The 55,379-nt window shown below is 71.0% G+C and carries 54 protein-coding genes and 4 pseudogenes (1 of these 58 running past the window's edge); 23 read left to right on the forward strand and 35 right to left on the reverse strand.

All coding sequences use genetic code 11. The annotated features are described in order from the left end of the window. Positions 1-230: 230 nt before the first annotated feature. The 3 genes from ABZ826_RS27145 to ABZ826_RS27155 all read left to right on the forward strand — a co-directional run bounded on the left by ABZ826_RS27145 (position 231) and on the right by ABZ826_RS27155 (position 1,568). The gene (locus ABZ826_RS27145) at positions 231-377 is read left to right on the forward strand and encodes a hypothetical protein (protein ID WP_361453525.1); all 147 of its coding nucleotides are present in this window, start codon (positions 231-233) and stop codon (positions 375-377) included. A gap of 67 nt (positions 378-444) precedes the next feature. Then, the gene (locus ABZ826_RS27150) at positions 445-807 is read left to right on the forward strand and encodes a rhodanese-like domain-containing protein (RefSeq protein WP_361453684.1); all 363 of its coding nucleotides are present in this window, start codon (positions 445-447) and stop codon (positions 805-807) included. Beyond that, positions 804-1,568, forward strand: coding sequence for a sulfite exporter TauE/SafE family protein (locus ABZ826_RS27155; protein WP_361453528.1), 765 nt, complete (start codon positions 804-806; stop codon positions 1,566-1,568). Before ABZ826_RS27150 ends, ABZ826_RS27155 begins: the two co-directional genes overlap by 4 nt. A gap of 44 nt (positions 1,569-1,612) precedes the next feature. Here the strand turns inward: ABZ826_RS27155 and ABZ826_RS27160 are convergent, their stop codons facing one another. Next, positions 1,613-1,891, reverse strand: a complete 279-nt coding sequence (locus ABZ826_RS27160) for a metal-sensitive transcriptional regulator (protein WP_361453531.1) — start codon at positions 1,889-1,891, stop codon at positions 1,613-1,615. A 99-nt stretch (positions 1,892-1,990) separates the two neighbouring features. Between ABZ826_RS27160 and ABZ826_RS27165 the strand changes: the two genes are divergently transcribed. Continuing rightward, positions 1,991-2,563: a rhodanese-like domain-containing protein gene (locus ABZ826_RS27165; protein ID WP_361453534.1), complete on the forward strand. Its 573-nt coding sequence runs from the start codon at positions 1,991-1,993 to the stop codon at positions 2,561-2,563. A 106-nt stretch (positions 2,564-2,669) separates the two neighbouring features. On the opposite strand, the gene ABZ826_RS27170 is transcribed toward ABZ826_RS27165, so the two are convergent. Continuing rightward, positions 2,670-3,965, reverse strand: a complete 1,296-nt coding sequence (locus tag ABZ826_RS27170; protein ID WP_361453537.1) for an alpha/beta fold hydrolase — start codon at positions 3,963-3,965, stop codon at positions 2,670-2,672. 107 nt (positions 3,966-4,072) lie between these two features. Between ABZ826_RS27170 and ABZ826_RS27175 the strand changes: the two genes are divergently transcribed. Continuing rightward, the gene (locus ABZ826_RS27175) at positions 4,073-5,236 is read left to right on the forward strand and encodes an ATP-binding cassette domain-containing protein (protein ID WP_361453540.1); all 1,164 of its coding nucleotides are present in this window, start codon (positions 4,073-4,075) and stop codon (positions 5,234-5,236) included. Positions 5,237-5,292: 56 nt separating this feature from the next. On the opposite strand, the gene ABZ826_RS27180 is transcribed toward ABZ826_RS27175, so the two are convergent. Continuing rightward, positions 5,293-5,568 (reverse strand): DUF2087 domain-containing protein, encoded by a 276-nt coding sequence (locus ABZ826_RS27180; RefSeq protein ID WP_361453543.1) that lies wholly within the window; start codon positions 5,566-5,568, stop codon positions 5,293-5,295. A 215-nt stretch (positions 5,569-5,783) separates the two neighbouring features. On the opposite strand from ABZ826_RS27180, the gene ABZ826_RS27185 reads away from it, so the two are divergent. Then, a complete protein-coding gene (locus tag ABZ826_RS27185) occupies positions 5,784-6,758 on the forward strand; it encodes an acetylxylan esterase (protein ID WP_361453546.1) in 975 nt (324 codons plus the stop codon). Between the two features lie 65 nt (positions 6,759-6,823). On the opposite strand, the gene ABZ826_RS27190 is transcribed toward ABZ826_RS27185, so the two are convergent. The 4 genes from ABZ826_RS27190 to ABZ826_RS27205 all read right to left on the reverse strand — a co-directional run bounded on the left by ABZ826_RS27190 (position 6,824) and on the right by ABZ826_RS27205 (position 9,735). Beyond that, positions 6,824-7,774, reverse strand: coding sequence for an ABC transporter substrate-binding protein (locus ABZ826_RS27190; protein WP_361453549.1), 951 nt, complete (start codon positions 7,772-7,774; stop codon positions 6,824-6,826). After that, complete coding sequence (locus ABZ826_RS27195; RefSeq protein ID WP_361453687.1) at positions 7,771-8,448, reverse strand: ABC transporter permease subunit; 678 nt, start codon at positions 8,446-8,448, stop codon at positions 7,771-7,773. Before ABZ826_RS27195 ends, ABZ826_RS27190 begins: the two co-directional genes overlap by 4 nt. Further along, complete coding sequence (locus ABZ826_RS27200) at positions 8,445-9,122, reverse strand: ABC transporter permease (protein WP_361453552.1); 678 nt, start codon at positions 9,120-9,122, stop codon at positions 8,445-8,447. Before ABZ826_RS27200 ends, ABZ826_RS27195 begins: the two co-directional genes overlap by 4 nt. Positions 9,123-9,258: 136 nt before the next feature. Beyond that, complete coding sequence (locus ABZ826_RS27205; RefSeq protein ID WP_361453555.1) at positions 9,259-9,735, reverse strand: helix-turn-helix domain-containing protein; 477 nt, start codon at positions 9,733-9,735, stop codon at positions 9,259-9,261. 96 nt (positions 9,736-9,831) lie between these two features. Between ABZ826_RS27205 and ABZ826_RS27210 the strand changes: the two genes are divergently transcribed. Beyond that, positions 9,832-11,091 carry an MFS transporter gene (locus tag ABZ826_RS27210; protein WP_361453558.1) on the forward strand — a complete coding sequence of 420 codons (1,260 nt, stop codon included), beginning with the start codon at positions 9,832-9,834 and terminating at the stop codon, positions 11,089-11,091. Between the two features lie 142 nt (positions 11,092-11,233). Here ABZ826_RS27210 and ABZ826_RS27215 read toward each other — a convergent pair whose 3' ends face one another. From ABZ826_RS27215 to ABZ826_RS27270, 12 genes are all read right to left on the reverse strand, one after another. Further along, on the reverse strand, positions 11,234-11,680 hold the full coding sequence (locus tag ABZ826_RS27215; protein WP_361453561.1) for a nitroreductase family deazaflavin-dependent oxidoreductase: 447 nt from the start codon (positions 11,678-11,680) through the stop codon (positions 11,234-11,236). Positions 11,681-11,827: 147 nt separating this feature from the next. Beyond that, a complete protein-coding gene (locus ABZ826_RS27220) occupies positions 11,828-13,426 on the reverse strand; it encodes a helix-turn-helix domain-containing protein (protein WP_361453564.1) in 1,599 nt (532 codons plus the stop codon). A 2-nt stretch (positions 13,427-13,428) separates the two neighbouring features. Next, positions 13,429-14,343 carry a serine hydrolase gene (locus ABZ826_RS27225; protein ID WP_361453567.1) on the reverse strand — a complete coding sequence of 305 codons (915 nt, stop codon included), beginning with the start codon at positions 14,341-14,343 and terminating at the stop codon, positions 13,429-13,431. Continuing rightward, positions 14,340-15,446, reverse strand: a complete 1,107-nt coding sequence (gene menC / locus ABZ826_RS27230; RefSeq protein WP_361453570.1) for an o-succinylbenzoate synthase — start codon at positions 15,444-15,446, stop codon at positions 14,340-14,342. The genes ABZ826_RS27225 and menC overlap by 4 nt, the downstream gene beginning before the upstream one ends. Next, positions 15,443-16,300: a GNAT family N-acetyltransferase gene (locus tag ABZ826_RS27235; protein ID WP_361453573.1), complete on the reverse strand. Its 858-nt coding sequence runs from the start codon at positions 16,298-16,300 to the stop codon at positions 15,443-15,445. Before ABZ826_RS27235 ends, menC begins: the two co-directional genes overlap by 4 nt. Further along, complete coding sequence (locus ABZ826_RS27240) at positions 16,297-17,436, reverse strand: M20 family metallopeptidase (protein WP_361453576.1); 1,140 nt, start codon at positions 17,434-17,436, stop codon at positions 16,297-16,299. Before ABZ826_RS27240 ends, ABZ826_RS27235 begins: the two co-directional genes overlap by 4 nt. Position 17,437: 1 nt before the next feature. Then, on the reverse strand, positions 17,438-18,808 hold the full coding sequence (locus ABZ826_RS27245) for a serine hydrolase domain-containing protein (protein WP_361453579.1): 1,371 nt from the start codon (positions 18,806-18,808) through the stop codon (positions 17,438-17,440). A 58-nt stretch (positions 18,809-18,866) separates the two neighbouring features. Further along, the gene (locus tag ABZ826_RS27250) at positions 18,867-20,807 is read right to left on the reverse strand and encodes a S9 family peptidase (protein WP_361453582.1); all 1,941 of its coding nucleotides are present in this window, start codon (positions 20,805-20,807) and stop codon (positions 18,867-18,869) included. Continuing rightward, positions 20,804-21,643: an ATP-binding cassette domain-containing protein gene (locus tag ABZ826_RS27255; RefSeq protein ID WP_361453585.1), complete on the reverse strand. Its 840-nt coding sequence runs from the start codon at positions 21,641-21,643 to the stop codon at positions 20,804-20,806. The genes ABZ826_RS27250 and ABZ826_RS27255 overlap by 4 nt, the downstream gene beginning before the upstream one ends. Continuing rightward, on the reverse strand, positions 21,640-23,556 hold the full coding sequence (locus ABZ826_RS27260) for a dipeptide/oligopeptide/nickel ABC transporter permease/ATP-binding protein (RefSeq protein ID WP_361453588.1): 1,917 nt from the start codon (positions 23,554-23,556) through the stop codon (positions 21,640-21,642). Before ABZ826_RS27260 ends, ABZ826_RS27255 begins: the two co-directional genes overlap by 4 nt. 2 nt (positions 23,557-23,558) lie before the next feature. Beyond that, positions 23,559-24,545, reverse strand: a complete 987-nt coding sequence (locus ABZ826_RS27265) for an ABC transporter permease (RefSeq protein ID WP_361453591.1) — start codon at positions 24,543-24,545, stop codon at positions 23,559-23,561. Beyond that, positions 24,545-26,155, reverse strand: coding sequence for an ABC transporter substrate-binding protein (locus ABZ826_RS27270; protein ID WP_361453594.1), 1,611 nt, complete (start codon positions 26,153-26,155; stop codon positions 24,545-24,547). Before ABZ826_RS27270 ends, ABZ826_RS27265 begins: the two co-directional genes overlap by 1 nt. A 212-nt stretch (positions 26,156-26,367) precedes the next feature. On the opposite strand from ABZ826_RS27270, the gene ABZ826_RS27275 reads away from it, so the two are divergent. Beyond that, positions 26,368-26,934: a DUF4291 domain-containing protein gene (locus ABZ826_RS27275; protein ID WP_361453597.1), complete on the forward strand. Its 567-nt coding sequence runs from the start codon at positions 26,368-26,370 to the stop codon at positions 26,932-26,934. Between the two features lie 135 nt (positions 26,935-27,069). On the opposite strand, the gene ABZ826_RS27280 is transcribed toward ABZ826_RS27275, so the two are convergent. Continuing rightward, positions 27,070-28,032, reverse strand: coding sequence for an aminoglycoside phosphotransferase family protein (locus ABZ826_RS27280; RefSeq protein WP_361453600.1), 963 nt, complete (start codon positions 28,030-28,032; stop codon positions 27,070-27,072). 420 nt (positions 28,033-28,452) lie between these two features. Between ABZ826_RS27280 and ABZ826_RS27285 the strand changes: the two genes are divergently transcribed. Continuing rightward, complete coding sequence (locus ABZ826_RS27285) at positions 28,453-29,259, forward strand: SAM-dependent methyltransferase (protein ID WP_361453603.1); 807 nt, start codon at positions 28,453-28,455, stop codon at positions 29,257-29,259. A 130-nt stretch (positions 29,260-29,389) separates the two neighbouring features. Here the strand turns inward: ABZ826_RS27285 and ABZ826_RS27290 are convergent, their stop codons facing one another. The 4 genes and pseudogenes from ABZ826_RS27290 to ABZ826_RS27305 all read right to left on the reverse strand — a co-directional run. Further along, positions 29,390-29,899: a DUF664 domain-containing protein gene (locus tag ABZ826_RS27290; RefSeq protein ID WP_361453606.1), complete on the reverse strand. Its 510-nt coding sequence runs from the start codon at positions 29,897-29,899 to the stop codon at positions 29,390-29,392. Positions 29,900-30,031: 132 nt separating this feature from the next. Beyond that, a complete protein-coding gene (locus ABZ826_RS27295; protein WP_361453609.1) occupies positions 30,032-31,069 on the reverse strand; it encodes an MsnO8 family LLM class oxidoreductase in 1,038 nt (345 codons plus the stop codon). A 141-nt stretch (positions 31,070-31,210) separates the two neighbouring features. Continuing rightward, positions 31,211-31,402 carry a DUF6381 family protein gene (locus ABZ826_RS27300; protein WP_351083309.1) on the reverse strand — a complete coding sequence of 64 codons (192 nt, stop codon included), beginning with the start codon at positions 31,400-31,402 and terminating at the stop codon, positions 31,211-31,213. A gap of 139 nt (positions 31,403-31,541) precedes the next feature. After that, a pseudogene (locus ABZ826_RS27305) lies at positions 31,542-31,955 on the reverse strand (response regulator transcription factor); the annotation flags it as partial. Between the two features lie 534 nt (positions 31,956-32,489). On the opposite strand from ABZ826_RS27305, the gene ABZ826_RS27310 reads away from it, so the two are divergent. Then, positions 32,490-33,245, forward strand: a complete 756-nt coding sequence (locus tag ABZ826_RS27310) for a methyltransferase (RefSeq protein WP_361453613.1) — start codon at positions 32,490-32,492, stop codon at positions 33,243-33,245. A gap of 5 nt (positions 33,246-33,250) precedes the next feature. Here the strand turns inward: ABZ826_RS27310 and ABZ826_RS27315 are convergent, their stop codons facing one another. Next, positions 33,251-33,718 carry a hypothetical protein gene (locus ABZ826_RS27315; protein ID WP_361453615.1) on the reverse strand — a complete coding sequence of 156 codons (468 nt, stop codon included), beginning with the start codon at positions 33,716-33,718 and terminating at the stop codon, positions 33,251-33,253. 783 nt (positions 33,719-34,501) lie between these two features. Here ABZ826_RS27315 and ABZ826_RS27320 point away from each other — a divergent pair. After that, on the forward strand, positions 34,502-35,563 hold the full coding sequence (locus tag ABZ826_RS27320) for a tetratricopeptide repeat protein (RefSeq protein WP_361453618.1): 1,062 nt from the start codon (positions 34,502-34,504) through the stop codon (positions 35,561-35,563). After that, positions 35,560-36,612 (forward strand): polyprenyl synthetase family protein, encoded by a 1,053-nt coding sequence (locus tag ABZ826_RS27325; protein ID WP_361453621.1) that lies wholly within the window; start codon positions 35,560-35,562, stop codon positions 36,610-36,612. Before ABZ826_RS27320 ends, ABZ826_RS27325 begins: the two co-directional genes overlap by 4 nt. A gap of 142 nt (positions 36,613-36,754) precedes the next feature. On the opposite strand, the gene ABZ826_RS27330 is transcribed toward ABZ826_RS27325, so the two are convergent. Continuing rightward, positions 36,755-37,447 carry an RraA family protein gene (locus tag ABZ826_RS27330; protein ID WP_361453624.1) on the reverse strand — a complete coding sequence of 231 codons (693 nt, stop codon included), beginning with the start codon at positions 37,445-37,447 and terminating at the stop codon, positions 36,755-36,757. Between the two features lie 112 nt (positions 37,448-37,559). Here ABZ826_RS27330 and ABZ826_RS27335 point away from each other — a divergent pair. Further along, positions 37,560-37,911, forward strand: a pseudogene (locus ABZ826_RS27335) (hypothetical protein); the annotation flags it as partial. A 126-nt stretch (positions 37,912-38,037) separates the two neighbouring features. Here the strand turns inward: ABZ826_RS27335 and ABZ826_RS27340 are convergent. From ABZ826_RS27340 to ABZ826_RS27355, 4 genes and pseudogenes are all read right to left on the reverse strand, one after another. Continuing rightward, the gene (locus ABZ826_RS27340; RefSeq protein WP_361453627.1) at positions 38,038-38,592 is read right to left on the reverse strand and encodes a hypothetical protein; all 555 of its coding nucleotides are present in this window, start codon (positions 38,590-38,592) and stop codon (positions 38,038-38,040) included. A gap of 319 nt (positions 38,593-38,911) precedes the next feature. Further along, positions 38,912-39,643 (reverse strand): 2OG-Fe(II) oxygenase, encoded by a 732-nt coding sequence (locus ABZ826_RS27345; RefSeq protein ID WP_361453629.1) that lies wholly within the window; start codon positions 39,641-39,643, stop codon positions 38,912-38,914. Continuing rightward, positions 39,640-39,954 (reverse strand): annotated as a pseudogene (locus ABZ826_RS27350) (methylated-DNA--[protein]-cysteine S-methyltransferase); the annotation flags it as partial. The gene ABZ826_RS27345 and the pseudogene ABZ826_RS27350, both read right to left, overlap by 4 nt. A gap of 205 nt (positions 39,955-40,159) precedes the next feature. Beyond that, positions 40,160-40,939, reverse strand: a complete 780-nt coding sequence (locus tag ABZ826_RS27355; protein ID WP_361453632.1) for a 2OG-Fe(II) oxygenase — start codon at positions 40,937-40,939, stop codon at positions 40,160-40,162. Between the two features lie 333 nt (positions 40,940-41,272). On the opposite strand from ABZ826_RS27355, the gene ABZ826_RS27360 reads away from it, so the two are divergent. Beyond that, positions 41,273-42,001: a hypothetical protein gene (locus ABZ826_RS27360; protein ID WP_361453635.1), complete on the forward strand. Its 729-nt coding sequence runs from the start codon at positions 41,273-41,275 to the stop codon at positions 41,999-42,001. Here ABZ826_RS27360 and ABZ826_RS27365 read toward each other — a convergent pair. Beyond that, positions 41,976-42,419: a VOC family protein gene (locus ABZ826_RS27365; protein ID WP_361453690.1), complete on the reverse strand. Its 444-nt coding sequence runs from the start codon at positions 42,417-42,419 to the stop codon at positions 41,976-41,978. The genes ABZ826_RS27360 and ABZ826_RS27365 overlap by 26 nt on opposite strands. Positions 42,420-42,788: 369 nt before the next feature. Beyond that, a complete protein-coding gene (locus ABZ826_RS27370; RefSeq protein WP_361453638.1) occupies positions 42,789-42,944 on the reverse strand; it encodes a DUF6131 family protein in 156 nt (51 codons plus the stop codon). A gap of 681 nt (positions 42,945-43,625) precedes the next feature. Here ABZ826_RS27370 and ABZ826_RS27375 point away from each other — a divergent pair. Beyond that, on the forward strand, positions 43,626-44,672 hold the full coding sequence (locus ABZ826_RS27375; RefSeq protein WP_361453641.1) for an AI-2E family transporter: 1,047 nt from the start codon (positions 43,626-43,628) through the stop codon (positions 44,670-44,672). A 273-nt stretch (positions 44,673-44,945) separates the two neighbouring features. Here the strand turns inward: ABZ826_RS27375 and ABZ826_RS27380 are convergent, their stop codons facing one another. After that, a complete protein-coding gene (locus ABZ826_RS27380; protein ID WP_361453644.1) occupies positions 44,946-47,069 on the reverse strand; it encodes a glycogen debranching N-terminal domain-containing protein in 2,124 nt (707 codons plus the stop codon). A gap of 125 nt (positions 47,070-47,194) precedes the next feature. Here ABZ826_RS27380 and ABZ826_RS27385 point away from each other — a divergent pair, with 125 nt between their 5' ends. The 8 genes and pseudogenes from ABZ826_RS27385 (at position 47,195) to ABZ826_RS27420 (ending at position 54,009) form a co-directional block, all read left to right on the forward strand. Next, complete coding sequence (locus ABZ826_RS27385; protein ID WP_361453647.1) at positions 47,195-48,244, forward strand: LacI family DNA-binding transcriptional regulator; 1,050 nt, start codon at positions 47,195-47,197, stop codon at positions 48,242-48,244. Positions 48,245-48,339: 95 nt separating this feature from the next. Beyond that, positions 48,340-49,584: an extracellular solute-binding protein gene (locus ABZ826_RS27390; protein WP_361453650.1), complete on the forward strand. Its 1,245-nt coding sequence runs from the start codon at positions 48,340-48,342 to the stop codon at positions 49,582-49,584. A gap of 5 nt (positions 49,585-49,589) precedes the next feature. Continuing rightward, on the forward strand, positions 49,590-50,738 hold the full coding sequence (locus tag ABZ826_RS27395) for a sugar ABC transporter permease (RefSeq protein WP_361453654.1): 1,149 nt from the start codon (positions 49,590-49,592) through the stop codon (positions 50,736-50,738). Then, positions 50,735-51,673, forward strand: coding sequence for a carbohydrate ABC transporter permease (locus tag ABZ826_RS27400; RefSeq protein ID WP_361453657.1), 939 nt, complete (start codon positions 50,735-50,737; stop codon positions 51,671-51,673). The genes ABZ826_RS27395 and ABZ826_RS27400 overlap by 4 nt, the downstream gene beginning before the upstream one ends. Before the next feature lie 253 nt (positions 51,674-51,926). Then, positions 51,927-52,547 (forward strand): L-threonylcarbamoyladenylate synthase, encoded by a 621-nt coding sequence (locus tag ABZ826_RS27405; protein WP_361453660.1) that lies wholly within the window; start codon positions 51,927-51,929, stop codon positions 52,545-52,547. After that, positions 52,547-52,690, forward strand: a pseudogene (locus tag ABZ826_RS27410) (indole acetimide hydrolase); the annotation flags it as partial. The gene ABZ826_RS27405 and the pseudogene ABZ826_RS27410, both read left to right, overlap by 1 nt. Positions 52,691-53,292: 602 nt before the next feature. After that, positions 53,293-53,502 (forward strand): hypothetical protein, encoded by a 210-nt coding sequence (locus ABZ826_RS27415; protein WP_361453663.1) that lies wholly within the window; start codon positions 53,293-53,295, stop codon positions 53,500-53,502. Between the two features lie 147 nt (positions 53,503-53,649). Beyond that, positions 53,650-54,009 (forward strand): hypothetical protein, encoded by a 360-nt coding sequence (locus ABZ826_RS27420; protein WP_361453666.1) that lies wholly within the window; start codon positions 53,650-53,652, stop codon positions 54,007-54,009. 349 nt (positions 54,010-54,358) lie between these two features. On the opposite strand, the gene ABZ826_RS27425 is transcribed toward ABZ826_RS27420, so the two are convergent. Continuing rightward, on the reverse strand, positions 54,359-54,547 hold the full coding sequence (locus ABZ826_RS27425) for a ferredoxin (protein ID WP_361453669.1): 189 nt from the start codon (positions 54,545-54,547) through the stop codon (positions 54,359-54,361). A 31-nt stretch (positions 54,548-54,578) separates the two neighbouring features. Continuing rightward, positions 54,579-55,379 carry the 3' portion of a cytochrome P450 gene (locus ABZ826_RS27430; protein WP_361453672.1) on the reverse strand. Its footprint extends 396 nt past the window's final position, so only the last 801 of its 1,197 coding nucleotides appear in the window; its start codon lies beyond the right edge, outside the window; it ends in the stop codon at positions 54,579-54,581.

Genomic DNA, 55,379 nt, shown 5'->3' on the forward strand with positions numbered 1-55,379 from the left:
CGGTTCGGCGCCATTGGCGCCGAACCGGCCTTCTCCGGTGTCCGGGGACCGGGCGCCGACGGGTTCGGGCGGCCCCGTTCCAGGCGCCTCACACCCCCCGTTCTCACCCCGCACTCCCCCTTCCCGACGTTGCTCATGTCTCACCCGAGCAAGGCATACCCCCCGGGGTATAAATGTTAATCTGAACAGGAGATACCCCCCGGGATACACCGGACGGAAGGAGTCGCGTCGTGTTCTTCGTCGACACCGTGGAGACAGCGGGCCTCGGCAACCGCAGCTCTCTGGCGGGCGGACAGTGGGTGGTGCCCACCGCGGCGGAGGTCTCCTTCACCCGGGTCCCGGTGGCCGACGATGACACCGCCGCGACCGCGACCTGACCGTCGGTACGCCCGCACCCGCACCCGCACCCGCACCCGCACCCGAGGAGAGTCTCCCTTGCCTTCCCTGCTGTCCTTCTTCCGTCGCGGTCCGGGCCGCGTCACTCCGGCCGAGGCCGCCCGGCGGACCGCCGACGGTGCGGCGGTACTGCTCGACGTGCGCGAACCGGCCGAGTGGCACGCCGGCCACGCGCCGGGCGCCCTCCATCTGCCGCTGTCCCGGCTGGCCGGGGGTGCGTCGCTGCCGGACTCGGCTGCGGGCCGTCCGGTGGTGGTGATCTGCCGTTCCGGCCACCGCTCCCGGCAGGCCGCCCGGATACTCGCCGACCGGGGAATCCCGGCCGTCGATGTGGTGGGCGGCATGACCGCCTGGGCCGGCCGCGGTTTGCCCGTGCGCGACCGGCGCGGTGCGGCGGGCACCCTCTCATGACGACGTCGCTGATCCTGGCACTGATCGCCGGAGCTGTGGTCGGTCTGGCGCTCGGCGGGCTGGGCGGCGGGGGAAGTGTTCTCGCCGTACCCGCGCTGATCTATCTGCTCGGCTTCACCCCGGCCGCGGCCACCACCGCCGCGCTGCTCATCGTCATCGCCACATCCCTCACCGGGCTGGTCGCCCATGCCAGGGAAGGCAGGGTCCGCTGGCGTACGGGAGGACTCTTCGCGGTGGCCGGAATCGTTCCGGCCGCGGTCGCCGGAGCGCTGTCGGTGCGGATTCCGTCCGGGCTGCTGACCGCGGCGTTCGCCGTGCTCGCGGTGGTCGCCGCGGTACGGATGCTCCGCCCGCGGGCAGAGCCCGCCTCCCGGCACGGGAGCGGTTCGGACGCCGTGCCCGCCCGGCGGGCCGCGGGCGCGGGCGCCGGGCTCGGCGCCGTGACCGGGTTCCTCGGCGTGGGCGGCGGATTTCTCGCGGTGCCCGCCCTGGTCACCGTGCTGGCCGTCCCGATGGCCTCGGCGGTCGGGACGAGCCTGCTCGTCATCACGGTGAACTCCACGGCGGCCCTGGTCGCCCGCCTCGCCACGCCCACCGCGCTGGACTGGGCGGTGACCGCCCCGTTCACGGCGGCGGCGGTCCTCGGGGCCTGGGACGGGCAGCGGCTGGCCTCGAAGGTGTCCACAGCGGCGCTCCAACGGATCTTCGGCGCGGTACTGCTGGCCGTGGCCGTGTTCATGCTCGTCGACGCCGTGGCGTGAGAGCCACGGCGTCGATCCGCCGGCCGGCCGATGCCGCCCTCGGCTCAGGCCAGCGAGAGAAAGAGCTTCTCCAGTCGCGCCCGCATCTGATCGCGGTCGGCGGGCTCACCGCCACCGTCGGCCATGCAGTGCTGCAGGCCCGTGGCGATGATCGCGAAACCCGCCCGGTCGAGCGCCCGGGAGACGGCCGCCATCTGCGTGATGACGTCCTCGCAGTCCCGGCCCTCCTCGATCATCCTGATGATCCCGGCGAGCTGGCCCTGAGCGCGGCGAAGGCGGTTGAGGACCGACTTCAGTTCGTCGGCCGCCATGTCGAGTTCCACACATCCTCCTCCTGATACCCCAAGGGGTATTCTACCCTGAACGGGAAAGGAGGGACCGAGTCCCTCCCCAGCCCCGGTGAACGAAAGGAAACACTGCTCGTGACCAGCCCCGTCTCCCTCTCCCCCGCCCAGGCCGCGGCCCGTCTCGCGGAGTTCACCGTCATCGATGTGCGGGCTCCCGGCGAGTACGCCTCCGGGCACGTTCCCGGGGCCCTGAACATTCCGCTGGACCGCTTTCCCGAGGCCGTGCCCGCGCTGAAGTCCGCCGCGGCCCGCGGCTCGCTGCTCGTCGTCTGCGCCTCCGGTGTCCGCTCGACCCGGGCCTGCGACATTCTCGCGGCGGCGGACATCGAGGCTGTCACGCTGTCCGGCGGCACCTGCGCCTGGGAGGGCGAGGGGCGCGATCTCGACCGTCCCGCCGGAGCACGGGCGACCTGGCCGATGGATCGTCAGGTCAGGCTCGCCGCCGGTTCGCTCGTGGTGGCCGGCCTGCTGGCCGGGGTGCGCTTCCCGGCCGCGCGCTGGATCTCCGCCGGCATCGGCTCCGGTCTGGTCTTCTCCGCCGTCACCGACTCGTGCGGCATGGCGGCGGTCCTGTCGAAGCTTCCGTACAACCGCGCCCCTCGCTCCGCGGCGAGCCTGGACGCGACGCTGGACGCCCTGCAGAGCTGAGCCGCCCGCGCGCGGACAGCGCCCCGTACGAGAATCGCCCTCCGGGGCGTCAGGAGCCGGTCACGTCCCCCGCGTGACCGGCTCCTGACGTCGAGCGGGGACGGGGTCAGACCTCGTCCCGGACGAGGGCGAGCAGCCGGTCCAGGACACGCGGTCCGCCCGCGCGCAGCCCGTCGTGCTCGTACTCGTCGGTGACCCAGGTACGGAGCCCGCGGATCGTCGACGCCGTGCGCAGCGCGTGCCCGGTGTCGACATACATGTCGTCGTGGTACACGGCGGCGGCGACCGGCACCTCGTTGGCGGCCAGGCGCGCGGTGTCGTACAACGGTGCCCAGTCGGTACGGGAGGCCAGCAGCTCGGCGGTCTCGCGCAACGGGCGCAGCGCCGGGTCGACCTCGAAGTGCCAGGGGTGGATGCTCTCACCGGTGAAGAGCACCGGGCGGTCACCCTTGAGCGCCTCGACCGCGTCGAACTGCGGGAATTCGGCCCGGACCCGTTCCGCGGCCCAGGCGGTGGGCCGCTGGTCCTGGCCGTAGATCGCCTCGTGCATCAGCGCGTAGAGCGGATGCCCGGCGAACGAAGCGGCCGTGCGCATGGCCTCCTGGAAGGTGTCGGACAGCTCGGTGCCGTGCGGCGTGCGGACGAAGGCGTTCTCCAGCAGATAGTGCAGCTGGTGGCTGCCGTTGCCACCGCCCAGCATGATGCCGAGGGACTGGAATCCCTCGGGCGTCAGACGATGTCCGGCGCTGTCCGGGCGGTGCTCCGCGAGGTGAGCGGTGATCTCCCGAGCGCGCCCGACATCCTGCGGGTAGCGGGCGTAGTGCGCCGCGACCTTGCGCTCGATCCGTGGGTAGGCGGCCCGGTAGACGTCGTCGGCGTGCGCGTCGAGCGAGGGCAGACCACCGGTGATGAGGACGGTCTTGAGCCCTTCGGGGGCGGCCGACAGATAGTGGACGGCGCAGAAGCCGCCGAAGGACTGGCCGAGGACCGTCCACGGGTCGCCGCCGGTCAGCTGCGGGCGGATCAGCTCGCAGTCGCGGACAATGCTGTCGGAGCGGAAGTGGGCGAGGTACTCGGCCTGCTCGCGCGGGCCGCCGCGCAGCGGCAGGGTCTGCCGGTTGGCCGGGGTGGAAAGACCGGTTCCGCGCTGGTCCAGGAGCAGCACCCGGAACTCCCGCACGGCCCGTCCCAGCCATGCCTCCGTACCGATGAAGCGCCGGGCGCCGAAGCCGGGGCCGCCCTCCAGATAGACCAGCCACGGCAGTTCCTCGCCGGTCCTGCCGCTCGCCACGGCTTCTCTGCCGAAGATCTCGATCTGCTCACCGCCCGGATCGGTGTGGTCGAGCGGGACCGTGAAAAAGCGGTCGGTGAAGACGATGCCGGGATGCCGGTAGCTGCTCACAAGGTGCTCCTGAATCAGATGTTCCGCGCACAGTTCAGCACACGGCCCGCGACACGGACGGTCGCAGCCCGTGTGCGGCCCGCCCGGAGGCCTCCTAGCGTGCAGGAATGATCCGGTTCGAGCAGGTCGGCAAGGTCTACCCGGACGGTACGAGAGCGGTCGACGGACTCTCCTTCGAGGTCGCCGAGGGGGAACTGGTCACCCTCGTCGGCCCGTCCGGCTGCGGCAAGACCACCACGATGATGATGGTGAACCGGCTGATCGAGCCGTCGTCCGGCCGGATCCTGGTCGGTGGCGAGGACATCTCCGGCGTGGACCCGGTGAAGCTGCGCCGCCGGATCGGCTACGTCATCCAGCAGGTGGGGCTCTTCCCGCACCGCACGATCCTCGACAACACCGCGACCGTCCCCTCGCTGGTCGGCTGGAAGCGGGCGAGGGCCCGTGAGCGCGCGGCCGAACTGCTGGATCTGGTGGGCCTCGACCCGAAGACCTACGGCTCCCGCTACCCCGCCCAGCTGTCCGGTGGCCAGCGCCAGCGCGTGGGTGTGGCACGGGCGTTGGCCGCCGATCCGCCGGTACTGCTGATGGACGAGCCGTTCGGCGCGGTCGACCCGGTGGTGCGGGAGCGGCTGCAGAACGAATTCCTGAGCCTGCAGGCCACCGTCAGAAAGACGGTCCTGATGGTCACCCACGACATCGAGGAAGCCGTGCGCATGGGTGACCGCATCGCGGTGTACGGGGCGGGGCGCATCGAGCAGTTCGACAGCCCGGGGGCCGTGCTCGGGTCTCCCGCGACTCCGTACGTGGCCCGTTTCGTCGGCGCCGACCGGGGGCTGAAACGTCTGTCGGTCACCACGATCGAGCCGGACGATCTGGAGGAGCCGCCGGTCGCCCGGCTGGACGAGCCGGTCCGGTCGGCGGCGGCGCGGCTGAGCGGCGCGGGCACCCGTTGGGCGGTCGTGCTGAACGACGGGGGCGACCTGCACGGCTGGGTGACGGCGGACGCGTTGCGGATCGCCGGGGATTACGGCACGGTCGGGGACCTGGCTCGCCGGATGGACGCCTGGGTACCGGTCGGGGCCCCGCTGAAGCAGGCGTTCAGCGAAATGCTCCAGCACGACGCCGGATGGGTCGCGGTGCTGGACGGGTCGCGGTTCCTCGGCGTGCTGACCCCGGCCAAGCTCCACGAGGCGCTGCGCCGGTCGGTGGACGCCGACGCTCGGGGCGTGGGACGGGACGAGGTGCGGTTCGACTCGGTGGCGGACGCGTAGGGCGAGCGCGGTGCACGCGCGCCCGCCAGGCATTACGGGACCGCCCTGAGCTCCTCTCAGCGTCCGCGCCGGTAGCTGCTTCCGTCCCTGGGGCGGACCAGCAGGCCGGCGACGACCAGATGGCGGCGCAGTGCCGAGCAGTCCTCGTGCACCGACAGCAGTGCCTCGTTGACCTCGCGTTCGGTGTAGGTCCGGTCCCGCTCGAAGAGCGTTTCGGTGAGATGGACCAGCAACCGCTCGCGTCGGGCCGTCTTGCGTGGGATCGCCGTCAGACGGCCGTGCGAGAAGAGCGCGGCGACCTGGTGCGAACCGCTGGAGTCGGTGTCGGGCATGAGAGCGAGCGTCCCAGGCGTCCGGCCCGCGGGCAACGTGTTTTCGCCCGATCGCGGACGCGGCGCGGTACGAGGTGTCACCACCCGCGCTCACCTGGTCCGCGCCGCCCCCTTCCGCAACCGGGGACGCCCTCGTCGGCGCGCCGCCCGCCCCGTACCGTGTGATCAACCATCCCCCCGGGCTGATCACTCACCCTGCGAAGAAGGCGGTCCCCATGTCCCTGTTCGATCTGCCCCTCGACGAGTTGCGCGACCACCGCAGCAGCTCGGTGGAGCCGGCGGACTTCGACGCGTTCTGGTCGCAGACACTCGATGAGGCCCGGTCCCGTGATCTCGGCGCCCGGTTCGAGCGGCGCACGGATACGGGGCTGACGACCGTGGACGTGTACGACGTGACGTTCGCGGGCTTCGGCGGGCACCCGGTCAAGGGCTGGTTCGTCCTGCCGGCGGGCACCACCGAACCGCTGCCGGTGGTCGTGGAGTTCATCGGCTACGGCGGCGGGCGGGGCCTGGCCCACACCCATCTGCTCTGGGCATCGGCCGGTTTCGCCCACTTCGTGATGGACACCCGGGGCCAGGGCAGCGGCTGGCTGGTCGGCGACACCCCGGACCCGGTGGGCAGCGCGCCCTCGTACCCCGGTTTCATGACCCGGGGCATCGAGGACCCGCACGCGTTCTACTACCGGCGCGTGTTCACCGACGCGGTACGCGCGGTGGAGGCGGCGCGCTCGCATCCCCTGGCCGACGCGACACGCACCGCGGCCATCGGTGAGAGCCAGGGCGGTGGCATCACGCTCGCCGTCGCCGGCCTGATCCCCGACCTCGTGGCGATCGCGCCGGACGTCCCGTTCCTGTGCGACTTCCCCCGCGCGCTCACCGTCACCGACCGCGCCCCGTACCGCGAGGTGGGCAACTACCTCAAGACGCACCGGGGCCGGGCGGAGCGTGCTCGGGCCACCCTGTCCTACTTCGACGGGGTGCACTTCGCCGCGCGCGGGCGGGCACCCGCGCTGTTCTCGACAGCCCTTGAGGACATGACCTGCCCGCCCTCGACCGTCTTCGCCGCCTTCAACGCCTACGCCCACCAGGACAAGGCCATCGAGGTGTACGACTTCAACGATCACGAGGGCGGCGGGCCCTTCCAGCAGGCCGTGCAGCTGGGCTGGCTGCCCGGCAGGCTGAGGGCCTGACCCGCGAAGCCCTGCTGCCGTGGCCGGAAAGGTTTGCGCGCCGGTGAACCCGTCCGGTCACAGCACTAGTGGCGCGGGATGAGGCTCTTGGACTCCAGGTACGTACGTGCCACGTCCTCGGGCAGCCGTCGCCAGCTGTCGACCCGCTCGTCGAGCCCGGCCAGGTCGGCGGTGGTCAGTACGGTGTTGAGCTTGCCCAGCGCCTTGCGTACGCCTTCGCCGCCCGCCCGGGACCGGTTGACGACGGGGACGATGTAGTCGGCGTTCTGCAGGTGCTTGTCGTCGGCGAGCAGCACGAGGCCGAAGCTGTCCAGGGTCGCGTCGGTGGTGGTGGTCAGCACCATCTGGTCCTGACCTTTCTGGACGGCCTGTTTGGCCTGGGTGGTGCCGACGCCCTTGGGGTCCACGGCGGTGACGCGGATGCCGTAGGTCTTCCTCAGCCCCGGTGCGCAGTAGGGGCGCTGTACGCATTCGTCACCGGCGGCCAGCCGCACGGGCAGCCCTGACCGGCCCAGATCGCTGAGGGTCTTCAGACGGTGCTTCGCCGCGTAAGGAGCGGCGACCGCGAAGGCGTTCTGGTCGACCGCGCGACCGGGGTCGAGGACGGTGAGGCCACGCGGTTCGGCGAGGGCGCGCAGGGCCCTCATGGTGGCGGCGAGGTCGGGCGAACCGACCGGGGTGGCGCCCGCGCCGTTCTTCCTGGCGTTCAGCCAGTCGGCGAAGGTGGCGGCGTACTCCGGCACGACGTCGATCTGGCCGCTCTCCAGCGCCGGTTCGTAGATCTCTCGATTGGTGACGGAGATGATCTCCGTGGAGTAGCCGGCCCGGCCGAGCAGCGCGGCGTACATCTGGGCGAGGAGATCGCTCTCGGTGAAGCCGGCGGAGCCGATGGTGAGGTGTCTGCTGTTGCCCGGCGGTGCGGTGACCTCCCCCCGGCTCTCCAGGGAGGGACCGGTCGTGCAGGCGCTCGCCGACAGGAGCGCCAGGAGCGCGGAGAGTGCCGGCCGTGGCCTCATCCGGATTCCTCGCCGCGGCCCCGGTCGGGGACGAGCCGCCGCACCACTTCGAAGAGCCCCTCCACAACGAGGGCGAAGGCGGCGACGAGGACGGCCCCGGCGACGACCTGCGCGGTCGAGGCGAGGTTGAAGCCCGCGGTGATGATGCGGCCGAGTCCGCCGCCGCCCGCCAGCGCCGCGAGGGTGGCGGTGGCGACGAGTTGGACGGCGGCGATCCGTACGCCGGTGAGAATCAGCGGCAGGGCGAGCGGCACCTCAACACCCAGCATCAGCTGCCTGCCCGTCATGCCCATCCCCCTGGCCGCCCGTACGACGTCGCGGTCGACCTCTCGCATGCCCACGTAGGCGTTGGTGAGCAGTGGCGGTACGGCGAAGAGCACGAGGGCGATGACGGTCGGCCACTCGCCGCGCCCGCCGATCGGGCTGAGGAGCAGCAGCACCAGCACGGCGAAGGTGGGCACGGCCCGGCCGATGTTGGAGAGGTTGACGGCGAGCGCGCCGCCCCTGCCGAGATGGCCGAGGACCAGGGCCACGGGCAGCGCGATCAGACAGCTGATCAGCAGGCACACGACCGTGAGGAACAGATGCTGGCCGAGCCGGTTCCGGATGCCGCCGTCGCCGGACCAGTGCGCCGCGGTCGTGAGCCAGGTCCAGGCGTCGGCGAGGGTGTTCACTCCCGCCTCCGGGTCCACGGCGTCAGGATGCGCTGCAGGAGAAGGAGCAGCAGGTCGGCGGCTACGGCGATGAGGACGCAGAGGACGGAGGCGGTGAGCACCTGGGCCTTGAAGTATGTGTTCATCCCGGAGTAGATGAGGTTGCCGAGTCCGCCGTACCCGACGATCGCGCCGACCGTGACCAGGGAGACCGTGGAGACAGTCGCGATACGCAGTCCGGCCATGGCGGCCGGCAGCGCGAGGGGGAGTTCCACGGCGACGAGCAGCCGCACGGGTCCGTATCCCATGCCGCGCGCGGCCAGCCTGGTCTCCTCGGGCACGGCCCGCAGTCCGGCGAGGATGTTCCGGACGAGCAGGGTGAGCGAGTACAGGACGAGTCCGGCGACGACGAGCGAGGCGGAGAGTCCGTACAGCGGCAGCAGCAGCGAGAACATGGCGAGCGAAGGCACGGTGTACAGGATCGTCGTCACACCGAGAACCGGGCCCGCCACCCAGCGCCGATGGCGGGCCGCGAGGGCGAGCGGAACGGCGAGGGCCAGCCCGATGAGCACGGAGACCGCGGTGAGCTGGAGATGCTCGATGACGGCGTGGCGGAGGATCTCGCGACGGCTGCTCAGATACGCACCGCAGAGCCACTCATTGCGCGCGAGGCAGTCGTCGGGAGGCGCGGTCACCCGTCCATTGGAGCGCGGGCGGGCAGGCGGCCGCGCGTCCTGATCGGCTGTCCGGGGGGCCGCGCGGGCCCGTAGGCGTGTGCGGCGGGCGGCCGGGAGCGGGCAGCGGCGTCTCCGGGACGCGCGGCCCCTCTCCCTATTCGGAGGCCACTGCCGGCACCGCGGGCCGTTGGACCTTCTGCACCGTGACGTCGTCCGGCCCGAGCCGCCGCCCGTCGGCGGAGTGGATCTCCAGGGCCCGGGGCGGGCGGCCGTGCCGCAGATCGACCATCTCCGAGTGCCGTTCGCCGGGTTCGAAGAAGTGCCCCTCGCCCCACTGCCGCAGCGCCACGATCACCGGGAAGAGGTCCCGGCCCTTGGCCGTCAGCATGTACTCGTGGTACGCGCCGCCGTCGGCCGCCGGGACCATGTCGAGGATGCCGCCCGCGACCAGGTCGCGCAGGCGCGCCGCGAGGATGTTCTTCGCCACGCCGAGACTGCGCTGGAACTCCCCGAAGCGGCGGCTGCCGTCGAACGCGTCGCGGACGATCAGGAGCGACCACCAGTCGCCGATCGCGTCGACCGAACGAGCCACCGGGCAGTCGCTGTCGTTGAAGCGTGTCCGCTTGACCATGTCGTCCCCCTTCGCCCTTCGGTTGCAACATGCTACCAGTCGGCACTACCGTCCAACCGGTGGCAACTTGCAACTGAAGCGATCGAGGGGTGCTCCATGGCCGACAGCGGGACAACGACGAGAACCGGGAACACGAACGGGGGGACACCGGCGAGCGCGCTGTCCGGACGCACGACGCTGCTGTTCGCGGTCGCGTCCGGCGTGGCGGTGGCCAATGTCTACTTCGCGCAACCCCTTCTGGTCACCCTGAGCCGGGACTTCGGGATCAGCGCGGCGTCCGTCGGCATCGTCGTCACCCTCACCCAGATCGGCTACGGGCTCGGACTGTTCCTGCTCGTGCCGCTCGGCGATCTCATCGACCGGCGGAGCCTCGTCGTGACCCAACTGGCACTGCTGGCGGCGGCGCTCATCGCCACCGGCACCGCCGCCACCGCACCGATCCTGCTGACCGCCCTGGCCGCGGTGGGCTTTCTCGCCGTGGTGACCCAGACCCTCGTGGTCTTCGCCGCATCACTGTCCGCCCCGGAGCGGCGCGGGCGCGCGGTCGGCCTGGTCACCAGCGGAATCGTCATCGGGATTCTGCTCGCCCGCACGGTCTCCGGCGCGCTGGCCGACCTCGCGGGCTGGCGATCGGTCTACCTCGCCTCCGCGGCACTGACGCTCGTGCTCACCCTGGCCCTGTACCGGGTGCTGCCGCGACGCTCGGCGGCGCCCTCCGCCATGCGGTACGCGCGGCTCCTGCGCTCGACACTCACGCTGTTCGCCGAGGAACGCGTACTGCGGGTCCGCGCTCTGCTCGCCCTGCTGATCTTCGCCGCCTTCAGCACCTTGTGGAGCTGCGTCGCGCACCCGCTGAGCGCACCCCCGCTGTCGCTGTCGCACACCGCGATCGGAGCGTTCGGGCTCGTGGGGGCGGCGGGCGCGCTCGCGGCAGCTCCGGCGGGGCGCCTGCACGACCGCGGTCTCGCCGGACGGACGACCGGCATCGCCCTGGCCCTGCTCACCGCGTCGTGGCTCCCCCTCGCCTTCACCCGGCAGTCGCTCTGGGCGCTGGCGATCGGCGCGGTCCTCCTCGATCTCGCCGTGCAGGCCGTCCACGTCACGAACCAGAGCCTGATCTACGCGGTGCGCCCCGACGCCGGCAGTCGTCTGATCGGCGGATACATGATCTTCTACTCGATCGGCAGCGCCACGGGCGCCCTCGCCTCGACGACCGTCTACGCGAGGGCCGGATGGGGTGCGGTGTGCATACTCGGCGCCGCGATCAGCGCACTCGCGCTCCTCGTCTGGGCGGCTACCCGCACGAACGTGCCCGCTGCAGGCACGGCGGGAGCGTCCACCACATCCGCCGGCTGACCCCCGGGCGGGGCGCTCGCCGCCCCGTACGTATGTTGAGAAGCCCCCGCATGTCGTTGCCCGGCCGCACCGATGACATCCAGCGCTTCGACGGAGCGGGGGAGACGGCGCGGGCACCGGCGGCGCCTCCCCCGTGCGGTCGTCAGTGCTGCTCGGCCGCCGGTTCCAGCACGAAGACCGGAATCTGCCGGTCGGTCTTGAGCTGGTAGTCGGCGTAGTCGGGGAACGCGTCGACCGCGCGCTGCCACCACAGCGCCTTCTCCTCGCCGGTGACCTCACGGGCGTTCATGTCCTGCCGGACCGGGCCGTCCTGCAACTCCACGCGGGGGTCGGCGACGACGTTGTGGTACCAGACCGGGTGCTCGGGAGCGCCGCCCTGCGAAGCGACCACGGCGTACGCGCCGTCATGCTCGACCCGCATGAGCGGGGTCTTGCGGATCTTGCCGCTCCTGGCCCCGCGGGTGGTCAGGATGATGACCGGCAGGCCCCGCATCATGGTCCCCTCCGAACCGCCGGAGCTCTCGAACAACTCGACCTGATCGCGGACCCACTGCGCGGGGCTCGGCTCGTACTCGCCCTTGAGAGGCATGGCATCTGTCCCATCGTCGGCATTCGGTGGTGCGCATACGCGGACACGCGGGGCTCGGTGTGTCCCGTCGCTCCGAGAACTCTTTCATCATCCTGCCCGCCCGGGGCAGGGGCAGGGGCACGTGTCATGACGACAGGCGTAACGGGTTCAAGGGCGTGGCGGGCTCAGCCGCAGCTGCAGCATCGCTTCGAATCTGGCCTCCGGATCGTCGAGGTCGATGCCCGCCACCACGGCCAGCCGTTTGAGCCGGTAACGGAAGGTGTTGGGGTGGATGTGGACGGCGGCAGCGGCGGCGGCCACATCGCCGAAGGTGCTCAGCCATGCCTCCAGGGTGTCCGTGAGGGCGGTGTGGTGCTGGGCGTCGTAGGCGCGCAGCCGGACGACCGGGCCGTCGGGAAGGTCGTCCTCGGCGGCGATCCGGTCCATGAGCTCCTCCAGCAGCGAGGCGGCGTAGACATCCGACAGCCGTGCGGATCTCCGCTGGGAGCGGCCGGAGCCCAGGACGCGCAACGCCCGGTCCGCGTCGGCGCGGGAGCGGCGCAGTTCGGCCGGGCGGGCGGCGAGTCGGCCGATGCCGATGACGGCGGGGACGCGGTCGCCCACGCGGCCGAGGAACGCATCGGCCACCCGCAGCGCGTGCTCGTCCGAACTCGTGGGCAGGACCGCGTAGGTGACGCCCCCCAGCGAGGCCGCGGCCGTCCGGGGATGGATCGCGGCCAGATGCAGGGCCAGGGCCTCGGAGACGCGATGGCCCGCGGCCACCCGGTCGGGCGCCGAGGGCTCACCGGTCACCGCGAGTGCCAGTACGCAGGCGGGCTGGGCGGACAGGCCCAGCCGCACGGCCGCCTGCGGGGCGTGGGGGCCGCCCTCCAGGACCGTGGCGAGCAGGTCCGCGCGCAACCGCCGTTCGACGTCCTCGCCCGTGCGGTGGCGCAGCAGATGCAGTGCGGCCACCTTCGCGACCTCGTGCAGGGCCTGCGTACGGTCCTCGCTCAGCGGTCCGTCGACCACGACCCAGATCGAGCCGAGGATCTCGCCGCCCGCGCGGACGGCGATCGCGACCCGGGGCTTGTCGGAGATGCCGGCCACATAGACGGGCTCCTCCTTGCGGTAGAGGGCCTGGAAGGCGCCGAGTTGCTCCAGGGCGCGCAGTTTCTCGGCGGGCACCTGACGGTCGAGGATCGTGGCGATCCTGGCATCGTCCCCCTCGTCCTGCCTGCTGGAGAAAGCGAGTACCCGTCCCCCGCGGTCCTCCACGGTGACCGGGCCGTCCAGCAGCCCGGCCGTGGCGTTGGCCAGCGCGAAGAGGTCGCCGGCGAGCGGCTCGGCGCCGTCGGCCTCGTCCGGGCCTCCGACCGTGCCCAGTTCGTCGGCGGCGAGCAACGATCGCAGCAGCGCGGCCACCTGGGCCCAGGACGCGCCGGGCGTCAGTCCGAGCACGGTCAGGCCCGTGCGCGCGGCCGCCTCGGAAACGGGCCCTTCCACCGGGACCGGGGACCGGACCACCACCGCCACTGCGCCGAGTCCGGCCGCCCGGTCGACCAGGGCGGCGACCGGCTCGGCGCCGTACACCCCGACGCCGAGCACCACCGCGCCGGGCAGCCTGGCGGGCTCGTCCAGCGGGTCCTGGATCAGCACTCCGCTGACGGTGCGGGCCGGGTCGGCTTCTCCGGCCACCACCTCGATCAACGTCGAACCCAGGTCGTTGAGGATCCGGCCGAGCACGGCTCGTGGCTGCCCCGTCATCATCACAAGGTAGTTGATCGGAGTTCGTCCACGGCGAGCGCCGCCACCCGGCCGATCACCCGGTCCGCCCGGGGATTGCGGAAGTCGGGGATGTCGGACCGGGTGAAGACGGCCACTGCCCAGCGCCCGCCGCCGGGGTCCTCGACCACCCCGGCCTCGTTGCGCCAGCCCGGCAGCGTTCCGGTCTTGCCCGCGATGCGGTAGCCGTCGTCGAAGCCGGACGACAGCCGGTGCGGCCAGATCTGCTGCGACATCACGGCCCGCACTTCGGCGCACGCCTCGGCCGGGCCGGCCTCGTCACGCCAGACGAGGGCCAGCAGTTCGGCGATGTCACGCGCCGTACCCCGGGTGGTGCGCCCGGGAACGCACACCGACAGCTCCATGACCTCTTCCGGCCCCCGAGCGGTCAGTGCCGCCATCTTCGCGTGTGCCTCGACCTCGGTGGTCACACCGAGATCGGCGAAGAGCGAGCTGGTCAGCTCCAGACAGCCACCGACCAAGTGGGTCTGTTTCCGGTCCAGTTCGGCGAGCATTCGGTTCACCGTGTCCAGCCCTACCCGGTCCAGCACGACATCGGTGGCGGCGTTGTCGCTCATCGTCATCATCATGTGGACCAGGTCGCGCAGGCTCATCTCGACCGGGTCGGCGCAGCCCGAGGTGCCGATGCCGCCGTCGCGGTACTTCGGGTCCACGGCGTGCCGCTCGGTCCTCTCCAGTCGCCCCGCCGCGGCCTCGCGGGCATAGGCGAGGGCGACCGGGATCTTGAAGACGGAAGCGAGGCAGACCGGTTCGTCCGCCGCGACGGCGATCGTGCGTTCGCCGTCGATGTCCCGGGCGAAGAAGAAGCCCTGGACACCGGCTTCCCCGAAGGCGGTCCGGATACGTGTCTCCACGGTGTCGGGCCCATGGGTGGTCATCGGCTGATCCATTCGGTCGATTCCGTCACTTCGGCCAGTTGCCCGGGGATCGGCGAGAGTCCGAGGCCGGGCGCGCGCGGCACGTCGAGGTGGCCGTCCTTCAGCACGAACGGTTCGGTGATGTCGGTCCGGTAGTACCGGCCGGAGGCCGAGGTGTCGCCGGGCAGGGTGAAGCCGGGCAGCGCGGCGAGGGCGACGTTGGCGGCCCGGCCGAGGCCGGTCTCCAGCATTCCGCCGCACCAGACCGGGACACTGTGCGCGGCGCACACGTCGTGGATCCGCCGGGCCTCCAGATAGCCGCCGACCCGCCCCGGCTTGATGTTGACGACCGAGCAGGCGCCCATCGCGATCGCGTCGGCCGCCGAACGGGCCGAGACGATGGACTCGTCGAGGCAGATCGGGGTGTTCACCCGCTCGGCCAGTGTCGCGTGGCCCCGGATGTCCTCCTCGTCCAGGGGCTGTTCGATCAGCAACAGCCCGTACGGGTCGAGCCGGGCCAGCTGTGCGGCGTCGGCAAGGGTGTACGCGGTGTTGGCGTCCACCTGGAGCAGTACGTCGTCACCGAAACGCTCCCGGACCGCGCGCACCGGTTCCACGTCCCAGCCGGGCTCGATCTTCAGCTTGATCCGCAGATATCCCTCGGCCAGATAGCCGTCGACGGCGTCGAGCAGTGCGGGGATCGAATCCATGATCCCGACCGACACCCCGGCCGGCACCCGTTCGGCCGTTGCCCCGAGCCATTGCCCCATCGACAGTTCATGGGCGCGCAGCCAGGCGTCCAGCACCGCGGTCTCCAGCGCGGCCTTGGCCATCCGGTGCCCCTTGAACGCGGCCAGTGCCGGGGCGACCGCCCAGGGGTCGAGCACCGGGAGGGCGGCGAGCGCGGGCACGAGATAGCTGCGCAGCACATCCGCGGCGGCCTCCGTGTACTCAGAGGAGTACAGCGGATCGGCCATGGTGACGCATTCGCCATAGCCCTCATGGTGCTCGGTCTCGACCCTGATCAGCAGGATCTCCCGGGTGGTCAGGGTGGCGAACGAGGTCCGGAACGGTGCGACCAGCGGCATCGCGATCCGGCGCAGTTCCACACCGACGAGCTTCATGCCTGCTTCTCCTGACGTTTGTCGATCACATACCAGCCGTCCCGGGTGAATCCGGCGACGGTGTGCCCCTCGGCCATCAGGCCGCCGAGCACCTCGCGCAGCGCGTAGCGCCATGCACGGGCCAGGGGTGGGTCGGTGCGGCGCAGCGTCTCGATCTCGGCGGGGATCCCGACCAGGACGGTGTCGCCGTCCCGGCGCCCAATAGCGGGACCGCCGTCGGGTTTGGCGTCCAGGCCGACCACCGCGTGTTCGCCCGCGGTGTCGACCGTGACACGGCGGGGTGTGCCCGCGGCGGATCCGACGGCGTGCTCGCCGGTCAGTTCCCAGCGGACCATCAGACGGTCCGTCTCGGTTCCGGCATTGACCTCGTCCTGCATCGCGCCGTAGAAGTCGGCCAGGTATTCGCTCGGTACCGCACCCAGTTTGGCCAGGTTGAAATAGGCGTTGCGGCTGATCAGCGGGTCGAAGGTCCAGGTGACCGCGGTGATGCCGCGGCTCAGGGCCCAGGCCCGCTGATGCAGTTTGACGGCGTGGCCGACATTGCGGCCCCGGACGCTGTCGTCCACCCCGGCGATGTGCGAGTGCAGCCCGGCGGTGGCCAGGAAGCCCAGGCAGAATCCGACCATCCGGCCGTCCCTGTGGACACCGACGACATAGCTGCCGGAGTGGGCGAAGACCCGCAGCAGCTCCGGGGTGATCAGCGGATTGCCGGGGTCGGGCCGCCAGACCCGGTCCAGCACCTGGCAGGCCGTCCGCATCTCGTCCAGTCCGTGCAGCTCCGTGACGGTGACGCCGGCCCGGTGCGCCGCCAGCTCCGCGGCGGCGGCCGCGACGGCCGCCTCCGCGCCGTTCACGATCTCACCCCGTCTGCCGGCGGCTCGCGTACGAGCGAGGCCACCAGGAGGGCGACCAGGGCCGCGCGGCGGGGCAGTTCGGCGACGAGCACATGCTCGTCGTCCGCGTGCGCCCCGCCGCCCACGGCTCCGAGCCCGTCGAGCGTGGGCGTGCCCGCTCCGGCGGTGATATTGCCATCGGAGCCGCCGCCGACCGCCACCCCGCGCAGCGGTCCGAAGCCCAGCTCCTGGTAGCTGCTCCGGGCCAGTTCGAACAGTTCCGCCGAGGCGCTCGCCTGCAGCGGCGGCCGGTCGGGGCCGCCGGAGAACGTGAGCGAGGCGCCCGCGAGCACCGGTGGGAGAGCCCGCACGGCACGGTCCACCCGCTCCTGTTCGGCGGCGGTCTCCACCCGTACGTCGACCAGCAGCCGGGCGCCGTCGGGCACCGTGTTGCGGGTGGTGCCGGAGGAAGTCACGGTCGGCGTGACCGTGGTGCCGGTGGCCGGATCGGCGAGCGCGGACAACGCCAGTACCTGGTGGGCCAGTTCGACGGTCGTGTTGACGCCGCGGTGCGGTTCGAGACCGGCGTGCGCCGCGCGTCCGGCGATGCTCAGTTCGTAGCCGGACACGCCCTTGCGCGCGGTCTTCAGTGCGCCGCCCTCGCTCGCCTCCAGGACGAGTACAGCCCGTGTGCGGCGGGCCTCGGCCTCGATCAGGGCGCGCGAGGTCGGGGAGCCGATCTCCTCGTCGCCGGTGAGCAGGACCGACACCCCGTCCAGGTCGTCGAGCACCGAAAGCGCGTGGAACAGCTGTGCCACGCCGGCCTTCATGTCGAAGCAGCCGGGTCCCGTCAGCCGGCCTCCGGCCACTTCGAAGGGGTGCCCGGCCACGGAGCCCACCGGCCACACCGTGTCGAAGTGGCCGAGCAGCAGCACCCGGTCGCCGGAGCCGAAGCGCCAGCGCAGAGCGGGCCGTCCCGAGCCGTCGAGCCACTCGGGCGCCGCGCCGGTCAGCCGGGTTCCGAGCCCGGCGACGACCCGGGCGCAGTCGGCGACGGCGGCCAGGTCCTCACTGGGCGACTCGGTACGGACGAGCGCCTCGATGTCGGCCAGCAGGCCCGGCAGCCCCGCCTCCAGGGCGGTGGCGATTGCGTTCACGTCAGCCCACCCTGGGGGTCGCGCGGCCACCGTGGTGGAGGTAGGGCGTGCCGTCGGCGAGTGTGTAGAACACGACCGGGACCCAGACCTTGAGGCCCGGTCGCTGCACCACGAACAGCCCCGGCTCGACCGGGTGCAGCTCGTACTCCTGCTCCGTGTCGGAGATGAGTTCGGCGAGCGGTCCCGTGATCCGGTCGAGCATCACCAGGCCACCGTCCCGCTCCACGATCTCCACCCTGCTGGAGAGCCGCTGGTAGACACCGACGTAGTCGGCGGGGTCCACCGCCACCGGATCCGTCGCCGGCTGGATCGTGGCGCGCATCGTCACCCCGGCCAGCTCCTGGGCGATCTCCGCGAACACGTCCCGGTAGAGGCTCATGGTGTCGCCGCCATTGGTGAGCAGGCAGATGGCCAGATCGGCCTCGGGCAGCACCCGCAGGAACGCGCTCTGCCCGATCGTGCCGCCGTCGTGCCCGTACACCCGCTGCCCGTCCCAGTTGTCGAGGAACCAGCCCAGCCCCCAGGCGTTGCCCAGGATGTACGGGTCGGGGAGTTCGACCTGCGGGGTCTGCATGGCGGTGGCGCCCTCGGCCGAGAGAATCTTGGTGCCGTCCTCGGTGACGCCGTTGTCGAGGTGCAACCGGGCGAACTTCAGTACCTCGCGCGGCGTCGAGCAGATCAGTCCGGCCGGTCCGGCCGAACGCATCAACCCCCATTGCGCGGCCTGCACCGGCGGGTCCCCCAGGTGCCCGATCGCGGCCCGGAAGCGCAGCGCCTCCTCCGGCAGGGTCACGGTGTGTGTCAGGCCGAGCGGACGGAACAGGCGCTCCCGCATCAGCTCGTCCCACTGCACGCCGGTGACGACTTCCAGGACCCGGCCGAGGAGGGTGAAGCCCGCGTTGCAGTACGACATGGTGGCGCCGAGCGGATGGTTGGAGGTGCCGTCGCCGAGCAGCGCGACGAACTTCTCCAGGCAGTCGTCGCCCCGGCCGGTGTCGGTGAACAGGTCGCCGTCGATCCCGCTGGTGTGGTCCAGGAGGTGACGGAGCGTCACACCCTGGGTCAGCTCCTCGTCCGCGAGCCGCAGTTCGGGGAGTACGGAGACGAGGGGCGCGTCCAGTTCGAGCAGGCCCTCGTCGACCAGGGCCATCGCCACCGTGGTGGTCCACACCTTGGAGATCGAGCCGATCTGGAACAGGGTGTCGGTGGTCGTCTCGATCCCGGCGTCGGTGTTGGCCAGTCCGACGGCGGCCTCTGCGATCAGCTCGCCGCGGTGCAGGATGCCGAGATTGGCGCCGGGGACGGAGTGACGGGCGGTCAGTTCGGTGAGACGCGCGGTCCAGCGGGCTGATGGGGCGGTGGTGTCGGTCATGTTCGGCTCCCATTCCGTTTCGTTCTGCGGGTTCGGGGGTTCGGGGTGTTCGGTGGCTTCAGCGGTCGGTGTGCGTGGTGATCCATTCGATCAGCCGGCGGGAGTAGTCCTCCCGGTGCGAGGGCCGGCCGTCCAGGAGGAAGAGGTGCGAGCTACCGGGGTACACGACCAGCCGGGCCGGCACGTCCCGGGTGCGCAGCGCGTGGAACCACTGCTCGGCCTGGCCGACCGGACAGGTGTCGTCCGCGCCGCCGTGCAGGATCAGGGTGGGCGCGCGGACCGCGTCCGCGTGGCTGATCGGCGAGAGCTCGCTCAGCCGTTCCGGGTCGCCGATCTCGAAGTCGGCGATCAGGTGTCCTTCCTCGGAGGTGCCGGCCATGCTCCTCAGGTCGACCAGGATGCCGCCCGGGACGACGGCGGCGAAGAGATCGCTGCGGGCGGAGAGCCAGCAGCTCAGATAGCCGCCGTAGCTGTAGCCGGTGAGCGCGATCCGTTCCGGGTCGACGAGCCCCTCGGCGACGAGGGTGGCGACCGGTTCCAGGACGTCCTGCTCGTCCGTCTCGCCCCAGGCCCCGACGGCGGCCGTGTAGAACGCCTCGCCGTAGCCGTCGCTGGCACGGACGTTCAGCGTCAGGACGGTCCAGCCCAGCGAGGCCAGCTCCTGGTGGTAGAGGTGAGCGGGATCGGAGTGCGGCGCCCAGGCGTTGTGCGGGCCGCCATGCACGTCGACCAGCAGCGGCCCGCCCGCGGGCGTCCGCGCGGCCCGGGTGATCATGCCGTGCACCACGGTGCCGTCCGCGATGGTGAACTCGCGTTCGGTGACCGGGTGGAGAGCGATCTCGGGCAGCGACCCGGTCATGTGGTCGGTCAGTCGCACGGACTGTGCTCCGGCCGACGGCCTGCCCGCTTCTCCGGACGTCCAGGCGTCCAGGTCGAGCAGTTCGATCTCGGCGAAGCTCGACGCGTCGGCGACCACCACCGCCGCCCGCCCGGCCTTCGGGGCGACCGAGCAGCCGCTGACCCCGGTGCCGACGGGCAGCGGAGAGGCGCTGATCCCTGCGGCGTCCACCCGGTACAGGCGGGTGGCGCCCCGGTCGCGGGCGCAGAACACGATGGCGTCACCGTGGAACTGCGGCAGCGCACCCGGATAGCCCGGCCCGCCGGGCAGGACATTGCGGTCCAGGGCGGCGCTGACCGACACCGGCGCCGATCCGTCCAGGGGCTGGCGCAGCAGTTCCTGATGGCCGACGCCGAACGTGGTCCGGCCGACGACGAGCAGGGCGGATCCATCGGGGAACCAGCTCACCGGGCCGGCCAGGCCCTCGGCCGGGCCGATCCGGCGGGGCTCGGGCGCGTCTTCCCCGACGCCTACGACATGTGCGGCCGAGGTCCCGAGCACAGCCGCGTCCGGGCCGCTCTGCGCCGGGTAGGCGAGCTGCGTGCCGTCGGGCGACCAGGCGGGCGGGCCGGCGTGCCGGTCGCCGTGCGTGAGCTGCCTGACCTCGCCCGACTCCACCTCCACCACGAACAGTTGCGTCCGGACCGACCCGATCAGCCCGGCCCCGTCCGCCTTCCAGCCGAGGGCGTCGATGACCACGGGGGCGGTGTCCTCGCGCCGGGTCGCGGGGGCCGAGAAGGCGATCCGTGATCCGTCCGGGCTCCAGACCGGTGTGCCCGCTCCCGCCGGGCACCGGGCGGGCTTGGTGAGCGGTACGGCCTCTCCCCCGTCGACGGAGAGCAGATGGAGCTGCCCCTCGCGCAGGAACGCCAGCCGCGCCCCGTCCGGTGACCAGCGTGGTGTGGTGTCCGCCGGACCGTGGGTGAGCCGCCGGGCCGGGCCTCCCCCGACACGCACCTCCCACACGGAGCGGACCACGCGGTCGTTCTCGGCGTCCTGGGTGGCCAGGGTGTAGGCGACACATTCCCCGTCGGGAGACAGCGCGGGATCACCGGGGATCTCGAACCGGTACAAGTCGTCGATCTTCAGCGGTCGGGTCATGACGCCTCCTCGGCGAGGGCGAGAGTCGGTACACAGGAGATCAGGTTCCGGGTCGTCGGGTGCTCCGGGCGCTCCAGCACCCGGTCGGTGGGGCCGCACTCGACGAGGCGTCCGCCGTCCATCACGGCGACCTGGTCGGACAAGTAGCGGACGACCGCGAGGTTGTGGGAGATGAAGACCATCGCGAAGCCCAGCTCGCGCTGGAGCCGGCGCAGCAGATTGAGCACCGCGCCCTGGACCGACACGTCCAGGGCCGAGGTGATCTCGTCCGCGATCAGCACGGCGGGCCGGGCGGCCAGAGCCCTGGCCAGGGCCACCCGTTGGCGCTGGCCGCCCGAGAGCGCGTCCGGGGTGAGCGCCGCCCGCGCGGGGTCGATGCCGACGAGCTCCAGACAGCGGGCCACCTCCGCGTCGCGTTCCGCGCGGCGTTCACGGGCCGTTGCCCCGCGGACGGACCTGTCGCGCGAGCCGGTCCGCCGGGCCGGTGCCGGGCCGGCGGGTGCGTCGCTCCCGTCGGTTCCGCGGGGCGACGCCAATGCCTCGGCCACCGACGCGCCGATGGTCATCCGCGGGTCGAGCGAGGCGTACGGATTCTGGAACACCAACTGCACCGGGCTGCGCCCGTGCCGGTGCCTGACATCGCGCCCGGCGACCAGTACCCGCCCGAAGTGCGTCGGCGCCAGCCCGACGACGGCCTTCCCGAGGGTCGATTTCCCCGACCCCGAGCCGCCCACGAGTCCGGTGACCGTTCCCTCCGGCACCAGCAGGTCGACGTTCTCCACCGCGGTGAAGCGACCGTAGCGCACGGTGATTCCGCGCAGTTCGAGTGAGCTCATGGCGTTGCCTCCGCTCCGTTCGAGATGGTCCGGGCGGGCGCGCCGACCGCCACCGCGTCCACCGGATACCAGCAGGCGACCCTGTGGCCGGGGCCGGATGAGGTGAGGTCGGGGACCTCGTCGTGGCAGCGGTCGCGGGCACCTGTACAACGCGGCGCGAAGGGACAGCCCGGACCCGCCTCCCCCGGTTCCGGCGGGCGGCCGGGGATGGTCGCCAGTTCCGTGCCGGGATCCGTGGCCATGGTCGGGACGGCCCCCACCAGCGCCCGGGTGTACGGGTGGGCCGCGCCGCGGATCAGTCCGGCGACGGGAAGGTCCTCGACGACCAGGCCTCCGTACATGACCAGGACGCGTTCGCAGACCTGGGCGACGACGGCGAGGTCGTGGGAGATCAGCAGCAGGGCGGCGCCGGAGTCCGCGCGCACCTCGGCGAGCAGGTCGAGCACCTGTTGCTGGACGGCCACGTCGAGTGCCGTGGTCGGCTCGTCGGCGATGATGAGTTTCGGCTCACCCATCAGGCCCATCGCGATGACGGCCCGCTGCCGCATCCCGCCGGAGTACTCGCGCGGCCGCTGCCGTGCGCGCCGTTCGGGAGAGGGGATCCGGACCGCGCCGAGCCGGTCGGTGGCGCGTGCCATGGCCTGCGCCCGGGACGCTCCGAGGTGCACCTCGGCCACCTCGGCGAGCTGGCGGCCCACGCGCAGGGCCGGGTTGAGCGAGGCCATCGGGTCCTGGAAGACCATGGACAGCTCGGTGCCCAGGCGCGGGTCCGCGCGCGGATCGTGGCCGTCGAAGCGGAGCGTGCCCGCGTCGACCCGTCCCGGGTGCGGGACCAGATCCGCCAGGGCCAGGGCGCTCAGGCTCTTGCCGGACCCCGATTCCCCGACCAGGCCGACGGCCTCGCCGGCGCCGATGTCCAGGGAGATCCCGCGTACGGCGTGGCGCCCGCCGGGAAAGGTCACGCGCAGGTCGCGCGCCCGGACCAGTGGCGCGTCGTCGTTGTCGGGGTCCGTATCGACCGGTGCCGTGGCCGGCCGGCCCGCCGCCGGGTCCGGTGCCTGCGACGTCCGTCGCCCACCGGCCTGGGCGAGCGCTTCGCCGACCAGCCCGAACACCAGACCCGTCAGGACGACGGCCGCGCCGGGTGCCAGGGCCGCCGCCGGGTTCACATAGATCCGGTTCAGCTGCTCGTTGAGCAGCCACCCCCAGTCGTACTCGGGCGGCTGCACGCCCAGGCCGAGGAACGAGAGGCCGGAGAAGGCGACCAGGATGCCGCCGGTCGCCTGGGCTGCGAACAGCACGGACGGCTCGGCGATGTTGGGGAGCAGATGACGTACGACCAGCCGGAAACGGCCCACGCCGAGGATCCGTGCCGCGGCGACGTAGTCCGAGCCCGCGACCGAGGCCGTCAGGTTCTGCACCAGCCGTGCCATGGGCGGGACCATGGCCAGCCCCACGGCGAACACCGCGCCGGTGCTTCCCACCCCGAAGATCGTGGCGAGGAAGAGCAGGAACAGCAGTCCGGGAAAGGCCACCAGCACACCCACGGTCGCGGTGATCAGCCGGCCGAGGCGTCGGCCCACCACCGCCGGTGCGACACCGAGCAGCAGCCCGCCGCCGACCCCGACCACGGCGGCCAGCAGGGTGAGTCGCAGGGTCAGCCGGGTCGCCACCACCACACGGGCGGCGATGTCGCGGCCGAGCTGGTCGGTGCCCAGCAGATGCGCGGCGCTGCCGCCCTGGTTGATCGCGTCCGTATCGACCCGCGCGGCCTGGTCGCCGAGCAGGACCGGCCCGAACACGGCAACCAGCGCCACCAACAGGCAGCCGGTCAGCGCGGTGACGCCGATCGGTGTCCGCAGCGCGCGCCCCAACCGGTGCCGCAGTGAGGTGTCTTGGTCCTGGTGTGGCATCGTCAACTCCCGCGGACGGTGGACTGGGGGTCGGCGACGGCCACAGCCACGTCGACGGCGAAGGTGATGAACAGCGCGGCCGCCCCGTAGACCAGCACGACGCCCTGGACCAGCGGATAGTCCTTCTCAGTGATCGCCTGGACGATCGTCGTGCCGAGTCCGGGCCAGGCGAAGACGTTCTCGACCAGTACGGTGCCGGCGAGCAGCGAACTGAACAGCAGGCCGCCCAGGGTGAGCGAGGACGTCAGCAGATTCGGCAGCGCGTGCCGCAGATAGCGCAACCGGGCCGGTAGTCGCTTCGCCCGCGCGGTGCGCATGTAGTCCTCGCCGAGCACCCGCAGGGTCTCCACCCGCACGATGCGCGACAGCGCGGCCGCCGGGACGACGGTGAGCGCCAGCACCGGCAGTACGTAGGAGTCCACGCCGCCGCGCGAGGCCACCGGGAAGACCGGCCATGCCACGGCGAACGCCGCGACCAGGCCGACCGCCAGCAGGAATTCGGGCACCGCGCCCAGGAAGCCGGTGACGCCGGTGAAGGCCAGCTCGCCTCGGCGCCGGCGGCCGTCCTTGGTCAGCACCGCGGCGGTCATCCCGACCGGGATGGCGAGCAGCAGGATCAGCGCGAACGCGGGGACGGCGATCTGCAGGGTCGCCGGGAGTCTGCTGGAGATGATCTCGGAGACGGGCATCTGGGCGCCGATCGAGTCACCGAGCCGGCCCTGGAAGAGATGGCCGACGAAGTCCCCGTACTGCTGCGGCAGCGACTGGTCCAGGCCGAGCGAGTGTCTGCGGGCGGCGACCAGCGCCGGGTCGGCGGTGGTGCCGAGCGCCGACCGCACCGGGTCGCCGGGGATCAGGTGGATCATCGCGAACGCGGCCGTGATCAGCGCGGCCAGCGACACCACCAGCCGCCAGGTGCGGCGCAGGAAGAATCCGGCCCAGGGGCTGCGGGCGGTCGTACTCAGGGAGTCGAGGGTGATCGTCGCCATCAGCCGGCACTCCGCCGCAGGGTGCCGGGGATGATGCCGGAGCCGTCCACCTCGAAGGTGATGCCCTTTGCGTAGTACCGGAGGGGCCTGTCGACGATCGGCACGATGTCGACGTTCTTGACCAGGGCGGCGTCGGCCTCGTTCCACAGGCCGCAGCCCGAGACGCCGGGCCTGGCCAAGGCCTGTGCGGCGAGCCGGTGGTAGTCGGCGTTGGCGATGGAGCCGAAGTTGTTGCCCTTGGGCGGTGGCGGCCCGTCGTAGAACTGGGTCAGCTGGTCCGGGAGGACGACTCCGACGGGAGCCCAGGCCACGTCCCAGTCGCCGCCCGTGAGGGTGCCGAGGATGCTGGAGGAACCCGTGGGCCTCGCCGATGCCTTCACGCCGAAGGACGTCCACTGCTGGACGGCCAGTTCGACCGCCGAGGCGACCTGTGGGCCCTGGTTGGTCGGGTAGCTGAGCCCGACGGCGAGCGGCGTGCCGTCCTTGGTCCAGGTGCCGCCGCTCTTCGCCCAGCCCGCGGCGGTGAGTGCGGCGGCGGCCCGTGCCGTGTCATGGGCGGGAAGGTTCCCGGTCACCGTGTCGCCGGTGCAGGGGGTGGGTGCGGTCTCGCCGATGCCGGTGGCGGGTTTGCCCTTCCCGCCGGTGGCCACGTTGCCGAGTTGCTTCAGGTCCAGTACGGAGACCAGGGCCTTGCGCACCGCCGGGTCGGCGCCCGGGTGGCCGGCGGCCTGGTTGAAGAGGAACTGCCCGAAGAGCGCCTGGGTGGTCTCGCGGTACACCTTGGCCGCGTCCAGCCGGTCCTGGTCGGCGCCGTTGATCAGGGCCCCGTTGATCTGTCCGGCCATCAGGAGATTGGCCGCGGTGGACTCGTTGGCGACCACCTTGAACACCAGCTTTCCGGGGAGGCCGGCTCCGGTGGATCCGCGGGGCCCCCAGGCGTATCCGTCCCGCTTGACGTAGGTGTAGTGGTCGCCCGGAACCGCTTCGGTCAGCCGGTACGGTCCGCTCGCGTCGGTCGCCTTGGTCAGGGCTTCCGGGGTCGCCAGGCTCTTCTTGCAGAGCAGGGGCAGCAGCCGGGACATCTGGACGATGAACGGCGCGGGTTTGGCCGTGGTGACGGTGACGGTCCGGCTCGCCCTGTCGGCCTTTGCCACGGCGGTGACGGGGACGGAGAGCCCGAGCATCGGGGACTGATTCTTCGGATCGGCGATGTGGTTGTACTCGGCGGCCACATCGTCCGCGGTGAGCGGGGAGCCGTCCTCGCAGGTCACCCCCGAGCGGATGGTGAATTTCGCGGAGGTGGACGTGGCGGACCAATTCTCGGCCACCCCGGGAACCAGCGAGCCGTCGGCCTCGATGTGCACGAGCGTGTCGTAGGCGAAGGAGTTCATCGACAGTGCGGTGCTGGCCAGCGCCGTGGTGGGGCTGAGCGTGCCCGGATCGGCGGCGACGGCGAGCACCACCGTCGACCCGCCACCACCTCCGGCGGACGAGCCGCCGCCGCACGCGGCCGCGGTGGTGACCAGGCCGAGCGCCGTGACCATCGCGGCCGCGGACCGGGCCCCGCGCCTCGTGCCGAATCTCGTCTCCGTGCCTGCGGGGCTGGCCATGGTCACCTCCGAGGGAGCGGCACGCCGCCGCCGAGTGAGGGAACATTAGGCAGCCGCACTCCGGCCCCGAGTGGTCGCGCCGCACGAAAATCCGCCCTGTCGACGGTGCGCCGCGACGAAGACGGACACGAGGGTGCGGAGGCATGAACAGTCCGGTCGGGCGCAGCGAAATCCGATCGCGGTCCAATCGGGTGTCTGGAAACCTGTGGCGCATGTCCGCCCAGCACCAGATACGCGCCCACTACGACGAACGGACGATCGTGGTGTACCAGGCGTACTCACCCGCGGTCGCCGGACCGTCCCTGCGGGCGAACCGGTTCGTGCCGGCGTTCTCCTTCCACCGGATGACCTGGATCAAGCCGTCGTTCCTGTGGCTCATGCACCGCAGCAACTGGGCACAGAAGTCCGGGCAGGAACGCGTGCTCGCGGTACGCCTCACCCGTTCCGGCTGGGAGGAGGCACTGTCCCGGGCCGTGCTGACGACGGCCGACCCGGCAGCCGTCGCCCGAGCCCCCGTCCACGTCCAGTGGGATCCCGAGCGATCATTGCGGGGAGCCGCGCTCAATCACTACAGCATCCAGGTCGGGGTCGGCCGCGGGCTGATCCGCACCTTCGCGGAGGACTGGGTCGTCGACCTCACCGACGTGACGCCACAGGTTCGCAGGATCGCGGCGCTCAGGCAGGGCGGCCGTACCGCACAGGCCCAGCGGCTGCTTCCGCCCGAGCGCATCTACCCGGTGCCGCCAGCCACCGCGCGAAGTCTCCTCATCGACGCGTGAGAGCCTGTCGGCCGTCCCGAACGGCTGCGGCAGGCCGTGCCGTTCGGCGCGCCGGGCGAGGGAGCGGCGCCTGACGCGGCGTCACCCCCTGCACCTCGCACCATGACGCGCAGAGCACCGACGCCGCCTCCCCCGCTACAGCGGCGGTTCGGTGAGAAGCTCCAGCAGCCAGTGGGCGCTCTCGGCATCCCCTGGCGCACCGGCGCTGCCGGACGCACCGGGAAAGAGACGCCCCCAGGAACAGGCCCGGCCGATCGCCCCGAGGCGCCACGCCAGGCTCAGCGCGCTCCGCAGTTCCGCCGTCGTACGGCCCTCGCCTTCCCAGGGTTCCAGATAGGCGTCGCGCAGCCGGGGCAGCACCTCGGGTCCGAAGCGCTCACGGGCGAACCGGGCGGGCACCAGGAAGCTGCAGAAGGGATGGGCAACGGCCGCGTCGCCCCAGTCGAAGAACGTGAAACGGCCCGGCGCGGGCGCGAAGAGCTGACCGTCGTGCAGGTCGGAGTGGTCGAGCGTGTCGGGGATTCCGACGCCCGCGAGTTCCTCGCACCACTCCGCGAGGCGCGGCCGCAGCTCGCGCAACGCCTTGAGCCGGGTCGGTTCCAGTGCGGTGTTCATGTCGACGATCCGGTCGAAGGTCTCAGGGAGCGAGGCGGTGCGCGCGCCGGGGACTCCGAGCAGTTCGATCCGTTCGGTGTACGGGAGAAGAGCTCGTTGCATTCCCGCGTACTGACGCAACGGCTCCTCCCAGGCACGGGGGTCGACCGGGCCACGGGGCGAGTCGAGCACGTCCCTGAAGAGCGGGCCGCCGTCCGGGAGGAGGGACCAGCCGCGGTCCGCGTCGACGGCGAGCGGCTTCAGAACGTACTCGGGCACCCAGCGGGCCAGGGCGTCGTTGAGTGCCGCCTCGAAGGCGCTGGCGGGCGGGCTGGCCTTGAACCAGGCGGCGTCGCGCCCCTCGACGGGCACCCGTACCAGCACGGACCACGGCCGAAGCCGCACCCGCCGCTGCCCGGTCCGGCGCAGCCCGCGGGCGGCCAGCTCGCGCTCCGCCCATCCGAGCGCCTCCTCCCGCCACGCCTCCTGCTCCCAGGGCGTCATCGCACTCGGATACTGTCCTCGGTCCACGATGTCCGGCGCCTCACGTCGCATCGCTCCATCACATCACCGTGGCCGCCGGCCTTCACCTGCTTTATCCACGGCACGGGCGCCATGCCTCCATGTCCCGCACCCAGCCGGCCCATACGCGCCCCGGCACGGACGCCGTCCTCCCGCACCGCAGTGGACCCACGACGCGCGACCGTACGTGAACCGGCGCCGCCGCACCGCTCAACGCCCCTCGCCCGGAAGGAAGACAGTCCTGCGAACCTTCAAGTCCACCACCACAGGTAGTCGTTGACCGACGGTCCGTGACACATTCCGCACGGGATCCGCCTTCGGCCGGAGGCCGGTCCCCTCCAGGACGGAATCGGTGATCAGCACCTCGGGCAGACCCGTTTGGCATATGTCAGGATCTTTGTCATGAGTACTTCTTGGCAGATGCCGGCCGACAGACTTCAGACGGACCGGCCGCATTCGGCACGGGTGTGGAACTACATCCTGGGCGGCAAGGACAACTACACCGTCGACCACGAGATGGGCGACATGATTCTCAAGGCGTTCCCGGACTTCGCCGCCGTCGCCCGCCTCCAGCGGGCCTTCCTCGCCCGCGCGGTGCGCTTCCTGACCGCGGAGGCGGGCATCCGTCAATTCCTCGACATAGGCACGGGCCTGCCCACCGCCGACAACACGCACGAGGTGGCACAGCGGGTGGCCCCGGAGTCCAGGATCGTGTACGTCGACAACGACCCGCTCGTCCTGACCCATGCCCGTGCCCTGCTCACCAGCACTCCCGAGGGTGCCTGCGCGTACATCGACGCCGATGTCAGGGACGCCGACGCGATCCTCGCCGAGGCCGCCAAGACACTGGACTTCAGTCGGCCGGTCGGGCTGACCATGCTGGGGATCATGGGACAGCTGCCCGATGAGGACGACCCCTGGGCGCTGGTCGACCGACTGGTGGACGCGCTCCCCGCGGGAAGCTATCTGGCCCTCAGCGACGGCGCGAACACAAGTGACTCGCTGAACCGGGCCGTTGCCTCCTACAACGCGAACTCGGCCAGTTCGTACCATCTGCGCAGCCCTGAACGGATCGCCGAGTTCTTCCACGGTCTGGAACTGGTGGAGCCGGGCGTCGTCAAGACGTCGACCTGGCGCCCCGATCCCGACCAGAACCCGGCGGACGCCCTGCAGGGACACGCGGTGAGCGGCGTCGGGCTCAAGCGCTGAGCCGCCCGGGTCCTCCGGAAGCCGGGGCCATGACTACCACGGCTGCGGCTCCGGAGGACCAGGAGCGCAACGGGAATCGGCGGGTGCCGACTGCTCCCCCGGCCCAACGGACCTCCGCTCACGCCGGGTTCTACCGGCGTTCGAGCACACCCCGGACGAAGGCCGCCTGGCCCGCGTGTTGCAGATCGTCCGAGATGACACTGATCAGCCGGACCCCGAGGGTGACCGGCGGCGACCACGCCTCGTCCACGACGCGGCTCAGAGCCCTGCCGTCGAGCCCACGAAGGAACCGGAGGGTCTGTTCGTGGACGTCGTCGTAGTAGCCGATCAGCAGTTCGGCCGAGCCCACCTGCACAGCCGCGACGTCCGCGCTGCCGTGTCCGTAGCCGGTGGCGTCCTTCGCGAAGGGCAGATCGAAGCGCGAGGCCCAGTCGTGGGTGAGCCAGACCTGCTCGATCCCGGCCGCGTCCGATACATGGTCGTCCTGGATCCGGGTGAGGTGCCACACGAGCCAGGCGATCGTGTTCGCTCCGTCGTCGAGACGGGCATGGAGATCGGTGCGCGAAACACCCTCGACCGCCGAGTGCACCGTCTCCTGGACGCGAGTGAAAGCATCCGTCAAAAGGTCAACGCTGTTCATCCCCTCACCATGGCCGCTCTCGTACTTCTCTCCCGCCATCGACACGCGCCGCACCCGGCACGCCTCCGGTCGTGGTGGCGACGGGGAGGTGACCCGCACGAATCGCCGGGGCCGCGGGCGGTGCGGCTGCCGTCATGCCAGGGCGGCGGATTCGCCCCTGCCGGTCGTCAGCTCCGCGATCCGGGCCAGTCGACGCAGTGAATCCACCAGAGCCACGCGGTCATAGGTGCTGGTGGTGACCAGCACCTCGTCCGCCCCGGTCTCCTCGATCGCCCCTTCGAGCGCCGGGACCAGGTGGTCCTCCGTTCCCTGGAGATGACCGTGCAGTCCCTGCTCGTAGAAGCCACGCTCCTTCTCCGTCATCGTCAGCGCCTCGACCCGTTCGGCGGGAGCGAGCGGCGGGAACACGCCGTGCGTCCGGGCGTGCGCCAGGGACCAGGCCTCCGGCACCAGAAGACGCCGGGCCTCCTCCTCGCTCCCCGCGAGCGCGATCGTGCCCGACACGACGACATAGGGCTCATGGGCCCAGGACGACGGGCGGAACTCCCGGCGGTAGCGCTCGACGGCCCGCAGCAGCTTCTCCCGGCCGCGGAGATCGCCGACGACCAGCGGCAGCCCGGCCGCGGCGGCGATACCGGCCCCCTCGCCGGTGGCCAGCACGAACGGGGGTATGCGCAGCCCCTCGGCGGGACGGGCATGAACCTGCGGGTGGACGCGCTGCGTACCCTCCAGCCAGCCGAGCAGTTCGTCGAGCCGGCCGGCGAAGCCCTCCGCGGCGGACTTGTCCCGGCCGAGCGCCCGGCGAATGCCGTCGGTGAAGCCCACCGAGCGTCCGAGACCCATGTCGATCCGGCCGGGGTACAGCGACTCCAGCACCCCGAACTGCTCGGCAACCACCAGTGGTTGATGGTTGGGAAGCATCACGCCGCCCGTACCGACCCGAATGGTCGACGTCGCCGCCGCGACGGCCGCTGCCAGGACGGTCGGCGCCGAACCGGCGACGCCCGGCACGCTGTGGTGCTCGGACACCCAGAACCGGTGAAAACCGAGGGCTTCGGCCTCCCGGGCGAGACGCACGGTGTCGCGCAGTGCTTCCGGGCCGTCGTGGCCCTCGCGGGTTCGGGAGCGGTCAAGGACGGAAAACCGGGTGGATGCGATCACGGAGCTCACATCCTTGTTCAACGTCCGGGCCGCACCAGGATTCCCCCGCCGGCCACCGAGTACGCGCGGGCCCTGGACGATGACCGTCGAGGGCCCGCGGCCGACGGGCGTGCACGGCGTCGGGCGGAGAGGCCGGATACGGGCGGGCGACTACTTCATGGGGTAGATGTCCCCGCTCGCCATGCCGCTGACCTGATCACTTTCCGCTTCGATCCTGCGGGCCTTGTCCTTCAGGCGCTGGCGTTCCTTGGGGTCGGTGGTGCGCTCGGCCGCCTCCTCAAGGTCCTTGGCCTTGGCACGCATCTGCTTCACGCGACCTCGGTATTCTTCTGACTCGCTCATGATCACTCCTTGGTTCCGCGGCCGGAGCGGGCTCCGCCCACGGAACCGGGTCTCCTGGGGAGCAACGCGTCCCGGACGGTCACCCACCATCGAATGCGACGCAAAGAGTCCGACCCGGTCAGCCATCAGCCATCAGCCATCAGCCATCAGCCATCAGCCCAGCGTCCCGGGCGGCCCGCGCCGCTTGGACACGGTTTCCGACCTCCAGGGTAGTCAAGATGCGGCTGACGTGGGCCTTCACCGTGCTCTCGCTCATCCTCAGCCGCCCGGCGATCTCCGCGTTGGTGGCCCCTTCGGCCACCAGTACCAGGACATCACGCTCGCGTGGTGTCAGGCGGCCCACTCGGCCCCGGGCGGCAGCGGTGCCCGGCCGGACGGTGCGGTGGTAGCGGTCGATCAGCCGCCGGGCCGCGGACGGGTGCAGCATCGCCGATCCGGCTGCCACGAGATGCACGGCCCGCAGGATCTCGGCAGGGTCCGAGTCCTTGAGCAGAAATCCATCCGCACCGGCCGCCAGCGCCTCGTACACGTATGCGTCCAGGTCGAAGGTCGAGCAGTCCGGCGCCGTACGACGGTGTCACGCCGCCGCTCAGCGGCGCGGTACACACCCACGGCAACACACCCCCGACCGCCCCGGCGAGCCGGACCCGGCCCTGGGGGGACAGATGGAAGACCATCACTGTCATGGGCTCGTACGCGCCCTGGGCGATCAACGCCACCGCCGCGACTGCGAGCACCAGGAGCGGGCGGCGCCGGCGCACGGGCAGAAGCAGCGTGGCCACGACGGCCGACACCGGCCCGACGGCCGGAAGTGGCATGTGAGGCGGGCCTTCACCACCCCCTGCGCGACCAGCAGCAACACCCCGCCGGACAGCAGCCACTCCGTCCATACCGGACCTCGATGAGGGTATTCGCGTTCCACCGGCCGATCGTAGGCACCCCATCGCTCCGGGCCCATGGGCCTCCGGTCGCGTCCACCCCCTGCTTTCGTGGGGGGTTGCGTACGCCTCTTTGATGACATCGGTACCGGTTCACCCGGACACAACGGCCGATTTCCGGAGCGCCTCTGCTCCTTAGCGTCGCCGGTATGACTTCATGGCCCCGCTTCACCGACACCCGGCTCTTCGTCACCGAGGCCGTACGCGGCTTCCGTACCACCGGCGCGGTGGCACCCAGCAGCCGGCGTCTCGCCTCCGCCCTCTCCGAACCGGCCACCGAGCGGGCCGGGCAACCGCTGGACGTGCTGGAGGTGGGGGCGGGAACGGGTCCCGTCACCCGCTTCCTGCTGCCGTTGCTCGCCCCGGGAAGCTCGCTGGACGTGGTCGAGGCCAACCCGCGCTTCGCGGCGGTCCTGCGCAACGTCGTGCACGAACGGCACCCGGACCGGGAGAGCCGCTCGGCACGCCCCCACGGCCCGAGCCCCGACCGGAGCCCCCTTCGCGTCCGGGTCCACGAGACGCGTATCGAGTGCCTGGACACACACAAGTCCTACGACGTCATCATCTCGGGCCTGCCCTTCACCGACTTCGGCCCGGACACAGTCGCCTCTCTGATGGACCGCTACCTGGATCTGCTGCGCCCAGGCGGGTCGTTGACCTACTTCGCGTACGTCGGCACCGCCCCGGCCCGCCGGCTGGTCGCCCCCTCCGCCGAGGTGGCCCGGCACCGGGCCGTCGAGGCCGTCCTCGCCGCATACCGGCGGCGCGGGCCGGCCCAGGGGCGCACGGTGTGGGCGAACGTCCCACCGGCCCGCGTCTGGCGTCTGGACCCGACGCCCTCTCGCACCTGCACCCCCGCCGCGCGCGGCGCACGAACCGCCACTGCCCGCCCGGCCAGGGGGTGAGCGGGTCAGCCCCTGGTCCGGCGCCGGGGGCACCTCGACCTCGACGCGCCCCGCCGTCCCCGGTGGCAGCCCGCGGTCAGGAAGCCCAGCCCCACGCCCAGCATCCAGGAGTCCTTGGCCATCGGGATGCCGTTCTGGGTGGGGCGCAGGCTGCCGGGCTCCCGCATACCGGGAACGCGGAGGTAGAGGCCGAGGAGTCCCCCGGAGAAACCGGTCAGTGCCAGTCCGGCCAGTCGGGTCGGAACGACGGGAGCGAGCAGCGCACCGCCGATCGTGACCTCCGACCAGCCGAGCATCCGGGTGAATCGCCCGGCATCCAACTTCTTGAGGAACGGGTAGGCGACACAGGCCATGCCGTGCACGGCCTGCGCCGTATCCTCGTCCGCCTTCAACTTGCCCAGGCCGGAGTTCAGGATGAACGCGCCGATGGCGAGGCGGGGGGCCACATCACGCGGTTCGAACGTCATTGTCATGGGAGCCTCCGTCGATCTGGTATTCGGCCCCTCGACGAGCTTAGCCAGGAGATGCCGGTGGCGCTTAACAAGGCGCCCCGCCGGTGCGATCCGCATCGCACCGGCGGGGCGCTCAGCAGGATCTCCCGGTGATGCGCGGCGCACCGTCCGCGGGCTCGGCCAGGACGCCGGTCAGCGAGCCGTCCGCCGGCGGCCCGGGTGCGGTGCCGCGCGTGACCCCGGGGCGCTCACGCGGTCCGGCCGGCCGCCGCTGCCGACGCGTTGCCCGTCGCCGTGACCTGCTGTCCCCGGCCGGTGGCCGTGGAGAAGGCAGGCACGGACGTCAGCGTCGGCCGGCGCCTGGCCCCGACGACCATCCGGCGGGTCCGGACACGCACATGGTCGTCTCGTCCGAGGACTGATCGGAGATCGGCTTCCCGTTCGATGGGCCACCGACCGCCGTCCGGCAGAGCGAGCGGGCGCACGCACTGCGCATCGACGCGACCGGGGCGGCCGTTCCCCTCCGGCACCGACCGCCCGCGGTTCGCACCCACACACCGATTCGCCGCAGGTCGAGAGGCGCCCGCTACCGGACGAAACGGCGATGCCTTCTGTTGATCACGGAGCAACCTGAGGCGCCCGACTGCCGTCTTGATCCACAACAAGGCGGTTCGCCGCACGTCACCAGCCACGTCCGACCCTCCACGAACGCCCGGGGCCGATCACCGGGCAACTATGCGCAAAATGTATATATGAAGTGCATAGTTGCTCCGCCGACGACCCGGTCGTGCGCGAAAGGCACCCATGCACAGCAAGGCAATGGCGCCCGAGTACCAAGGCGCTCTCACCAAGATGTCGGTGAACTCCTCTCTCACAGACGTACTGGCGGAAGGCATACGCCACTTGAGAGAGGCCGAACTCAGCGGTTCGCAACAGGAAGTGGCGAAGTGCGGGATCGCGGTGGCCGAGGCCCATCGCAGGCTCGGCAACATAACGGAAGCCGATCAGGCCTGGAAGGCCAGCTACCGGGCCGCCCGCTCGGCCGGTGACCTGGGAGCGATGGCGTGGGCGCTGTGGAGCGGCGGGACACTCGCCCGTCAGCGTGGTGAACTCAGGCTTGCTTTCCGCCTGTTGGGTCTCGCCGCCGACACGGGGAAGCGCGGCGGGGATGTCGTCGCCCGTGGTTACTCCCTCGCCGGCCTCGCCGAGACCGGGCGAATACAGGGCGACTACGAGACCGTCGCGGTGCTGCACGAACAACTGCTCGCCGAAGCGCGAGCCCGCGGCGAGGCACGGCACACCGTGTGGGCCCTGGAAGGCATCGCGCAGATCCATCGCAACACCGGGTCGCTCGACAGCGCCCTGGCCATGTTCGAGGAGGCCGCCGAACTGGCCGGGAACGCGGACGACCGGCGTGGCCGCGCATGGGCCCTGCGCGGCATGGCCGACATCATCTCCCTGCGGAACGACCCGGAGGGCGCCCTGGCCCTGCTCACGGAGGCGGAACTCACCTGCCGCGAGATGAAGTTGTCCAGTGCACTGGCGTACAACCACAAGATGCGCGCCAACGTCTTCTTCCGTGCCCACCGGTACGAAGAAGCACGTCAGGTGTACGAGGAAGCGCTCGCCGAATTCCGTGCGATGGCCGAACCCCGGGGTGAAGCCCTCGCCCGGCTCGGTCTCGTCAAGTCGCTGGCCCGGCTCGGCCGGGACCGGAACGAGACCGCCGCCGACCTCGGCGAGCTGCGCCGCACCCTCAGCCGGATCGGCCTGCTCAACGCCCGGGACATGGTGGACAAGGCCTATGCGGAACTCGGCGTGACACCGGTCGGTGGCGATTCGGACGAGGAAGGCGGGCGCCGATGACACCCTCGCCCGTAACCCATCGGGCCACGGCGCCGCAGATCCTCGCCCGCTGTCGCGATCTCGTCCGCCCCGCGCTGGCCCAGGCCGTGCAGCGTCTGCACCCCTGGCACGCGGAGATGGCCACCTTCTCCTTCGGCTGGGGCGGAGTGGACGGCAGCCCCGTCCCCGGCTCGCAGGGCAAGGGGGTGCGCCAGGCCCTCACACTGCTCAGCGCCGAAGCCGTCGGCGCGCCCGCCAAGGACGCCGTCGTAGGCGCGGTCGCCGTCGAGCTGATCCATGTCTTCTCCCTCCTCCACGACGACATCATGGACGGCGACGAGACCCGCAGACAGCGCGCCACCGTCTGGAAGGTGTACGGGACCGGCCCCGCGATCCTCGCGGGGGACGCGCTCTTCGCGCTGGCCGTCCAGACACTGGCCGATTCGCCCGGCGCGCACGGCGCGGCCGCGGTCCGGCATCTCGCCGGAACGCTCACCGACCTGGTGCGCGGTCAGGCCGAGGACCTGCTCTTCGAGACCCGGCCCTGGACCGGACCCGAAGCGGTGCGGCCCCACGAGTACCAGTGGATGGCCGAGCAGAAGACCGGCGCGCTGCTCGGGTGCGCGACGGGTCTCGGTGGACTGCTCGCCGGAGCCCCGGCCGCGACCGTCGACGCCCTCACCGGCGCCGGTCGGCACCTCGGAGTGGCGTTCCAGGCCGTGGACGATCTCCTCGGGATCTGGGGAGACCCGGAGCTCACGGGCAAGCCGGTGCACAGCGATCTGCGCAGGATGAAGAAGACGTACCCGGTCCTCGCGGCCCTGGCCACGGACGGCCCCGCCGCCCGGCACCTCGCCGCGCTGCTGGGTTCCGGGAACCCGCTCGACGCCGCCACGGCGCGACGGGCGGCCGACCTCGTCGAAGAAGCCGGCGGGCGTTCGGCGACGCTGGCCGAGGCCCACCGGCACCTCGACAGCGCCCGCCGCAGCCTGGACGGCGTTCCGCCGGCCCCGGACGCGCTCGGTGAACTCCTCACGCTGTTCCCGTTCTTCGTCGATCGCGCCATGTGACCCGTCGGGCACCCCGACCGGGCACCACCGCTCCCGTCCCGGGCTCACGCGCCGGTGGCCGGAAACCCGTCACCCGGGGCCGGCCACCGGCATCTCCTGAACTGCCGCCGTGAGCAAGGCGGTTCCCCGCTGCCCCGCGCGGCTACTCCTCGATGGCCCCGCCGGTCCGCCGCAGGTGCTGCCGGAAGGTGTACGACGGATCGGCTGTGCGCCGTGCCAGATATTCGTCGAAGGACGTCTGCTTGCGCAGTGTCTCGCCCGCCCTGATCATGAGGGCCTGTTCGCGCTCGGTCGCGCGGATCCCGTGCGCGGCGGCCAGCACCTCCTCGACACGTGAGGCCGGGACGAACAGCACTCCGTCCTCGTCGCCGAAGACGACGTCCTCCCTGCTCACCAGGTGCGGTCCGAACCGCGCCGTGGTCAGAGCCTCGGGCTCCCGCTCGTCCAACCGGACAGGGCCGGAGGGGTGGTTGCCGTAGCTGAACACGGGAACGCCGATCTCCCCCAGTTCCGAGGTGTCGCGGTGCAGCCCCCACACCACCAGGGCCGCCACGCCCGCGGCCTCGGCCTCCAGCACCGCGAGATCTCCGATACATGCCTCGTCCGACCGGCCGCCGTTGTCGATGACCAGCACCTCACCCTGCTCCGCCGCGCCGAACGCCTCCAGGAACACGTCCACGCTGCCGTAGTGCCGTACCGGCAGCGCCCGCCCCGCGATCCGGTGCCCGGAGACCACCGCGCCGATTCCGGACGGAGCGATGCGCAGGGGCACGTCGACGCGGAGGCAGGCATCGGCCACCAGCGGTGTGGACAGGTCCTCGAATGCCTTCAGCATGGTTCTCCCTGGCGCGGTGCTGCCGTCTGAGGCCGACGGCGGGCGATGACAGCGGCTTGGGGCCGCGATGTTACTTGCGCGGCCTCGACGAGTCGACGGCGCGCCGCGTCGCTACCGGGGTGCGGGCGACAGGGGGGCTCTCGGTCTGGAGATCGTGGAGTACGACAAGGACGCCGGTCCGGTTGAAGGGTGAGTACATCCGCGACGAGGCCGGTCAGGCCGCGTATCTGGGCGAGTTGCTGGAGGCGTTCGAGGACGGCGGCATCGACAGCGCCTTCGTCTTCACCTTCGCGCTCTACGACCATGTGCACCGCCCCGACGGCGACCCTCGCGAGGACCTGGACCTGGCCGGCTACGGCATCGTGAAGGTCCTCGCCGGCCGCCTCGGAGACACCTACCCCGACATGCCGTGGGAGCCCAAGGCGGCGTTCGCCGCCGTAGCCGACCACTACCGGGAGCGCTGAGACGGCGAAAGCGGCCCTGTGCGGGGCGAGTTCCCCGTTCGCTCGGGTCGGCGAGGCGTTGCCGGGCCCGTGGCGGACCGGGCCGGAGGCCGGCGGAGATCCCGGACGGGCCGGCCCTGCCCCGCGTCACGCGGACGGGAGGTCCGGGGGCCCGTAGTGGGTGGTCCAGCCGCGGCGCATCTCCCAGGTGCCGCCGTCGACGGAGGCACCACGCAGACCGTGCACGGTCTCGGCGCCCGCGAGTTCGACCAGCCGGGGGGTGCCGAGCGAGGCGAAACCGAAGGTGCGGGCCGGTTCCCAGTCGGTGGAACGGCGCAGGCGCCGGGCGAGCCGGGCCGTTCCGAGCGGCGCACCGGCCAGCACCCACGCGTCCGGAGCCTGTGCCGTCAGTCGCCGGGCGGGGCGCAGCCACGAGGCGGCGTCCTCGGGCCAGTCGACGACGGCGAGCACGTCCTTGTGCAGGGAGTGCCATGCGCGGACGAACGCCTGTGCGGCAGTACGGGAGTTGGTGTCGCGCCCGTGCCCGACGGCCACGGACCGGATGTCCGGGCGCACCGCGGTCAGCAGGCCGATCAGTGCGGCCAGCTCCGCTTCGGTGTGGGGATCCGGCGCCGGGCTGTCGACGACAGGGGCACGGGCGCCGGGTGACCGGCTCACTGCGTCGTCCTCGGTCGGGCTCATGAGGTGTCCTCGGGTCATTGTTCCTGTCCCGCCGTCCGCTTCGCCTTCCAACGGGCGTACGCCTTCGGCAGGCACACCGCGCATGGCCGGTATCCGGCCCGGACGGCAGTGCTCTCGTCGGCGAAGAACACGCGCTGGGACACGTACCGGCCGCGGGCCAAGGCCCGAAGCGCAGAGGGGCAGTCCAGTCGGCCGTACAGTCGGCTTCGCCGGTGTCCGCCGAGCGTGCCCGGCGTGACGCTTCGGTAGGGCTCGCCGTCCGGGCCGAGCAGTGTGTGCAGGCGTCCCTCGCCTCTCCGGCGGGCATCGGCGCGGTCGTTCATCCGGCGTCGTGGAAGACGAGGCCGAGAGTACGGCGCCGGCCTGAGCGGACGGTGCTGACGCCGTGTCGCATGGGCGCGGCCGACCAGCCCCGTTTGGAGGCGACCGGGCGATCCCGGGTGGTGAAGACCAGCCCGTGCCCCTGCGGGAGGAGGGTGGCCGATCCCCGGGACTGGGCGCGGGGGCGCTGCTCGGTCATCAGGAACTCGCCACCGGTGTAGTCGGTGCCCGGCGCGTCGAGTCCGATGACGACCTGAAGCGGGAAGAGCAGGTCGCCGAAGACGTCTCGGTGCAGGGCGTTCCAGTCTCCGGCGCCGTAACGCAGCAGGATCTGGGCGGACTTGGACTGGCCGGCCTCGTGACACCTGCCGAGCCACTCCTCCAGTTTGTCGGGCCACGGGGCGGGCCGCCCCAGCCTGCCGGCCCAGTCGCGAGCGATCGGCAGCAGGTGTGGATAGAAGGCCTGGCGCAACTCCCCCACCGGCTCGGGCAGATCGTGGGTGAAGTAGCGGTACTGGCCGGAGCCGAAACGATGGCGTCCCATGTCGACGGTGGAGCGGAAGCGTTCGTTCTCGTCGTACAGACCGGCGAGTTCACGGCACTGCGCGGGGGTGAGAAGCCGCCCTGTGAGCGCGCTTCCGTACACGTCGACCTCTTCGGTGAGCGCCGCCCAGTCCGTGGCGTCGACCAGGTCGCTCGCCGTCCCGGCCGGATGTGTTGTGTCGATCACGAGTCTCGTTCCTCAGTGCGCGGTTGACGAAGGAGTGGGGCTTCGGCGTCGCCGCAGCCATGGCGGAAGTGGAGGCGCGGCGAAGCCGGTCGGGCGGCAGTCCGGTCGCCACCCTCGGCGACGCCTTCGCGGAGCCGTGGTTGTCTCTCGCGCTCCAGCCCTCCGGCGCAGCAGGTCAGGGAGCCGTCCGCGCCGATCACCGGGTGACAGGGCCGGACGATCGGCAGGGAGTTCACGCCGACGGCCGTGCCGACCGGGCGAACCGCGGATCGCGGTGCGCCGATGCGACCGGCGATCCGACCGTACGCCGTCGGCGACGCCTCGCCGGCCAACAGCGGTTCACCCAGTGGGCTGCCCATGGCCGTGCATCGCGTCATCGGGCTTTCCTTCCACGGGGTTTGATCGATCCATAGAAAATTCTGTGCCGTTCGATGCCCTTTGTCCGGCGGTTTTCGGACGGTGCGTTTCCATCGGATCCATGCCTCGGCGGGCGATGTGCCGGAGCCCGGCGGGGGTTCAGCGGGCGTCGTGGAAGATGAGGCCCAGGGTCTGGCGCCGCCCGGACTCGACCGCGCCGGTACCGTGCCGGACGGGGTGTCGGCGGTAGCCGTTGCGGCCCAGGACCGGCCGGTGACGGACCGGGAAGATCATCCCTTGGCCCAGCTCCGGCTTGACGACCACGGCCGTGGACTGGAAGCGGGGGCGCTGCTCGACGAAGACGTTCTCCCCGCCCGTGAAGTCGTCGCCCGGCTGGTTGAGCATGATCGCGATCTGCAACGGGAACACGATGTCGCCGTAGATGTCCTGGTGGAGGCAGGCGTGGTCGCCCTCCCCGTAGGAGAGGATCAGCGGGGTCGGGCGGTGCTGGCCGTTGGCCGCGCACTCCTCGGTGAGTTCCGCGAGCGTGTCCGGGAAGGTGCGTTCGCCGAGCATCGGCGCCCATTGGTTGGCCATCCAGGCCAACGGCGGGTAGAGGCTCTCCCGCAGCACACGGACGAGTGACGGCAGCGGATGCGCGTAGTACTTGTACGTGCCGCGGCCGAAGTTGTACCGCTGCATCACCACCGTGCTGCGGAACACTCCGTCGTCGTCGAACATGCCGATGAGCTCCTCGCACTGCTCACGGCTGAGCAGGGGCGGAGTGAGCGCAACGCCACGCTCGTTCAACCGGTCGTAGAGTGCGGGCCAGTCCAGGTCGCTCAACACGGGCAGGTGCCTGTCGTACGCAACGCGCGGTGCGTCAGCGGTACGGGGTGTCGCGCCGAACAGCGTCGGGGTGACGGCGGATTGGTTCATGATGCGTGTCCCTCGGTGCTGTGTTGTCCTCACGGCGGCCGGTCAGGCGGCACCGCGCCCCTTCAGTGCCTGTGACCACCGGCCCGTACCCGGTCCCGGCCCGGCCGCCGCAAGCCCTCGACGATCAATCCTGGCCGTCACCGGGCGGCAGATCTGGCGCTATTCGGACATCGCGCTACGGGCATCACGGCTCGACCGGACGCGGTCGCCGCCCCTCGCGCCAAAGAGCTTGAGCACGGCTGGAGCGCCTCGGATCCCGGGCGGCGGCGACCGACTGTCGCCCCGCGGCAAGCGGATGGCCGATCGGCCGAGGGGATCCGACGACTCAACGGTATGAATCCGCGGACCGGGCTCATTGACGCCTACCTCACCAAGCAGCACCGCGACACGCCCGCCACCGGCTGCGCCCTGGTCACCCTTGGCTCCGCCGCCGGGCGCAGCGACCAGCACCTCAAAGAAGCCTATGAAAGCCAGGTCCGCACGTATCTGGATCTGATCGCCGACCTCGACGACGATTCCGAGGGTGCCCGCGCCGGGGCGATGCTCACCCTGAGCGCCGTGGTCGGTGCCATGCTCATGTCGAGAGCCGTAGCCGGCCCCACCTTCTCCGACGAGCTGCTCACCACAGTCAGCGACCGGCTCAAGCACCGGGAGCCGCAGCCTGCTGGGCTTCCAGGCCGGTGCGCCGCCCACACCTGCGGTGCAGCCGGCCACGTTCCCTCCGAGATGGCCAGTCGTCCAGCGCGCGGACCGGCCCCGTGTTGGCGAGACCGCCTCCGATCGCGTCATCCGGCCACAGGCGGCAATGACCGGGACGGCCGGAAGGACAGCGGACTGGGCCGATCGATGTCGCTGCCGAGCGAGTGGGCTGTCGCCGGCACGGGGCGGGCAGGGAGTCCGTGGTATGGCAGGTGTCCGCGGCACGGGACAGTACGCGGGGCAGGACGTCGCCGTCCTGAAGGTTCGGTGCCAGAAACCGGGCGGCCCGGCGACGGGAGCGGCTTTGAGCAGGTCATCGTGCCGATGTCGGCAGGTGTTACCGTCCGGGAAAACGTTCCGTGACTTCCTGCAGCATCCAGCGGTTGCCGTCCGGGTCGTTGAACGACGCGAACGAAGCGTAACTGCGGCGCTCCGGGGCGGGGCCGGGCACCCGGTCCTTGGTGCCCGCGTGGTGGAACACTCCGTCGGCGTCGTGGAACACCTCGCTCACCTGAACAGCGTTCCCCTCCAGCTCCGCCCGCGCCGCCTCGATGTCCGAAACCACCAGGTACAGACCCTCAGCAGACCCCGGCTCGGCCGAGGTGACCCCGTTCCCAAAGATCACCGAGCAACCGGAACCCGGCGGTGTCAGCTGGACCACCCGAAAGCCGTCGTCAGCGGTGAAGTCGGCATCCAGACGCCAACCCAGCGCCTTGTAGAAACCCTTCGCCCGATCGGCATCGGCAACCGGGATGACCACGATTTCGAGTCTCATGTCCACGACGGAGCCTTCCTGTCGTTCTGACGGCCATGCGAGCCGCCAGGCCGCCACGCCTCTCGCGGCCTTTCGTACTCGGGCACTCCTCAACAGAGCGTAAGCCCGAGGAACCTTTGATCAGGGTTGCTCGATTACCGCTGCCGTCCTTGCTGCGGACGTCTTGCTCATGTGATGGACGGGAAGCTGGACAAACCCGGCTGACGCCGGCACAGCTGTCCATCCGCAGCCTCCGAGCCGCGGTCGCCGATCCCCCGGAGCCGGCACCAGGCCGCCCGAGGGCCGGGCGGGGGCGGCATGGGGGCGAAGGAGGGCGTCAGCAATGCGCCCACACCAAGATCACCGGGCAGGATGCCGGTCGGTACGGAGCAGGCCCTACCAGTAATGCCGACGGCCGCCTACAGCGTGCCCGATGGCACCCAGGATCCAGAGGATGATGCCGATGACGACGAGCACGACACCGATGGTCCACAGGATCGCGATGCCCGCCACCAGACCGATGACCAGCAGAATGACACCTAGGACGATCATTGCGTCCTCCTATCGAGCGTCTTCTCCCAGTATGCGCCCGGCAACCGCTCCCGCAGATTGACGCAGAACGGGCCAGGAGGGTCACTCGCCGATCCCCCGGAGCCGGCACCAGGCCGCCCGAGGCGCGGGCGGGGGGTCGCATGGGGGCGAAGGAGGGCGTCGAGCAGGGGCGCGTGCGGATGGACTCGGGCTTCCGGACTTCCGGGCTTCCGGACTTCCGGACTTCCGGGCTTCCGGGCAGGAGGACGTACGGGCAGGAGGACGTACGGGCTCTCGTCACCGTTCCACGGCATTCGGCTCCGCGACGGTCGAGGCCGTCTCGTATCCCCCGATGTCAGCGAGGAGCCGCAGCACCCCGCGCAGCCGGTCCTTCACGGAACCCCCGCTTCCGTCTCCCGGGTGCGCCTCGCGATCCCGGGGCCCGTCGGCTCCGCCCATAGGGTGACTTCCCGTGCATGTCGCCGCACGGGCCCGCGACGGCCCGGTCTGTGCTGGTACCAGCAGGGAATGCCCAGGCCATCGCATCCGCAGCCCGACAACACGGAAGCCGGCGCCTCGCCCGAGGGACGGCGCCACCGAATCCGCGCCGCGTCACGCCAGGCGCTGCGCGGGATGCCACGGCCCGCTGTGCGGGACCCGTGCCTGCACCACGCGCGGCCCGGTCAGCCGTACGAGCCGCGCGTGAACCCCGCACTGCAGACGGCAGCCGCGTACTCCTGGCGAATCCTCGCCGTGGGAGCGGTCGTGTACGCCGTGTTCTCGGTGCTCGGACGGCTCCAGGAGGTGGCTGCGGCCGTCTTCCTCGGTCTGGTCGGCACCGCGTTGCTGCGCCCGTTGGCGAATCTTCTGGCGCGCCGGATGCCCCGGCCTCTCGCTGTCGCCCTCTCGCTGATCGGCAGTGTCGTCCTCGTCCTCGGTGTTCTTTTCCTCGTCGGCGAGGTGGTCGCCGACGAGCGCGCCAGGCTGGAGCGGGAGTTCGGCGACGGTCTCGGCCGCATCGAGCGCTGGCTGGAGGGGCGGCCGTTCCGGCTGAACCGGGCGACGCTCGACGACGTCAAGTCCCGGATCGGGAGCTTCCTGTCCAGCCATCGTTCCACGCTCATCAGCACGGCCGTGAGTGGCGTCGGGCGACTGGTGGAGGTGGTGACGGTGTTCGCGCTCGCGTTGTTCTGCTCGGTCTTCTTCATCCACTCGGGCGACCGGCAGTGGGAGTGGTTTTGCGACCAGCTTCCGCGGACCGCCCGCACCCGGGTCGCGATCGCGGGCCGTGCGGCGTGGCGCACGTTCACCGGGTACACGCACGGCATCCTCCTGGTGGCGGCGACCAACTCGGTACTCGTCGGGCTGGCCCTGTTCGCACTCGGTGTACCACTGGCGCTTCCGCTGGCGCTGCTGGAGTTCTTCGCCGCCTTCGTTCCGCTGATCGGCTCACCGATCGCCCTCGCGATCGCCGCCGTAGTGGCTCTGGCGTCGAAAGGTCCGATCGTGGCGGCCGTCGTCATCGCGCTGATCGTGGTCATCGGCCAGATCGAGGGCCATCTGCTGCACCCGATCGTGATGAGCTGGGCGGTCCGCCTGCACCCCGTGGTCGTCGCACTCGCGGTGATCGCTGGTGCCATCGCGGCGGGGGTGCTGGGGGCTGTGGTGGCGGTGCCGCTCGTGTCCGTCATCTGGTCGGTCCATCAGGCGCTGCGCCGGGCACGCGAGTCCGCGCAGGCGAAGGGCTGAGCGAGGCACGGAGGCGCGCCGGGGGCCTCACGACCGAGCCCGGCCGCAACCGCTCTCCTTCCGGAAGCACTCGGGAGACGCAGCGGTCCCGGCACCGGGACCCCGGCCGGGGAGCCGCGCCGGGCACGCCGGAAGACGAACCACCGGTGTGTCTCCGGCCGTACCACCATCGCCGCCGACGCCTCCTGGGGTCGGCACCGGCCGCCCGGTCCGAGGCAGGTCCCCCACCCCGGCTCGCAGGGTCCTGCCTCGGACCGGGCACAGCCGCCCGTGTCAACGGGGTGTCGCGTGCTGCCTCTTCACCACCAGGCCCTCGGGTGCCGCGATGTGCGCCGTACCGTCCGCGTCGACGGAGATGTCGAGCCGCCCGCCCGCGACGTCGAGTCCCTCGACCTTCAGCGGCCGGTACGCCTCCGCGAACGCGGGCGCGACCGTGAGCGTTCCACCGGGGACATCGGCGGAGAGACCGAGCACCGACTGGAGGATCATGACGGACGAGGCCGCCGCCCAGGCCTGCGGCCGGCAGGATGCCGGATAGGGCGAGGGCCGGGCGTCGGTCGCCGCGCCATGACCGGCGAACAGCTCGGGCAGCCGCGCCTCGAAGGCCGCCGACGCGGTCAGCAGCCCCTCGGACAGGGATGCGGCCGCCTCCGGGAACCCGGCCCTGACCAGGCCGTGCACCGCGATCGCGGTGTCGTGCGGCCAGATGGAACCGATGTGATAGCCGTACGGGTTGTAGGCCACGGAGTCACTGCTCAGGGTCCGCAGACCGTGGCCCGAATCGAGGTCGGGCGCACTGAGCCTGGCGGCCAGCAGGGCGCTCTCCTCGTGGTTGAGCAGGCCCGTACCCAGCAGCTGGCCGAAGCCCGAAGTGACCGAGTCGACCGGCTTCCTGTCCCGGTCGAGCGCCACGGCCGGATACGGTCCCCGCTCGTCCTCCACCCAGAAGTGCTTGCGGAAGCGGTCGCCGAGCCGCTCGGCCCACTCCTCCCACTGGTCGGCGCCGGGGCGGCCGAAGGCGCGCAGCAGGTCCGCGCCACCGCGGGCCGCCTCGTAGGCGTACGCCTGGACCTCGCAGAGAGCGATCGGGGACGCGGCGAAGCGTCCGTCGCGATACCGGATGGAGTCGCCGGAGTCCTTCCAGCCCTGGTTGGCCAGGCCCCGCCCGGTGTGGTCGATGTATTTCAGGAAGCCGTCCCCGTCCGCGTCACCATGGTCACGCATCCAGGCGAGGGCGGACTCCGCGTGCGGCAGAAGCTGTTCGACCTGCTCGGGCGCGAGGCCCCAGCGCCAGGAGTCGTGCAGCAGGGTGATCCAGAGCGGGGTGGCGTCGACCGTGCCGTAGTAACAGGGCGGCAGGGAGAAGTTCTCGTTGAAGTCCTGGGTGGCGCGGCGCACTTCGTGCAGGATCTTGCCGGGCTGTTCCTCGGTGTCCTGGTCGGACTTCGTACCCTGCCGCCGGGCGAGTGTGCGCAGCGTGCCGGCGGCGAGTTCGGTGCCCAGCGGCAGCATCATGCGGGCCGCCCACAGGGAGTCGCGGCCGAAGAGGGTGAGGAACCACGGGGCACCGGCCGCCAGGAACTGGTCGGCGGGCTCCTCCGGGTCGGTCAGCCGCAACCGGTCGAGGTCGGCGGCCGACTGGCTCAGCCAGTGGTCGAAGCGCCGGTCGGCGCTGCGGAGCACCGGCGTGCGCCAGGGCAGGCTCTGCGCGGGGGGCGCGGGGAACTGGTCGCCGTCCGCGTGCGCCGCGTCGCAGTGCAGTGCGGCGGTCCAGGACGAGCCCGGGGCAAGTGCGATGTCGTACTCCAGCCGTCCGGCGGCCGGGTCGACGGCGGCGGGCTCCGGGGAGCTGGTGAGGTGTACGGCGAAGCCGTCCCTGGACCAGTCGAGCCCGCTCCCGGTGGCGGTGGCGGTGACCGGGCTCAGCGCGTGTCCGGACTTGACGCGCTCGATCGGGGCGAGGTCGGTCCCGGCGGTGACGATCAGCCGGACACGGACGTGCTGCCGCCCGGCGTTGGCGACTTCGAGGGTCTCCTCCAGGTGCCCGGGGGTGACGTGGCGGCGCCGGTGCAGGGTGACTGCCGGGTCCGGCGTCTCCTCGCCCAGCCCGCGCAGCACACTGCGGAAGGCCGCACGGTCCGCTCCCTCGAAGGCTCCGCGTACCGGGGCGAGCGCGATTCCGTCCGCCGCGACGGTCAGCCGGGCAAGTGCCCTGCTGTCGCCGTGGTAGAAGCCGTCGGCCGAACCCTCGATCTGCCCGTCGTCGTGTGAGATCGCGAAGCTCGGAGCGTACAGCGTCACACAGGCGTCGTGCAGGAACGGCTGGAGGCCCTCGACCGACGGGCCGGCCTCCGTCTCGGAGTTTGTTATGTCGTGGGTCTTGACAGTGGTGTCCAACAGAGCAGAACCTCTCAGGCATTGGAGCGTTCCAAGAACCCTAACGACGACCTCAGGGCGTTGACAACGCTTTTGGAACGCTCCAATAATCTCGTCAGTTCGCACAACCGGTTCCGGAGACCCTCATGCCCCGCTCCCCCAACACCCCCGCGACCAAGGCCGCTTCGGTGACGCTGGCCACCGTCGCACGGCGGGCCGGGGTCTCTCCGCAGACGGTGTCGAACGCACTCAATTCGCCCGAACTGCTGCGTCCGGAGACCCTGGACCGAGTTCTGCGCACCATCGACGAGCTGGGCTATCGCCCGCACCGAGCGGCGCAGACCCTGCGCACCCGCTCCAGCAAGCTCATCGGGTACGGCATCCGTCCCACCGCTCCGGGCACCTCGGCCCCGGTCATGGACCGGTTCCTGCATGCCCTGTCCCAAACGGCCGACGAGGCCGGGTACCGGATCCTGCTCTTCGCCTCACCCCCCGGCAGGGCGGGCCTCGACGGGTACGAGGAACTCCTGGACCTGCACAGCGTGGACGGTTTCGTGCTCAGCGGTACCGACCGGGGCGACCAGCGCCAGGCCTGGCTGGAGAAGCGCGGGGTGCCGTTCGTGGGCTTCGGCCGGATGTGGTCCGGCCGGGAGATCGGCGACTGGGTCGATGTCGACGGCGCCTCCGGCACGGACGCCGCGGTCGAACATCTGGTCGGCCTGGGGCATCGCAGGATCGCGTTCCTCGGCTGGCCGCGTGGCTCCGGGGTCGGCGACGACCGCGCCCTGGGCTGGCAGCGCGCCATGCGTCGGCACGGCCTCCCGGTGCGCGGCAAGCGGGCTCGGAGCGTCGATGACATCGCCTCGGCACAGGCCGCCGTGGGACCGCTGCTCGATGCCGGTGCGACGGCCGTGATAGCCGCCAGCGACATGCTCGCGCTGGGCTGCTATCACGCCCTGCGCGAGCGTCGAGCAGCGCCGGGCAAGGATGTCGCGGTCATCGGCTTCGACGACTCCCCCACGGCCGCACTCCTGTCCCCCGGACTGTCCACCGTCGCCCAGCCGCTGGAGGCCGTCGGCCGCGAATGCGTCCGGCTGCTGCTGGCCCGGATGTCGGACGTCGGCGCTCCGCCCGAACGCGTCCTGCTCGAACCGTCTCTCGTCGTGCGTGACAGCACGTCCGCGTCGGACGACTGAAACCACCCCCCAACGCCCGCTCCACGGGCCGTCTATTCACAGCGCGCCCATTCCGGGCAGCTGAGCCGCAAGTCTTATCCCTCCTGGAGGAACTCATGGGAACCCGTACGGCCGTTGCCGCCTTCGCCACCTGCGCGGCGCTGCTGGCCGCCACCGGCTGCTCATCCAGCTTCGGCAGCGACAAGGAGCCGGAGCAGGACAAGGCCGACAAGCAGAAGCTGACGGTACTGATCGCCACCTCGGGGGACGCCGAGACCCAGGCGGTCAAGGCCGCCGCTGCCGGGTATGCAAAGAAGTCGGGCAACTCGGTCACGGTCGAGACTGCCAAGGACATGAACCAGCAGCTTGCCCAGTCCTTCGCCGGGCACAAGCCGCCGGACGTCTTCTACGTCAACTCCGACCAGTTCGCGAACTACGCCAAGGGCGGCTCGCTGTACCCGTACGGTGACCGGATATCCGACGCCGACGACTTCTCCCAGCAGCTGCGGACCTCGTTCTCGTACAACGGGAAGCTGGTCTGCCTGCCGAAGGACACCTCCACCCTCGGTCTCGCCATCAACACCGACCTGTGGAAGAAGGCCGGGCTGACGGAGAAGGACTATCCGAAGAGCTGGGAGGAGCTGAAGACCGTCGCGGACAAGCTCACCGGCAAGGGCGTCACCGGCCTGGTCACCAGTGACGAGTACCAGCGGCTCGGGGTCTTCATGAAGCAGGCGGGCGGCTGGCTCACCGACCCGAGCCAGAAGAAGATGACCGCCGACAGCCCGGAGAACGCCAAGGGGCTCGGGTTCGTCCAGTCCCTGCTCAAGTCCGGCTCGATGAAGTTCGCCAAGCAGGTGGACACCAGCTGGGGCGGGGAGGCGCTCGGCAAGGGCAAGGCCGCCATGACCATCGAGGGCAACTGGCTCGAAGGCGGCATGAAGCTCGACTATCCCGATGTGAAGTACGCCGTCGCGCCGCTTCCCGCGGGGCCGGCCGGCAAGGGCACCCTCGCCTTCAGCAACTGCTGGGGCGTCGCCGCCGACAGCGCGCACCGCGACGCGGGTGTCGACCTCGTGAAGTACTTGACGTCGGCCAAGCAGCAGCTCGCCTTCGCCGACGCGTTCGGCGTCATGCCGTCCCGGACCAGCGCCCTCAAGCCGTACGCCGAGAAGAAGCCCGCCGCCAAGGCCTGGGTGGACGGCAGCGCCTACGCGCAGGGCCCCGTGACGATCGCCGGCTTCGACAAGGTCCTCAGCCAGTTCAACACCGATCTGCAGTCGCTGCGCACCGCCGACCCGAAGAAGATCCTCGCCGACCTCCAGCGCAACGGCGAACAGGCCATCGCGAAGGGCAACTGAGCCCCATGCCCAACCGCACGATGCGCGCGAGCGGTACCCCCCGCACGACCGGTACGCCCGGCGCACCTGACAGCGCTCCCGGCGCGACCGGTACGACCGCGAAGGCTCGCGCCCGGCGCGCGGGCCTTCGCAGGGAGGGCACCTGGGGCTGGCTGTTCGTCAGCCCCATGGTGCTCGTCCTCGGCCTGTTCATGGTGCTGCCCATCCTGATGGCGCTGTGGGTGAGCCTGCTGCACTGGGACGGACAGTCCAACCCGTTCTCCGGCCAGGCCGATTTCGTCGGCCTGGACAACTACCGGTCGCTGCTCACGCAGGACGGACTGGACCGCACACTCTTCGCGACCGCCCTGCGCAACAACGCCTATTACGTTCTGCTGACCGTCCCTCTGCAGACCCTGCTGGCACTGGGGCTGGCCCTGATCGTCAACCAGAAGCTGCTGCGGGGGCGTGGCGCCCTCCGTACGACGTTCTTCTTCCCGTCGGTCACCAGCTCCATCGCCGTCTCCACGGTCTTCCTCTTTCTCTTCCAGGGCAGTGGAGCCGTCAACTCCATGCTCTCCTGGATCGGAGTCAAGGGACCGAACTGGTTCGCCGATCCCCGCGGGGTGCTGTCGCTGATCCTGGGCGGCCTGGGAATCGTCGACCCGGAGCGGCCCACCGGGATACTGGCCGATCACTCCGCCATGGGCCTGTCGTGGTTCGAGTGGCTCTCGGGTCCCTCGGTCGCGATGTGCACACTCATCCTGCTCGCCGTGTGGACCACTTCCGGCACCTTCATGCTGATCTTCCTCGCGGCACTGCAGAACATTCCGCGGGAGCTGGAGGAGTCGGCCGCCATGGAGGGGGTCAACCGGCGCCAGATGCTCCGGTACGTGACGCTGCCCGCGCTGCGTCCCGTGCTGTTCCTCGTCCTGACGCTGGGTCTGATCTCCACCTGGCAGGTCTTCGACCAGGTGTATGTGATGGGTCAGGGGGCTCCGGGCAACACGACGCTCACGCCCGCCTTCCTGTCGTACTCCGCGGGCTTCGAGGACGCGGACTTCGGGCAGGGCGCGGCGATCGCGTTCATCCTGCTCGCCCTGATCCTCGTCCTCACCGCGTTCCAGCGCTGGGCGCTGCGGGATCGTGGCGCACGCACCGGGAGGAACCGATGACCGCCGCCGGCACGACCGTACGCGACCGGGCTCGGCCTTCCTCTCGCCGTCCCGCGTCGCGCGACCGGGCACGCCCCGTCCTGAGCCGGTTCCCGCTGCCGTGGCGGTTCGCGGGATACGCTGCGGTGCTGGGCCTGGGTCTGCTCTATCTGCTGCCGTTCGTCCTCCAGTTGGTGACCGGCTTCAAGACGGACCCGGATGCCGCCACGCATCCGCTGGCCCTGATGCCCACCACTCCGACCACGGCCGCGTACCAGCGGCTGTTCGGATTGAGCAAGGCCGGCGGGGACGTGCCGTTCCTGCGCTGGCTGGGCAATTCGGCACTGGTGGCGGTGCTGGTCACCGCGGGCCGGGTGCTGTTCGACTCCATGGCGGGATACGCGCTGGCGCGGCTGCGCTTCCGGGGCCGCTCGGTACTGTTCGGCTTCGTGCTCGCGGTGATGGCGGTGCCCGGTGTGGCCCTGCTCATCCCGAAGTTCCTGGTGCTCAACACCTTCGGGCTCTTCGACACGTACACCGGCATGGTCCTGCCGCTGCTGGTGGACGCGGCGGGCATCTTCATCATGAAGCAGTTCTTCGAGTCGGTGCCGCGCGAGGTCGAGGAGGCCGCGCGGGTCGACGGGGCGGGGGTGTTCCGGATCTTCTGGTCCGTCGTCCTGCCGATGGCGAGACCGGCGTTGATCACCTTGACGATCCTGTCCTTCCAGGGGTCGTGGAACGAGTTCACGCACTTCCTCGTCAGTACGCAGTCCGGCCAGTACGAGACGCTCACCACGGGCCTGGCACGCTTCGTGTCAGGCGGACTCGGCGGCGGAACGCAGTATCCGCTGAAGCTGGCGGCCGCCCTGCTCTCCACCATCCCGGTGGCCGCGCTGTTCTTCTGCTTCCAGCGCTACTTCGTGAACGGCGCCAACGCGGGCGCGGTCAAGGAGTGATTTCCGGCGCCGTCGGTCTCCGACGGCGCCGGAACCCGGCACGCCGGCCGCACCCGCCTGATCCATGCGAAAGACCCTGAGGGCTGTCCCGGAGTCCCGAGCGGGCGCGCGGCGTCGAATGCGGCGCCTCGCCGCGTTGTCGGAACGCCCGAATACTTCCAGTCCGCGGACGCCCTTCCGCCTTGTGATGCACCGCATCCGACGCCGCACACTGATCCACCAGGGATTACGGGAGAGCCCTTAGACTCGGCGGATGGCGAAGTATTTCGACGTGCATCCCGAAAATCCTCAAACGCGCACCATTCGCACCGTGGCCGACAGCATCCGATCGGGCGCGCTCGTCGCATACCCGACGGACTCCTGTTACGCGCTTGGGTGCCGGCTGGGCAGTCGGGACGGCATCGGCCGGATCCGGTCCATCCGGAACCTCGACGACCGTCACCATTTCACCCTCGTGTGCCAGAACTTCGCCCAGCTGGGCCAGTTCGTGCATGTCGACAACGATGTGTTCCGCGCGATCAAGGCGGCGACGCCCGGCCGTTACACCTTCATCCTTCCGGCGACGAAGGAGGTGCCACGCCAGTTGCTGCACCCGAAGAAGAAGACGGTCGGAGTACGGATTCCCGACCATGTCGTCACTCAGGCCCTCCTTGCCGACCTCGGTGAGCCGCTGCTGTCCAGCACCTTGCTCCTGCCCGACGAGGACGAGCCGCTGACGCAGGGCTGGGAGATCAAGGAACGGCTCGACCATGTGGTCGACGCCGTGCTCGACTCGGGCGACTGCGGCACTGAACCCACGACGGTCATCGACTACTCCGGCGGCGAACCCGAGATCGTACGCCGCGGGGCGGGCGACACCACACGGTTCGAGTAGCGGTGCGGAGGCGATGAGGCGAAGGCGGGGGCCGCTATATCGAGATGGCGATGGAGCAGACCCCGCCCGCGAGCACGGACGAATTCATGAAGCTGATGGGCACCTGGCTGAGCATCCGTCGCTCGTGGGCCGAATTCCTCGACACCGATTGCTCGCTCGGCTCGCGAAGTCTGGGCCGCAGCGAGATCACCTTGACCGCGTTCAGCCGCCCGTGCCCGCCCGAGGGACCGTCGTCGGCCCTGGCCAGGATGCTCGGCCGGCCCGATTCCAGTCCCGGTGGAATCGACTTCTCCACCCTGGAACTGCGCTACATGGCCGACACCGGCTCGGCGAAGACCGGTCTGAGCTACTCCTTGAGTGCCGTTCCCGTCGCCCCCGTCGCCACCGGAAACGATGACAACAGCCGGTCGGACGGCGTGAACGCCGTGCGGGAGGCCTCGGATGCGTTCTTCGTGTGGCTGACGCTGCCGACGTCCACGTTCTGGGTGAATCTCAACCCCAGCGAGCCCCGGCGGATCGTGGACGACGCTCTCGGACGTACCGATGCCGGGCGTGTCCTGCTCCAGGCCGACCTGCGCATGAAGAAGACGATCGCCCAGCTGATCCACCCGGACAGCAAGCTCGGGGCCCGTTACTGGAAGCAGCTTCGGGGCACGTGCATGTCGATGCGCACCTGGATCGTGCCGGCACCGGCCGAGGTGATGAGTCATCCGATCAGCTGTACATCCTGGACGCCCCGCTTTCGGTGAAGATGGAGACCCAGTACCTCAACGCGCGAAACCCGCTCGGTGCTCACCAGGCCGGCTCGTGCTCACAGCAGGAGAAATCCGTCGAGGCGCACAACGAGTCCGTCTTCCGCGGCATGATCCTGCCCCGCGTGGAACGGGCCGTGAACACCGCTCCGGAGTACGCCTCGCTCCGGCGCGTCTACCGCAGTCGGGTCGCGGCCGAGTAGTACCGCCGGATCAGTGAGCGGAAGACCACCGCCTACGGTGGGCTCATCGACCAGGGTGACGTCGGTGATTGGACCACCCGCACCTCGTGGAAGCCCGTCGAGACCTTCCATGACTACGTCGACTCCTACACCAAGGGCGAGTTCAAGGTGACGCACCGGACCAGGAAGGGCAACACCATCTACACCGACACTTATGTGTTCGGTGGTGTCGACCTGACCAAGGTGCCGTTCCGCAAGGTGGCGGACGACGAGTTCAAGGCGAAGTGGCCCAGGATGCCCGAGCGTGTCGACCAGTCGTGGGACATGCCTGTCTCCGACACCGGATCGGTCTGGCTGGGCGGTGGTGGCACCTCTCCCTCGAAGGCGCGGCAGGCCGCCGAAGGGGGATCGGGCCTCAGCCGGTCTTCCCTCGGCCCCGAACTGTGGTGGGCCACGCCGGTCGTTGTGCTCGCCGTGCTCCTGCTGCTCAGGCGTCGGCTGCGCCGTTCCGGGCGGCTGCGTACGTGAGCGGGCCGATGATGGCGACGGCCGGCTCAGCCCGTGATCCGGCCGCCCTGCTGTGGAGGCCGCCGGTGGTGGCTCCGTCGTCGTGGAGGAGCGTGCCGTGGCGGGGGCGAGCAGCACTCCCGGGTACATGAGGGTGCGCAGCAGTCCGGCCGAGGAGCCCATCCGTGCGGGATCGGGGACGTCGCTGCCGAGACCGTCGGGCTCCGGCACGAGGAGGCGCGCCCCGCTCCACGTCGTAGCGGCCCCCGGACGGGTGAGCACGTCGTCCGGGGGCCATACGGACGAACCGACACCGCTTGAGGGCTCGCCGATCTCTATCGGCGGCTGAAGAGGTCGTCGGCCAGGATCGCTACTCCACAGTGATCGCCTGCACCGGGCAGACGCGGGCAGCTTCCTTGACCATCGGGTCCGTCACGTCCTCCTCATGGCCCGGCAGCAGTTCACTGAGGCCGTCGTCGTCCTGTGTGAAGACCTTCGGCGCGGTCAGCGCGCACTGGCCGGCACCGATGCACACATCCTTGTCGATACTGATCCGCATCACCGCGGCATCCTTTCCGGGAGGGGTCCGGTCACCACGCCACGGGCAGTTCGAGCATGCCCTGGATCGTGTCGCCGGGCTTGAACGGGATCTCGTCGACGGGTGCCGCCAGGCGCAGCTCCGGCAGTCTGTCGAAGAGGGTACGCAGCGCGATCTCCAACTCGGCGCGCGCGAGGTTCTGGCCGAGGCACTGATGGACCCCGAAGCCGAAGGCGACATGGTGGCGCGACTGCCGGCCGAGGTCCAGTTCATCCGGCGCCACGTACACGGTGTCGTCCCGGTTGATCACCGAAGTGGCCAGCACAACGCCGTCACCTGCGCGGATGGTCACCCCGCCCACCTCTATGTCCTCCGTGGCCACCCGTGAGATGGCATCGGCGATGGACAGGAACCGCAGCAGTTCCTCCACCGCGGTGGGCATCAGATCCTCGGACGCACGCAACCGGTCGAGCTGGTCCGGGTACTGGAGAAGGGTGAACGTTCCCAGGGAGATCATGTTCGCGGTCGTCTCGTGGCCCGCCACCAGCAGGATCTCGGACAGCTGGACCAGTTCGTCACGGTTGATGGCTCCGCTGTCGAGCTGCTGGGCGATGAGCTCGTCGAGCAGGCCCTCGCCCGGCTCGGCCCGCTTGCGCCCGATCAGTGTCCGGAAGTACTCGTCGAGTGCGGCCCGCGCATCCTCGACATCGGCGGCTCCCGGGCCGCGCAGCAGCCTGCGCGACTGGGACTCGAAGAATTCGTGGTCGGCGTACGGAACGCCGAGGAGCGAACAGATCACCATGGAGGGAACGGGCAGCGCGAAGGCACTCACGAGGTCGACGGGCGGCCCCTG

This window comes from Streptomyces sp. NPDC047515, assembly GCF_040643055.1.
GTDB lineage: Bacteria > Actinomycetota > Actinomycetes > Streptomycetales > Streptomycetaceae > Streptomyces.

Excerpts from the sequence above, each read along its gene's own strand:
- ABZ826_RS27155 (WP_361453528.1), top strand. The coding sequence starts at position 804 with ATGACGACGTCGCTGATCCTGGCACTGATCGCCGGAGCTGTGGTCGGT.
- ABZ826_RS27175 (WP_361453540.1), top strand. The coding sequence starts at position 4,073 with ATGATCCGGTTCGAGCAGGTCGGCAAGGTCTACCCGGACGGTACGAGA.
- ABZ826_RS27180 (WP_361453543.1), bottom strand. The coding sequence starts at position 5,568 with ATGCCCGACACCGACTCCAGCGGTTCGCACCAGGTCGCCGCGCTCTTC.
- ABZ826_RS27185 (WP_361453546.1), top strand. The coding sequence starts at position 5,784 with ATGTCCCTGTTCGATCTGCCCCTCGACGAGTTGCGCGACCACCGCAGC.
- ABZ826_RS27190 (WP_361453549.1), bottom strand. The coding sequence starts at position 7,774 with ATGAGGCCACGGCCGGCACTCTCCGCGCTCCTGGCGCTCCTGTCGGCG.
- ABZ826_RS27205 (WP_361453555.1), bottom strand. The coding sequence starts at position 9,735 with ATGGTCAAGCGGACACGCTTCAACGACAGCGACTGCCCGGTGGCTCGT.
- ABZ826_RS27210 (WP_361453558.1), top strand. The coding sequence starts at position 9,832 with ATGGCCGACAGCGGGACAACGACGAGAACCGGGAACACGAACGGGGGG.
- ABZ826_RS27215 (WP_361453561.1), bottom strand. The coding sequence starts at position 11,680 with ATGCCTCTCAAGGGCGAGTACGAGCCGAGCCCCGCGCAGTGGGTCCGC.
- ABZ826_RS27220 (WP_361453564.1), bottom strand. The coding sequence starts at position 13,426 with ATGACGGGGCAGCCACGAGCCGTGCTCGGCCGGATCCTCAACGACCTG.
- ABZ826_RS27225 (WP_361453567.1), bottom strand. The coding sequence starts at position 14,343 with ATGACCACCCATGGGCCCGACACCGTGGAGACACGTATCCGGACCGCC.
- menC (WP_361453570.1), bottom strand. The coding sequence starts at position 15,446 with ATGAAGCTCGTCGGTGTGGAACTGCGCCGGATCGCGATGCCGCTGGTC.
- ABZ826_RS27245 (WP_361453579.1), bottom strand. The coding sequence starts at position 18,808 with ATGACCGACACCACCGCCCCATCAGCCCGCTGGACCGCGCGTCTCACC.
- ABZ826_RS27250 (WP_361453582.1), bottom strand. The coding sequence starts at position 20,807 with ATGACCCGACCGCTGAAGATCGACGACTTGTACCGGTTCGAGATCCCC.
- ABZ826_RS27255 (WP_361453585.1), bottom strand. The coding sequence starts at position 21,643 with ATGAGCTCACTCGAACTGCGCGGAATCACCGTGCGCTACGGTCGCTTC.
- ABZ826_RS27260 (WP_361453588.1), bottom strand. The coding sequence starts at position 23,556 with ATGCCACACCAGGACCAAGACACCTCACTGCGGCACCGGTTGGGGCGC.
- ABZ826_RS27265 (WP_361453591.1), bottom strand. The coding sequence starts at position 24,545 with ATGGCGACGATCACCCTCGACTCCCTGAGTACGACCGCCCGCAGCCCC.
- ABZ826_RS27270 (WP_361453594.1), bottom strand. The coding sequence starts at position 26,155 with ATGGCCAGCCCCGCAGGCACGGAGACGAGATTCGGCACGAGGCGCGGG.
- ABZ826_RS27275 (WP_361453597.1), top strand. The coding sequence starts at position 26,368 with ATGTCCGCCCAGCACCAGATACGCGCCCACTACGACGAACGGACGATC.
- ABZ826_RS27280 (WP_361453600.1), bottom strand. The coding sequence starts at position 28,032 with ATGACGCCCTGGGAGCAGGAGGCGTGGCGGGAGGAGGCGCTCGGATGG.
- ABZ826_RS27285 (WP_361453603.1), top strand. The coding sequence starts at position 28,453 with ATGAGTACTTCTTGGCAGATGCCGGCCGACAGACTTCAGACGGACCGG.
- ABZ826_RS27290 (WP_361453606.1), bottom strand. The coding sequence starts at position 29,899 with ATGAACAGCGTTGACCTTTTGACGGATGCTTTCACTCGCGTCCAGGAG.
- ABZ826_RS27300 (WP_351083309.1), bottom strand. The coding sequence starts at position 31,402 with ATGAGCGAGTCAGAAGAATACCGAGGTCGCGTGAAGCAGATGCGTGCC.
- ABZ826_RS27310 (WP_361453613.1), top strand. The coding sequence starts at position 32,490 with ATGACTTCATGGCCCCGCTTCACCGACACCCGGCTCTTCGTCACCGAG.
- ABZ826_RS27315 (WP_361453615.1), bottom strand. The coding sequence starts at position 33,718 with ATGACAATGACGTTCGAACCGCGTGATGTGGCCCCCCGCCTCGCCATC.
- ABZ826_RS27320 (WP_361453618.1), top strand. The coding sequence starts at position 34,502 with ATGCACAGCAAGGCAATGGCGCCCGAGTACCAAGGCGCTCTCACCAAG.
- ABZ826_RS27325 (WP_361453621.1), top strand. The coding sequence starts at position 35,560 with ATGACACCCTCGCCCGTAACCCATCGGGCCACGGCGCCGCAGATCCTC.
- ABZ826_RS27330 (WP_361453624.1), bottom strand. The coding sequence starts at position 37,447 with ATGCTGAAGGCATTCGAGGACCTGTCCACACCGCTGGTGGCCGATGCC.
- ABZ826_RS27340 (WP_361453627.1), bottom strand. The coding sequence starts at position 38,592 with ATGAGCCCGACCGAGGACGACGCAGTGAGCCGGTCACCCGGCGCCCGT.
- ABZ826_RS27355 (WP_361453632.1), bottom strand. The coding sequence starts at position 40,939 with ATGAACCAATCCGCCGTCACCCCGACGCTGTTCGGCGCGACACCCCGT.
- ABZ826_RS27360 (WP_361453635.1), top strand. The coding sequence starts at position 41,273 with ATGAATCCGCGGACCGGGCTCATTGACGCCTACCTCACCAAGCAGCAC.
- ABZ826_RS27370 (WP_361453638.1), bottom strand. The coding sequence starts at position 42,944 with ATGATCGTCCTAGGTGTCATTCTGCTGGTCATCGGTCTGGTGGCGGGC.
- ABZ826_RS27385 (WP_361453647.1), top strand. The coding sequence starts at position 47,195 with ATGCCCCGCTCCCCCAACACCCCCGCGACCAAGGCCGCTTCGGTGACG.
- ABZ826_RS27390 (WP_361453650.1), top strand. The coding sequence starts at position 48,340 with ATGGGAACCCGTACGGCCGTTGCCGCCTTCGCCACCTGCGCGGCGCTG.
- ABZ826_RS27395 (WP_361453654.1), top strand. The coding sequence starts at position 49,590 with ATGCCCAACCGCACGATGCGCGCGAGCGGTACCCCCCGCACGACCGGT.
- ABZ826_RS27400 (WP_361453657.1), top strand. The coding sequence starts at position 50,735 with ATGACCGCCGCCGGCACGACCGTACGCGACCGGGCTCGGCCTTCCTCT.
- ABZ826_RS27405 (WP_361453660.1), top strand. The coding sequence starts at position 51,927 with ATGGCGAAGTATTTCGACGTGCATCCCGAAAATCCTCAAACGCGCACC.
- ABZ826_RS27425 (WP_361453669.1), bottom strand. The coding sequence starts at position 54,547 with ATGCGGATCAGTATCGACAAGGATGTGTGCATCGGTGCCGGCCAGTGC.